General features: G+C 69.3%; 58 protein-coding genes and 4 tRNA genes (2 of these 62 only partly in view). 26 read left to right on the forward strand and 36 right to left on the reverse strand.

Annotated features, from left to right (window positions below; genetic code table 11):
* On the forward strand, positions 1-674 hold the final stretch of the coding sequence (locus KV396_RS01980) for a serine hydrolase domain-containing protein (RefSeq protein WP_247956671.1). The gene continues 847 nt to the left of window position 1, outside the view; the window shows 674 of its 1,521 coding nt (coding positions 848-1,521); its start codon lies beyond the left edge, outside the window; the stop codon is at positions 672-674.
* Positions 675-690: 16 nt separating this feature from the next.
* On the opposite strand, the gene KV396_RS01985 is transcribed toward KV396_RS01980, so the two are convergent.
* Positions 691-1,644 (reverse strand): aldo/keto reductase, encoded by a 954-nt coding sequence (locus KV396_RS01985; protein WP_247625006.1) that lies wholly within the window; start codon positions 1,642-1,644, stop codon positions 691-693.
* A 367-nt stretch (positions 1,645-2,011) separates the two neighbouring features.
* On the opposite strand from KV396_RS01985, the gene KV396_RS01990 reads away from it, so the two are divergent.
* A complete protein-coding gene (locus KV396_RS01990; protein WP_247625008.1) occupies positions 2,012-2,494 on the forward strand; it encodes a hypothetical protein in 483 nt (160 codons plus the stop codon).
* 24 nt (positions 2,495-2,518) lie between these two features.
* Here the strand turns inward: KV396_RS01990 and KV396_RS01995 are convergent.
* Positions 2,519-2,591 (reverse strand) — tRNA-Thr (locus KV396_RS01995).
* 57 nt (positions 2,592-2,648) lie between these two features.
* Entirely contained in the window at positions 2,649-3,596 is a 948-nt protein-coding gene (locus tag KV396_RS02000) for a DsbA family protein (protein ID WP_247956672.1), read from the reverse strand.
* A 237-nt stretch (positions 3,597-3,833) separates the two neighbouring features.
* Here KV396_RS02000 and KV396_RS02005 point away from each other — a divergent pair, with 237 nt between their 5' ends.
* A complete protein-coding gene (locus KV396_RS02005) occupies positions 3,834-4,937 on the forward strand; it encodes an ABC transporter ATP-binding protein (protein WP_247625011.1) in 1,104 nt (367 codons plus the stop codon).
* An 80-nt stretch (positions 4,938-5,017) separates the two neighbouring features.
* On the forward strand, positions 5,018-6,328 hold the full coding sequence (locus KV396_RS02010) for a DUF4032 domain-containing protein (protein ID WP_247625012.1): 1,311 nt from the start codon (positions 5,018-5,020) through the stop codon (positions 6,326-6,328).
* 27 nt (positions 6,329-6,355) lie between these two features.
* Here the strand turns inward: KV396_RS02010 and KV396_RS02015 are convergent, their stop codons facing one another.
* From KV396_RS02015 to KV396_RS02035, 5 genes are all read right to left on the reverse strand, one after another.
* Positions 6,356-6,997, reverse strand: coding sequence for an NAD(P)-dependent oxidoreductase (locus KV396_RS02015; protein ID WP_247956673.1), 642 nt, complete (start codon positions 6,995-6,997; stop codon positions 6,356-6,358).
* Between the two features lie 30 nt (positions 6,998-7,027).
* A complete protein-coding gene (rlmB, locus tag KV396_RS02020; protein WP_247625014.1) occupies positions 7,028-8,032 on the reverse strand; it encodes a 23S rRNA (guanosine(2251)-2'-O)-methyltransferase RlmB in 1,005 nt (334 codons plus the stop codon).
* Positions 8,025-9,434 (reverse strand): cysteine--tRNA ligase, encoded by a 1,410-nt coding sequence (gene cysS / locus KV396_RS02025; RefSeq protein ID WP_247956674.1) that lies wholly within the window; start codon positions 9,432-9,434, stop codon positions 8,025-8,027. The genes rlmB and cysS overlap by 8 nt, the downstream gene beginning before the upstream one ends.
* Before the next feature lie 65 nt (positions 9,435-9,499).
* Positions 9,500-10,717: a 2-C-methyl-D-erythritol 4-phosphate cytidylyltransferase gene (gene ispD, locus KV396_RS02030; protein WP_247956675.1), complete on the reverse strand. Its 1,218-nt coding sequence runs from the start codon at positions 10,715-10,717 to the stop codon at positions 9,500-9,502.
* A 76-nt stretch (positions 10,718-10,793) separates the two neighbouring features.
* Positions 10,794-11,276 (reverse strand): CarD family transcriptional regulator, encoded by a 483-nt coding sequence (locus tag KV396_RS02035; protein WP_247625017.1) that lies wholly within the window; start codon positions 11,274-11,276, stop codon positions 10,794-10,796.
* Positions 11,277-11,410: 134 nt separating this feature from the next.
* Between KV396_RS02035 and KV396_RS02040 the strand changes: the two genes are divergently transcribed.
* Positions 11,411-11,884: a DNA modification methylase gene (locus tag KV396_RS02040; protein ID WP_247634196.1), complete on the forward strand. Its 474-nt coding sequence runs from the start codon at positions 11,411-11,413 to the stop codon at positions 11,882-11,884.
* 86 nt (positions 11,885-11,970) lie between these two features.
* Here the strand turns inward: KV396_RS02040 and KV396_RS02045 are convergent, their stop codons facing one another.
* Together KV396_RS02045 and KV396_RS02050 are read right to left on the reverse strand one after the other, a co-directional pair.
* Positions 11,971-12,654, reverse strand: a complete 684-nt coding sequence (locus KV396_RS02045; protein ID WP_247625019.1) for a response regulator transcription factor — start codon at positions 12,652-12,654, stop codon at positions 11,971-11,973.
* Positions 12,651-13,871, reverse strand: coding sequence for a sensor histidine kinase (locus KV396_RS02050; protein ID WP_247956676.1), 1,221 nt, complete (start codon positions 13,869-13,871; stop codon positions 12,651-12,653). Before KV396_RS02050 ends, KV396_RS02045 begins: the two co-directional genes overlap by 4 nt.
* 221 nt (positions 13,872-14,092) lie before the next feature.
* On the opposite strand from KV396_RS02050, the gene phoU reads away from it, so the two are divergent.
* Positions 14,093-14,791, forward strand: coding sequence for a phosphate signaling complex protein PhoU (phoU, locus tag KV396_RS02055; RefSeq protein ID WP_247625021.1), 699 nt, complete (start codon positions 14,093-14,095; stop codon positions 14,789-14,791).
* A gap of 70 nt (positions 14,792-14,861) precedes the next feature.
* On the opposite strand, the gene KV396_RS02060 is transcribed toward phoU, so the two are convergent.
* A complete protein-coding gene (locus KV396_RS02060) occupies positions 14,862-15,611 on the reverse strand; it encodes a phosphoglyceromutase (RefSeq protein WP_247956677.1) in 750 nt (249 codons plus the stop codon).
* Between the two features lie 58 nt (positions 15,612-15,669).
* Between KV396_RS02060 and KV396_RS02065 the strand changes: the two genes are divergently transcribed.
* Positions 15,670-16,494 carry a methyltransferase domain-containing protein gene (locus tag KV396_RS02065; RefSeq protein WP_247956678.1) on the forward strand — a complete coding sequence of 275 codons (825 nt, stop codon included), beginning with the start codon at positions 15,670-15,672 and terminating at the stop codon, positions 16,492-16,494.
* Positions 16,495-16,511: 17 nt separating this feature from the next.
* Here the strand turns inward: KV396_RS02065 and ygfZ are convergent, their stop codons facing one another.
* The 3 genes from ygfZ to KV396_RS02080 all read right to left on the reverse strand — a co-directional run bounded on the left by ygfZ (position 16,512) and on the right by KV396_RS02080 (position 18,687).
* A complete protein-coding gene (ygfZ, locus tag KV396_RS02070; RefSeq protein ID WP_247956679.1) occupies positions 16,512-17,633 on the reverse strand; it encodes a CAF17-like 4Fe-4S cluster assembly/insertion protein YgfZ in 1,122 nt (373 codons plus the stop codon).
* Position 17,634: 1 nt separating this feature from the next.
* Positions 17,635-18,237, reverse strand: coding sequence for an FABP family protein (locus KV396_RS02075; protein ID WP_247625025.1), 603 nt, complete (start codon positions 18,235-18,237; stop codon positions 17,635-17,637).
* Between the two features lie 153 nt (positions 18,238-18,390).
* Complete coding sequence (locus tag KV396_RS02080) at positions 18,391-18,687, reverse strand: hypothetical protein (RefSeq protein ID WP_247625026.1); 297 nt, start codon at positions 18,685-18,687, stop codon at positions 18,391-18,393.
* A gap of 73 nt (positions 18,688-18,760) precedes the next feature.
* On the opposite strand from KV396_RS02080, the gene KV396_RS02085 reads away from it, so the two are divergent.
* The 7 genes from KV396_RS02085 (at position 18,761) to pstB (ending at position 26,864) form a co-directional block, all read left to right on the forward strand.
* Positions 18,761-19,444 carry a winged helix-turn-helix transcriptional regulator gene (locus KV396_RS02085; RefSeq protein ID WP_247625027.1) on the forward strand — a complete coding sequence of 228 codons (684 nt, stop codon included), beginning with the start codon at positions 18,761-18,763 and terminating at the stop codon, positions 19,442-19,444.
* 52 nt (positions 19,445-19,496) lie between these two features.
* Positions 19,497-21,662, forward strand: a complete 2,166-nt coding sequence (locus KV396_RS02090; protein ID WP_247956680.1) for an RNA degradosome polyphosphate kinase — start codon at positions 19,497-19,499, stop codon at positions 21,660-21,662.
* Positions 21,659-22,633: an NUDIX hydrolase gene (locus tag KV396_RS02095; protein WP_247625029.1), complete on the forward strand. Its 975-nt coding sequence runs from the start codon at positions 21,659-21,661 to the stop codon at positions 22,631-22,633. The genes KV396_RS02090 and KV396_RS02095 overlap by 4 nt, the downstream gene beginning before the upstream one ends.
* A 154-nt stretch (positions 22,634-22,787) precedes the next feature.
* Entirely contained in the window at positions 22,788-23,891 is a 1,104-nt protein-coding gene (locus KV396_RS02100) for a phosphate ABC transporter substrate-binding protein PstS (RefSeq protein WP_247634191.1), read from the forward strand.
* A 100-nt stretch (positions 23,892-23,991) separates the two neighbouring features.
* Positions 23,992-24,954, forward strand: a complete 963-nt coding sequence (pstC, locus tag KV396_RS02105; protein WP_247625031.1) for a phosphate ABC transporter permease subunit PstC — start codon at positions 23,992-23,994, stop codon at positions 24,952-24,954.
* Between the two features lies 1 nt (position 24,955).
* Positions 24,956-26,056: a phosphate ABC transporter permease PstA gene (gene pstA, locus KV396_RS02110; RefSeq protein ID WP_247634190.1), complete on the forward strand. Its 1,101-nt coding sequence runs from the start codon at positions 24,956-24,958 to the stop codon at positions 26,054-26,056.
* Between the two features lie 28 nt (positions 26,057-26,084).
* Positions 26,085-26,864, forward strand: coding sequence for a phosphate ABC transporter ATP-binding protein PstB (gene pstB, locus KV396_RS02115; RefSeq protein ID WP_247625033.1), 780 nt, complete (start codon positions 26,085-26,087; stop codon positions 26,862-26,864).
* Between the two features lie 108 nt (positions 26,865-26,972).
* Here the strand turns inward: pstB and KV396_RS02120 are convergent, their stop codons facing one another.
* The 4 genes from KV396_RS02120 to sigK form a co-directional block, all read right to left on the reverse strand.
* The gene (locus KV396_RS02120; RefSeq protein WP_247956681.1) at positions 26,973-27,857 is read right to left on the reverse strand and encodes an aminodeoxychorismate lyase; all 885 of its coding nucleotides are present in this window, start codon (positions 27,855-27,857) and stop codon (positions 26,973-26,975) included.
* 193 nt (positions 27,858-28,050) lie between these two features.
* A complete protein-coding gene (locus tag KV396_RS02125; protein ID WP_247956682.1) occupies positions 28,051-28,680 on the reverse strand; it encodes a DNA-directed RNA polymerase subunit beta in 630 nt (209 codons plus the stop codon).
* 29 nt (positions 28,681-28,709) lie between these two features.
* A complete protein-coding gene (locus tag KV396_RS02130; RefSeq protein ID WP_247956683.1) occupies positions 28,710-29,510 on the reverse strand; it encodes an anti-sigma factor in 801 nt (266 codons plus the stop codon).
* Positions 29,507-30,106, reverse strand: a complete 600-nt coding sequence (gene sigK / locus KV396_RS02135) for an ECF RNA polymerase sigma factor SigK (RefSeq protein WP_247957552.1) — start codon at positions 30,104-30,106, stop codon at positions 29,507-29,509. The genes KV396_RS02130 and sigK overlap by 4 nt, the downstream gene beginning before the upstream one ends.
* A gap of 292 nt (positions 30,107-30,398) precedes the next feature.
* Here sigK and KV396_RS02140 point away from each other — a divergent pair, with 292 nt between their 5' ends.
* Positions 30,399-31,061, forward strand: coding sequence for a fasciclin domain-containing protein (locus KV396_RS02140; protein WP_247634185.1), 663 nt, complete (start codon positions 30,399-30,401; stop codon positions 31,059-31,061).
* A 136-nt stretch (positions 31,062-31,197) separates the two neighbouring features.
* A tRNA-Lys gene (locus KV396_RS02145) sits at positions 31,198-31,270 on the forward strand.
* 18 nt (positions 31,271-31,288) lie between these two features.
* On the opposite strand, the gene KV396_RS02150 is transcribed toward KV396_RS02145, so the two are convergent.
* From KV396_RS02150 to KV396_RS02160, 3 genes are read right to left on the reverse strand one after another with little or no spacing between them, the layout of a single operon-like run.
* Positions 31,289-31,918, reverse strand: a complete 630-nt coding sequence (locus KV396_RS02150; RefSeq protein WP_247634184.1) for an HD domain-containing protein — start codon at positions 31,916-31,918, stop codon at positions 31,289-31,291.
* Between the two features lie 41 nt (positions 31,919-31,959).
* Positions 31,960-32,940: an aldo/keto reductase gene (locus KV396_RS02155; RefSeq protein WP_247956684.1), complete on the reverse strand. Its 981-nt coding sequence runs from the start codon at positions 32,938-32,940 to the stop codon at positions 31,960-31,962.
* The gene (locus KV396_RS02160) at positions 32,937-33,353 is read right to left on the reverse strand and encodes a MerR family transcriptional regulator (RefSeq protein ID WP_247634182.1); all 417 of its coding nucleotides are present in this window, start codon (positions 33,351-33,353) and stop codon (positions 32,937-32,939) included. Before KV396_RS02160 ends, KV396_RS02155 begins: the two co-directional genes overlap by 4 nt.
* A gap of 166 nt (positions 33,354-33,519) precedes the next feature.
* Between KV396_RS02160 and KV396_RS02165 the strand changes: the two genes are divergently transcribed.
* Positions 33,520-34,068, forward strand: a complete 549-nt coding sequence (locus tag KV396_RS02165; protein ID WP_247625039.1) for a type 1 glutamine amidotransferase domain-containing protein — start codon at positions 33,520-33,522, stop codon at positions 34,066-34,068.
* A gap of 224 nt (positions 34,069-34,292) precedes the next feature.
* Complete coding sequence (locus KV396_RS02170) at positions 34,293-35,843, forward strand: SGNH hydrolase domain-containing protein (RefSeq protein WP_247956685.1); 1,551 nt, start codon at positions 34,293-34,295, stop codon at positions 35,841-35,843.
* On the opposite strand, the gene KV396_RS02175 is transcribed toward KV396_RS02170, so the two are convergent.
* Entirely contained in the window at positions 35,836-36,366 is a 531-nt protein-coding gene (locus KV396_RS02175; RefSeq protein ID WP_247956686.1) for a CGNR zinc finger domain-containing protein, read from the reverse strand. The two genes, KV396_RS02170 and KV396_RS02175, sit on opposite strands and share 8 nt — an antisense overlap.
* Positions 36,367-36,391: 25 nt before the next feature.
* Here KV396_RS02175 and KV396_RS02180 point away from each other — a divergent pair, with 25 nt between their 5' ends.
* A complete protein-coding gene (locus tag KV396_RS02180; RefSeq protein ID WP_247956687.1) occupies positions 36,392-36,631 on the forward strand; it encodes a hypothetical protein in 240 nt (79 codons plus the stop codon).
* Here the strand turns inward: KV396_RS02180 and KV396_RS02185 are convergent.
* The 12 genes from KV396_RS02185 to KV396_RS02240 form a co-directional block, all read right to left on the reverse strand.
* Positions 36,621-37,154, reverse strand: a complete 534-nt coding sequence (locus KV396_RS02185; protein WP_247956688.1) for a DUF1697 domain-containing protein — start codon at positions 37,152-37,154, stop codon at positions 36,621-36,623. The genes KV396_RS02180 and KV396_RS02185 overlap by 11 nt on opposite strands.
* On the reverse strand, positions 37,151-37,732 hold the full coding sequence (locus KV396_RS02190; protein ID WP_247956689.1) for an isochorismatase family protein: 582 nt from the start codon (positions 37,730-37,732) through the stop codon (positions 37,151-37,153). Before KV396_RS02190 ends, KV396_RS02185 begins: the two co-directional genes overlap by 4 nt.
* A 68-nt stretch (positions 37,733-37,800) precedes the next feature.
* Positions 37,801-37,873 (reverse strand) — tRNA-Thr (locus KV396_RS02195).
* Between the two features lie 103 nt (positions 37,874-37,976).
* Positions 37,977-39,536, reverse strand: coding sequence for an alpha/beta hydrolase (locus KV396_RS02200; protein ID WP_247956690.1), 1,560 nt, complete (start codon positions 39,534-39,536; stop codon positions 37,977-37,979).
* The gene (locus KV396_RS02205) at positions 39,533-40,690 is read right to left on the reverse strand and encodes a DNA polymerase III subunit delta' (protein ID WP_247625045.1); all 1,158 of its coding nucleotides are present in this window, start codon (positions 40,688-40,690) and stop codon (positions 39,533-39,535) included. Before KV396_RS02205 ends, KV396_RS02200 begins: the two co-directional genes overlap by 4 nt.
* Positions 40,691-40,758: 68 nt before the next feature.
* The gene (gene tmk / locus KV396_RS02210; RefSeq protein WP_247634175.1) at positions 40,759-41,388 is read right to left on the reverse strand and encodes a dTMP kinase; all 630 of its coding nucleotides are present in this window, start codon (positions 41,386-41,388) and stop codon (positions 40,759-40,761) included.
* The gene (gene topA, locus KV396_RS02215) at positions 41,385-44,231 is read right to left on the reverse strand and encodes a type I DNA topoisomerase (RefSeq protein WP_247956691.1); all 2,847 of its coding nucleotides are present in this window, start codon (positions 44,229-44,231) and stop codon (positions 41,385-41,387) included. The genes tmk and topA overlap by 4 nt, the downstream gene beginning before the upstream one ends.
* 79 nt (positions 44,232-44,310) lie before the next feature.
* Positions 44,311-44,640: a helicase gene (locus KV396_RS02220; RefSeq protein WP_247634173.1), complete on the reverse strand. Its 330-nt coding sequence runs from the start codon at positions 44,638-44,640 to the stop codon at positions 44,311-44,313.
* On the reverse strand, positions 44,640-44,996 hold the full coding sequence (locus tag KV396_RS02225) for a TadE family type IV pilus minor pilin (protein ID WP_247956692.1): 357 nt from the start codon (positions 44,994-44,996) through the stop codon (positions 44,640-44,642). Before KV396_RS02225 ends, KV396_RS02220 begins: the two co-directional genes overlap by 1 nt.
* Entirely contained in the window at positions 44,996-45,193 is a 198-nt protein-coding gene (locus KV396_RS02230) for a DUF4244 domain-containing protein (protein WP_247634171.1), read from the reverse strand. Before KV396_RS02230 ends, KV396_RS02225 begins: the two co-directional genes overlap by 1 nt.
* A gap of 45 nt (positions 45,194-45,238) precedes the next feature.
* Positions 45,239-46,132 (reverse strand): type II secretion system F family protein, encoded by an 894-nt coding sequence (locus KV396_RS02235; protein ID WP_247956693.1) that lies wholly within the window; start codon positions 46,130-46,132, stop codon positions 45,239-45,241.
* Positions 46,126-47,139, reverse strand: coding sequence for a TadA family conjugal transfer-associated ATPase (locus KV396_RS02240; protein ID WP_247956694.1), 1,014 nt, complete (start codon positions 47,137-47,139; stop codon positions 46,126-46,128). Before KV396_RS02240 ends, KV396_RS02235 begins: the two co-directional genes overlap by 7 nt.
* A gap of 360 nt (positions 47,140-47,499) precedes the next feature.
* Between KV396_RS02240 and acs the strand changes: the two genes are divergently transcribed.
* Positions 47,500-49,467: an acetate--CoA ligase gene (acs, locus tag KV396_RS02245; protein ID WP_247956695.1), complete on the forward strand. Its 1,968-nt coding sequence runs from the start codon at positions 47,500-47,502 to the stop codon at positions 49,465-49,467.
* Positions 49,468-49,624: 157 nt separating this feature from the next.
* On the opposite strand, the gene KV396_RS02250 is transcribed toward acs, so the two are convergent.
* Positions 49,625-50,083 (reverse strand): RidA family protein, encoded by a 459-nt coding sequence (locus KV396_RS02250; protein ID WP_247634167.1) that lies wholly within the window; start codon positions 50,081-50,083, stop codon positions 49,625-49,627.
* Positions 50,080-50,304, reverse strand: coding sequence for a DUF4177 domain-containing protein (locus KV396_RS02255; protein WP_247625076.1), 225 nt, complete (start codon positions 50,302-50,304; stop codon positions 50,080-50,082). Before KV396_RS02255 ends, KV396_RS02250 begins: the two co-directional genes overlap by 4 nt.
* A gap of 89 nt (positions 50,305-50,393) precedes the next feature.
* Between KV396_RS02255 and KV396_RS02260 the strand changes: the two genes are divergently transcribed.
* The 6 genes from KV396_RS02260 to KV396_RS02285 form a co-directional block, all read left to right on the forward strand.
* Complete coding sequence (locus KV396_RS02260) at positions 50,394-52,931, forward strand: transglycosylase domain-containing protein (RefSeq protein WP_247956696.1); 2,538 nt, start codon at positions 50,394-50,396, stop codon at positions 52,929-52,931.
* Positions 52,928-53,863, forward strand: coding sequence for a metallophosphoesterase (locus tag KV396_RS02265; RefSeq protein WP_247956697.1), 936 nt, complete (start codon positions 52,928-52,930; stop codon positions 53,861-53,863). Before KV396_RS02260 ends, KV396_RS02265 begins: the two co-directional genes overlap by 4 nt.
* A 53-nt stretch (positions 53,864-53,916) precedes the next feature.
* Positions 53,917-53,993 (forward strand) — tRNA-Pro (locus KV396_RS02270).
* 68 nt (positions 53,994-54,061) lie between these two features.
* Complete coding sequence (locus KV396_RS02275; protein ID WP_247956698.1) at positions 54,062-54,538, forward strand: VanZ family protein; 477 nt, start codon at positions 54,062-54,064, stop codon at positions 54,536-54,538.
* Positions 54,535-55,290, forward strand: a complete 756-nt coding sequence (locus KV396_RS02280) for an HAD-IIB family hydrolase (protein WP_247956699.1) — start codon at positions 54,535-54,537, stop codon at positions 55,288-55,290. The genes KV396_RS02275 and KV396_RS02280 overlap by 4 nt, the downstream gene beginning before the upstream one ends.
* Positions 55,291-55,345: 55 nt before the next feature.
* Positions 55,346-55,567, forward strand: the beginning of a protein-coding gene (locus KV396_RS02285) for a DUF1295 domain-containing protein (protein ID WP_247956700.1). 621 nt of this gene lie beyond the right edge of the window; the window shows 222 of its 843 coding nt (coding positions 1-222); its start codon is at positions 55,346-55,348; its stop codon lies beyond the right edge, outside the window.

The raw sequence follows: 55,567 nt of genomic DNA on the forward strand, positions 1-55,567 counted from the left end.
ATCTGCCCGCGGGGTCGTCGACGTTCACCACGGCATCCGACCTGGCGATCTGGGCGCAGGCCAACCTCGACGGCTCGGCGCCGGGCGCAGCCGCACTCGAGCCGACCGCTCCCCTGGGAGCGGAGGGCGAGATCGGCTGGGGCTGGATCACCTCTGCATCCTTCGACGGCGCCGGCACTCAGACCTGGCACAACGGCGGCACAGCGGGCTTCCGCACGATCCTCACGATGGATCGCGACGCCGGCACGGCCTTCATCGCCCTGTCGAACACCGTCGCGACCGTCGACTACGTCGCGATGTCGTATCTCTCGGGTGCGCCGATCCCCGGCCCCGCCGAGCCGTATCTGATCCTGGGATGGTCGGTCTTCGGCATCGCACTGGCGCTCGGTGTCGTCGCGCTGCTCCGGGCCCTCCGCGCGAAGGCGCTGCTCCCCTCGCTCAGCGACCTCGTGTGGGCGCTTGCCGGGCTCCTGCTGCTCTGGCACAGCGGCCCGTGGTTCGCGGTCGGCGGTTGGGTGTGGGGCGTCGCTCTCGCGCCGACCTTGGCAGCGGTCGGACTGCTCGCGCTGCGCGGTCGCTCGCTGCCGTTCCTCCCCGCGCGTCGACGGTGGTTCTGGTGGCCGACCGCGGCCATCGGTGTCGCGGCCGCGGTCGGCGTCACCTTCCTCTGGTGAGGACGCCGGTGTCCGCTCAGGCCTGAGCGGGAGTCCACTCCGAGACGCGGTCGAGCGTCTGCACCTCGTCGGCGCTCAGCTCCAGGCGAGCGCCGGCGAGGAGGTCGGGAACCTGCTCGACCGTGCGGGCGCTCGCGATGGGGGCTGCCACCGTCGGCTGTGCACGCAGCCAGGCCAGCGACGTCGCGGCGATCGAGGCTCCGTGCGCGGAACCGATCTCCTCGAGGGCGTCGATGATCTTCAGGCCCGCGGGAGTCGCATACTTGGCGGCGCCCTCGGCGCGGGGCGAGGACTGCCCCGCGGTCTCGGTGGAGCGGTACTTGCCCGTGAGGAAGCCGCTCGCCAGCGAGTAGTACGGCACGAGTCCGAGGCCGAACTCCTCGGCCACCGGGATGATCTCGTTCTCGACGTCGTTGCGGTGCACGAGGTTGTAGTGCGGCTGAACGGCGACGGGCAGCGCGGCGCCCGTGCGCTGCGCGATCTCGATCCACTCGCGGATTCGATCGGCGGAGTAGTTCGACACGGCCACGTTGCGCACGAGGCCGTCGGTCACGAGCTGACCGAAAGCGCCGACCGTCTCCTCGAGGGGCACGCTCTCGTCGTCGAAGTGGGCGTAGTAGAGGTCGATCGCGTCGACGCCGAGACGCGCGAGCGATGCCTCGGCAGCCTTGCGGATGTTCGCTGCGGCGAGTCCCCGGAACTCCGGGTGCGTGCTCACCTTCGTCGCGACCGTGACGCCCTGCGGCTTGCGCGACGCCAGCCACTCGCCGATGATCGTCTCGCTCTCGCCGCCGGAGTTCCCGGGCACCCACGCGCTGTAACCGTCGGCGGTGTCGATGAAGTCGCCCCCGCCCGCCACGAACGCGTCGAGCACGTCGAAGGACGTGTCGCGATCGGCCGTCCAGCCGAATACGTTGCCGCCGAGAGAGAGCGGGAAGACATCAAGGTCGCTGTTTCCGATACGAGTCATACTCGTCGCAACCGATGGATCCCGTGGGGTATTTCCGATTCGGGATACTCTCACCGCATGCATATCCTCCGCCGAGCATCCGTCGCCGTCGTCGCCGTCGCCCTCGCCGGGATGCTCGGCGAGTGCGCGGCATCCGTCCCCGACCCGCCCGCTGCGGTGGGCGAGAACTGTCACCCTCACGAAAGCGGAGCAGACGGCGGGAACGAGTGCCTACACGGCAGCCGACCGCTCGGGCGAGGAGTGGCCCAGCCCCCTCATCATCGAGATGGCCCGCGTCGATGACGCTGGTTCCGACGTCTGGCGGATCACGATGTGCGACACGGCGACCAACGCGCAGTCCGTGATCACCGTGAAATAGCATTCAGGAATGCGCCGTTCTGCCGTCGTCCCCCTGATCGCTCTCGTCGCGCTGCTCGCGGGCTGCACGGGAACTCCGATCCCCGCATCCTCGGCGACGCCGGCTCCGACGCGAACGGCGACCACCGCGCCCACGTCCACGGCCACGCCCGCTCCCTCGTCGAGCCCGTCCACGGCGCCCGCCCCCTCGTCGCCGCCGGTCGCGTCCGATCCCACCGACGGCGAGCTCGTGACGATGTGCGTCGAGAAGGTCGATGCCTACGCGGGCGGCGCGACGTACGCGAGCGACCGGGGCACCGTCGAGTGGCTGGCCGAGCAGACGACCTGGTTCGTGGTCGTGCCCACGGATCGAGACGGCAACGAGGGCGCGGCCGTCTGCGGCATCGAGAAGACCTCCGCGGGTCCCGACGTCACGACCTACGGCGAGACCATCCCGAGCGGCGTCGCCGATCAGCGTGCGGAGCTGCTGCGCGGAGAACACCCGCACGAGTGACCGCAGTCCCCTGCGATTCCTGAGAGCCGACTACGGGACTCGAACCCGTAACCCCCGTATTACAAGTACGGTGCGCTACCAATTGCGCCAAGTCGGCGGGTGCCACCAGCTTAGCGATGGTGGCGGAGGTCTCCCGACCTCTCGGGCTTCCGACCTACTCGGCCGGAGTCTCGGTCGGTGTCGGCGTGGGCGTCGCGGTGGCCTGGTAGTACGCGTCGCTGGCGACCGTGAGCACGAACTGCGAGAACTCGGCCGGGTCGTCGAGCGCGCCGACGTATGCCTCGCCGTTGGCGACGATCATCGGGGTCGACGCGAGCACGAGGTCGTCGGAACCGGGCAGCGGACCCTCAAGTGCACGGGTCGTCGCCTCCTTGGCCCAGGTCAGGTAGTCGCCGTCCTGGATGCAGCTGCGCACCGTCTTGGTGTTGTCGACGCCGACGGCCCCCGCGAGATCCGCGAGTTCGCTGTCGGACAGCCCGTCGGTGTTCACCTCGGGCTGGTCGTCGAGCAGGTCGTGGTTGAAGGCGTAGAACTGGTCGGGCGAGTGCGTCGCGACGCAGGCGGCCGCAGCGGCGGCGCGCAGCGAGTACTTGGTGCCGTTGGAGCTCGCGGTGAGCAGGGCGACGGGGTGGTAGGTCACGGTGACCGCACCCTCGCTGATCCAGTTGGTGAGCTGGCGGGCGTTGGCGCGCTCGAACTCGCCGGCGTCATCCGACAGGTAGTCCACGTAGATGTGGATGTCGACCTTCTGGGCCGTCGTCGGCTCGGCCGTCGGCTCGGCGGGGGCCTCGGCCTCGGAGGAGTCGGGGGTGGGCGTAGCCGTACCGGCATCGGATGCCGCAGATGCGGAGAGCTCGGAGACGACGACGCCGTCCCCGTGCATGCCGGTCGGCGAGAGCTGGGGCTTCGAGACCTGCGCCGACACCGCGAGAGTCACGGCGGTACCGATCGCACCGACGGCGACCACCGCGAGCGTCCCGATGATGATCCGTCGCATGATGCGCGCACGGGACTGCGCTGCATGCACTCGCTGTGCCTTCTCCCGCACAGCCTCGCGGGAGTTGCGAGGGGTGGGGACGTTCGGCGTTTCGTCGCTCGACATCGTTCCTCTTGAAAGTCTCACGGGGGCAGGGTGGCCCCGATCATCGGATATCGGATAGGCGACGATCGCCGCGTTGCACGGCCGGATTCGATGTTAACCATCGCACCTGAGAAATACCCAGATGCCGCGGTCCATGTCATACTGAGGGCGACCCAATGAGGGGTCACGGCGGGTCGAACCGCCGCATCCATCACTACGGATCGTCCGGCACGTACCTGCCGGTGAAGGAGAAACACAATGGCATCTGTGACTTTCGACGAGGCCACCCGCCTCTACCCGGGCGGCACCCGTCCGGCCGTCGACAAGCTCGACCTCCAGGTCGCCGACGGCGAGTTCCTCGTCCTCGTCGGACCCTCCGGTTGCGGTAAGTCCACGTCGCTCCGCATGCTCGCCGGCCTCGAAGAGGTCAACGCGGGCCGCATCCTCATCGGCGACCGCGACGTCACCGACGTCCCGCCGAAGGACCGTGACATCGCGATGGTCTTCCAGAACTACGCGCTGTACCCGCACATGACGGTCGCCGAGAACATGGGCTTCGCGCTCAAGATCGCCGGCGTCGGCAAGGAAGAGCGCGCCACCCGCGTGCTCGAGGCCGCCAAGCTGCTCGACCTCGAGGAGTACCTGACCCGCAAGCCGAAGGCCCTCTCGGGTGGTCAGCGTCAGCGTGTCGCCATGGGTCGCGCGATCGTGCGTCAGCCCCAGGTCTTCCTCATGGACGAGCCGCTGTCGAACCTCGACGCCAAGCTGCGCGTCCAGACGCGTACGCAGATCGCGTCGCTGCAGCGCCGCCTCGGCGTCACCACGGTCTACGTCACCCACGACCAGACCGAGGCCCTCACCATGGGTGACCGCATCGCGGTGCTCAAGGACGGCCTCCTGCAGCAGGTCGGCACGCCGCGCGACCTGTACGAGAAGCCGAACAACGTGTTCGTCGCCGGCTTCATCGGCTCCCCCGCCATGAACCTGTTCACGGCGGACCTCGCCGAGGGCGGCGTGCGCTTCGGCACCGAGGTCGTCCCGCTCGAGCGTGACGCGGTCGCCGGCGCGAACGGCACGCAGGTCACGGTCGGCGTGCGTCCCGAGGACATCACGGTCGGACCGGCCGACGGCAAGGGCCTCTCGGTCGTCGTCGACCTCGTCGAGGAGCTCGGCGCCGACGGTTACCTCTACGGCCACACCGACATCAACGGCAAGCGCACCGACCTCGTCGCGCGCGTCGACGGTCGCAGCCACCCGAACGCCGGCGAGACGGTCACCCTGGCCGCCAACCCGGGTCACGTCCACGCGTTCGACCTCGAGTCGGGAAGCCGCCTGAACACGGCTCCGGTCGTCTCGGCCTGATCGCACACACCACTCGCGGCGCGGGTCGACTTCGGTCGCCCGCGCCGCGTCTGCGTCCACCCCGACTTCCCAGGAGCGCCATGCAGGATTCGCTGCGCATCACCGCCAGCACCGTCGACCCCGGCCTCCTCGGCCTCCCCTGGTCGACGACGCTCGCCCGCTGGCCCTCCGAGCACATCGTCTCGCTCCCGAAGGGTCTGTCGCGGCACCTCGTGCGCTTCGCCGATCTGTCGGGACGGGTCGTCGCGGTGAAGGAGACCACCGAGGAGATGGCGCGCCGCGAGTACGAGATGCTCGGCAACCTCGCCCGCCTCGACGTGCCCTGCGTCGACCGGGTCGCCGTCATCGCCGGGCGAACGGATGCCGACGGCGAAGCGCTCCCGGCCGCCCTGGTGACCTCGCACCTGCGCTTCTCGATGCCGTACCGTGCGCTGTTCACCCGCGTGCTGCGCCCCGACACCGCCACTCGACTCGTCGACGCCCTCGCCCTCCTGCTGGTGCGCCTGCACAACGTCGGCTTCTACTGGGGCGACGTATCGCTGTCGAACACGCTGTTCCGCCGCGATGCGGGCGCGTTCGCCGCGTACCTCGTCGACGCCGAGACCGGCGAACTCCACGAGGAGGGGCTGACCGACGGGCAGCGCGCCTACGATCTCGATCTCGCCCGCACGAACATCGCCGGCGAGATCATGGACCTCGCCGCCGGCGGGCGCCTCGAGAACGGTGTGGACGCGGTCGCGATCGCCGACGGCATCGTCTCGTCGTACCGGTCGCTCTGGGCCGAGCTGACCGCACAGGACTCCTTCTCGGCATCCGAGACCTGGCGCATCACCGAGCGCGTCGAGCGGCTGAACGCCCTCGGTTTCGACATCGACGAGATGTCGATGACGACCACGGCCGACGGCGCGGTCGTCGAGATCCAGCCGAAGGTCGTCGATGCCGGCCACCACCAGCGGCGACTCATCCGCCTCACCGGCCTCGACGTCGAGGAGAATCAGGCACGTCGCCTGCTCAACGACCTCGACGAGTTCCGCGCGCGTTCCACCAAGCAGTGGTCCGATGAGGAGATGTACGCGCACGAGTGGCTGACGCGCGTCTTCGAGCCCGTCGTGCGCGCGATCCCCTACGACCTGCGCGCGAAGCTCGAACCGGCGGAGGTGTTCCACCAGGTGCTCGAGCACCGGTGGTACCTGTCGCAGGCGCAGGGACGCCCGGTACCGCTCGCCGAGGTGCTGACGAGTTATATCAACGAGGTGCTCCGCCACCGTCGCGACGAGGCCACCATCATGGGGCCTCCCACCGAGACGATGAGCCTTCCCGTCATCACCGGCGCCACGCGCACCACCGACGAAGACGAGGACGGCGACATCGACTGGCGCGATCTCGTCTGATCCTCGGGGCGCGATGCCCGTTCGCGGTCAGTAGCCGACGGTGAACCGCTCGCGGTGGTGGTTGCCCTGCTCGATCTCGTCGACGACCGCGACGGCGAAATCCGCGCCCGAGATGTAGGACTTGCCGTCGGCGTCGCGCACGAGCACGTCTCCGCCGTCACGGTAATGGCCGGTGCGCTCCCCCTCGGCCCAGGGCCCGAAGACCTCCGCGGGGTGCACGAAGAACCAGTCGAGCGAGGCATCCGTGCTCTCGAGGAACGCGAGCGAGTCGATTCCCACCTGCGCCTCGTGCTTGTACTCCTCGGGGAAGTCCTGGTCGAACAGTCGCGGGCCGCCCGGGGCGACCAGGCTGCCGCCCGCTCCTCCGACCACGCCCAGGCGCGTGCCGGTGCCGCTGAGCTGTCGGGCCACGCCCTCGAGCGCGTCGAGCACGCGGTCCTCCATGTCGCCGCGCGGGGAGAGCGCGGAGACCACCGCATCCGCCCCCGCGAAGGCGCCGGCGAGAGGAGCGAGGTCCAGCACGGAGCCCTGGATGTACGCGACGCCCTCCACGGCATCCGTCGGCACCGAGCGCGACACCGCGACGACCTCGTGACCGCGGCTCACCGCCTCTGCGGCGATGTGACGACCGGCGTAGCCGGTCCCTCCGAGGATGACGATGCGACTCATGCGGGCTCTTCCCTTCGGATGCTGCGGCGACTACTTCGTGGAGCGGATCGTCGCGACCTGGTACAGGGCGACGGAGGTGGCGATGCCGACGTTCAGCGACTCGGTGGCCGTGGAGATCGGGATCGAGACGATCTGATCGCAGGTCTCGCGAACGAGGCGCGAGAGGCCCTTGCCCTCGGCGCCGGCGACGATGACGACCGCGCGATCGGCGAGCTGGAGCGCGGGCAGATCGACGTCGCCGTCACCGGCGAGGCCGAGGATGAACACACCCTGCTTCTTGAACTCCTTGAGCTGGGTGGTCAGGTTCGTCGCGAGCGCGACGGGCAGACGCGCGGCGGCACCGGCGCTCGTCTTCCAGGCGGCGGAGTTCACCCCCGCCGAACGGCGCTGCGGCAGGATCACGCCGTGGCTGCCGAACGCGGCCGCCGAGCGGATGATCGCGCCGAGGTTGCGGGAGTCGGTGATGCCGTCCAGAGCGACGAACAGCGGGACCTGGCCCTTGTCGATCGCCTTCTCGAGCAGATCTTGCGGGTGCGCGTACTCGTAGGGCGGCACCTTGATGGCGACGCCCTGATGCACGCCGTCGAATCCGGCCATACGGTCGAGCTCCTGGCGCGTGACCTCGAGCACCGGGATGCCGCGGTGCGTCGCGATCGAGAGCATCTCCTTCACGCGGTCGTCCATCTCGACCCGCTGCGCGATGTAGAACGCCGTCGCCGGGATCTTCGCGCGCAGCGCCTCGAGCACCGAGTTGCGGCCGGTGACGACCTCGGTCTCCGTCGTGTTGTCCTTGGAGCGCGCCGAACGGTTCGGGTTGCCGCCGGCGGTCTGGCGCTGGCCCGGCTTGCCCTTGCCGCCGGACGCGGCGTAGCGCTCGGCCGCGGCCTTGCGCTTGCCGGCGGGGTGCCAGGCGCGGTCCTCGGCCTTCGGCGTGGGTCCGCGTCCTTCGAGCGCCTTGCGCCCGAGACCGCCGGTGCCCTTGGTGGGGCCCTTCTTGTTGCCCTTGTTCGCGCCGGGGCGCTGTGGCTTAGCCATCGATACTCCAATGAGTTCCGGCCGGAGTATCCTCCAGCGTGATTCCTGCGGCTGCGATCGCGTCACGGATGCGATCGGCTGCCGCCCAGTCCTTGTCGGCACGCGCCTGTGCGCGCTGGGTGATCATCGTCTGGACGAGTGCGTCCAGTGCGGCGGCCTCGGCTCCCCCGCCGGTGCCGTTCCACTGCGAAGAGTGCGGATTGATCCCCAGGACGAGCGTCATCTGAATGACGTCCATCACGTCCTGCCTCGCCTCATCGTACTTGCCCGCGTCGAGGAGCGCATTTCCGGAGCGGATGCTCGTATGGATCGCGGCGAGCGCCCGGGGTACCGAGAGGTCGTCGTCCATGGCCTCGACGAACTCCTGCGGGAGTCCCTCCTTCGCCTGGCCCCAGCCCGGCTTCGCGAGCCGCTCGCCCCGTTCGAGGAAGGTGCGGATGCGTCCGAGCGCGGCCTCGGCCTCCGTCCACGACGACTCCGACAGGTCGAGGCTCGAGCGGTAGTGCGCCGCCGCGAGCGCGTAGCGCACGACGAGCGGATCGCGGGCGGCGAGGACGTCGGCGGCCAGGGTGAAGTTTCCGAGCGACTTCGACATCTTCTGCCCGTTCACGGTGACCAGGCCGTTGTGCACCCAGTACCGCGCGAACGCATCGCCCGCGGCCGTCGACTGCGCCAACTCGTTCTCGTGGTGCGGGAAGCGCAGGTCGAGACCCCCGCCGTGGATGTCGAACTCCGGTCCGAGATAGCGCTTCGCCATCGCGGAGCATTCGATGTGCCAGCCGGGCCGGCCTTCACCCCACGGAGACACCCATCGGGCATCCGCGGGCTCATCGCTCTTCGAGCCCTTCCAGAGGGCGAAGTCCTGGGGATTGCGCTTTCCACGGGGGTCGGCGTCCTCCGCCGCCTCCATCGCGTCGATCGACTGGTGCGTCAGCGCACCGTACTCGGCCCACGAGCGCACGTCGAAGTACACATCGCCCGAGCCGTCGGCGGCGGGGTACGCGTGGCCGCGATCGATGAGCAGCGCGATGAGCTCCTGCATCTGCGGGACGGATGCCGTCGCGCGCGGTTCGTACGTCGGGGGCAGGATGCCGATGCCGGCGTAGGCTGCGGCGAACTCCTGCTCGATCCGATAGGCGAGGGCCCACCAGGGCTCCGCGTCGGTGGCGTTCGCGAGCACCTTGTCGTCGATGTCGGTCACGTTGCGCACGAAGGTGACGCGTCCGTGCCGCTTCTCGAGCCACCGGCGCAGCAGATCGAAGCTGAGCGCCGCGCGGACGTGCCCGATGTGCGGACCGGACTGCACGGTCGGACCGCACACGTACATCGTGACGTTTCCGGGGTCGAGCGGCACGAAGTCGCGCAGGTCCTGCGCACGGGTGTCGTAGAGGCGGAGAGTCACCGCTCAAGCCTACTCGGCCCGCCCCCGCGCGCCCCGAGAGTGACGCGCAGGCCGCGGCCGGTGCGTCAGGGCGCCGTGGCCGGGAAGACGAGTGCGACCGCGGTCACGGCGATGCCCTCCCCGCGCCCCGGGAAGCCGAGCGCATCGGTGGTCGTCGCGGTCACCGAGACGGGGGCACCGCCGAGCGCATCCGAGAGCGCCTGCTCGGCCTCGGCACGGCGCGCGCTGAACCGCGGACGGTTGCCCTGGAACTGCGCCGAGACGTTGCCGATCACGAAGCCCGCCTCACCGAGCAGTTCGCGGGTGTGCGCCAGGAAGACCGCGGCGTGCGCACCCGCGTACTCGGGATGCGCGGTGCCGAAGTGCTCACCGATGTCGCCCAGGCCGGCAGCACCGAGCAGGGCGTCGACGATGGCGTGCGCGACCGCGTCGCCGTCGGAGTGCCCCGAGAGCGCCGGTTCGCCGGGCCACCGCAGTCCGGCCAACCACAGGTCGCCCTCTCCGCCGAAGGCGTGGACGTCGGTGCCGAGGCCGACGCGCGGCAGGTTCGGGGCGGACGCCGGCACGTGCAGGGGCAGCGCGGGCGCCTCGGCGAGCAGCCGTCGCGCTCGGTCGAGGTCGTCCGGCGTCGTGATCTTGAAGGCGCGGGCATCGCCGGGGATGTGTCGGACGGTGTATCCGGCGGCGGCGAACAGCGCGGCGTCGTCGGTGTACTCGATCCCCGCAGCGGCGGCGGCGTCGTACGCCGCCTCGAGCGCGGCGCGCGGGAAGCCCTGGGGGGTCTGCGCCGCGGCGAGCTCGGAACGATCGACCGGGGCGACGATGCTGTCGCCGTCGACCCGCTTGAGCGTATCGATCACCGGGAGCGCGGGGATGATGCCGGTGCCCTCGGCGACAGCGGCGGCGACGGCGTCGATCTGCGCGGGCGGGGTCAGCGCACGGGCGGCGTCGTGCACCAGCACGGTGCGCACATCGCCCCAGAGCGCCGCGATCCCCGCCGCGACGGACTCCTGGCGCGTGTCCCCTCCCACGACGACCCGTGCGAGGTCGACGCGATCCCCGGCGGCCTCGCGCACCTCGGTCTCGGCGTCGCCTTCGAAGCCCGCGGGCGCGACGACGATCACCTGCGCGGGGGCGGCGGCGAACACGCCGTCGAGGGCGTGGCGCAGGATCGAACGCCCGTCGATTCCGACGAGGGCTTTCGGCGCGCCCGCCGCCAGGCGGGTACCGGATCCGGCGGCGACGACGATGACCGCGACGTGCGGCACGGGAAGCAGAGTCACGTCTTCACGCTACCGCCTGCCGGGAACGACGAAGGGGGCGGATGCCGAAGCATCCGCCCCCTTCGGGAAACTCGGATCAGGACGCGAGGACCTCGTCGAGCATCGCGCCCGCCTTGTCCTCGTCGGTCTTCTCCGCGAGCGCCAGCTCGGAGATGAGGATCTGGCGAGCCTTCGCCAGCATCCGCTTCTCTCCGGCGGACAGACCGCGGTCCTGGTCACGGCGCCACAGGTCGCGCACGACCTCGCTCACCTTGATCACATCGCCGGAGGCGAGCTTCTCGAGGTTCGCCTTGTAGCGGCGCGACCAGTTGGTGGGCTCCTCGGTGAACGGAGCACGCAGAACCTCGAACACGTGGTCGAGGCCCTCCTTGCCGATCACGTCGCGGACACCGACCAGGTCGACGTTCTCGGCAGGAACCTCGATGATCAGGTCGCCCTGCGTCACATTGAGCTTCAGGTACTTCTTCGCCTCACCCTTGATGATGCGCTCCTTGACCTCGATGATGGTCGCAGCGCCATGGTGCGGATAGACGACGGTCTCGCCAACCTCAAAAAGCATAAAAACGTATCCTTTCGGCAACCTCAAGGATACCACAGGGGTTATGCGCTAAGGTTTGCGCCCCCTCGTCCCGAGGCGCGGTCCGCGTACCCGTAGAATGGTTGCGGATATCCCGTCGTACCCCAGGAGGACCCGTGAAATCGCGCCTTGTTGCGTCTGCTGCCCTCAGCGCCGTCGTTCTTCTCGGCGCGACCGGATGCACGTTCATCTCGCCGCAGGCGACGAAGATCGAGTACTCCGCCTCGGACGGCGTGAACGTCTCCGACGCCGAGGGCCCGATCGACGCGCGCAACGTGTTCATCGTCGCGAACGAGGACGGCACGGTGGGCAACCTCATCGGCGCCTTCGTGAACCCGACCGACGACCGCGCGACCATCACCATCGCCTTCGCCGACAACGACGCGTTCACCATCACGGTTCCCGCGGGTGACAGCATCAGCCTGGGCGCCGACGCCGAGCCGCTGCGCATCGTCGGCCTCGACTCGAAGCCGGGCTCCACGGTCGAGATCCACTTCCAGTCCGGTGACTCCACCGGCGTGAAGACGGCCATCCCGGTGCTCGACGGCGGCCTCCCCTACTACGCGGATCTGGTTCCCGAAGAGAACTGATCCAGACGCACGCAGAAGGCCGGCTCCCTCGGGAGCCGGCCTTCTCGCTGTCCGGAGACCGTCCGGTGCGCTCGGGACGCGGTGGCTCAGGCCTCGAAGCGGTAGCCGAGACCCCGCACGGTGACGAGCATGACCGGCTCGCTGGGGTTGACCTCGATGCGCGAGCGGATGCGCTTGATGTGCACGTCGAGGGTCTTCGTGTCGCCGAAGTAGTCGCTACCCCAGACCCGGTCGATGAGCTGTCCGCGGGTGAGCACTCGACCCGCGTTGCGCATCAGCACCTCCAGCAGTTCGAACTCCTTCAGCGGCATGTTGATCAGCTGCCCCGCCACCGACACCGTGTGCCGGTCGATGTCGAGCGACACGCGCCCGCCGTCGAGCACGCGCTCGTCGAGCTCGCTGTCGGCCTGCACCACCCGGCGCAGCACCGCCCGCATACGGGCGAGCAGCTCGCGCGAGGAGTACGGCTTCGTGATGTAGTCGTCGGCTCCGAGCTCGAGCCCCACCACGATGTCGACCTCGGAGTCCTTCGCCGTGAGCATGATGATCGGCACCGCCGACGACGAGCGGATCTGACGGCACACCTCCGTGCCCGGCATCCCCGGCAGCATCAGGTCGAGCAGAACGATGTCGGCACCGCGCTCGCGGAACGCCGTGAGCGCCGTCGGGCCGTCCTCGGCGATCTCGACCTCGTACCCCTCCCGACGCAACAGGTACGCCAGCGGATCGGCGAGATCGGGCTCGTCTTCGACGAGGAGGATGCGGGTCATGCGCGGTCACCTTTCCGTACGCGAACGGCGCCGGCCTTGGCGGCCTTCCGTTCGCGCTTCTTCTTGCTCTTCTTGCCGGCATCCGCCTTCGGCGGTGCGTCGATCAGGGGAAGCCGCATCGTGAACGTCGAGCCGCGCCCCGGGCGCGACCACAGGCGCACCTCGCCACCGTGCCGCTGCGTGGCGTGCTTGACGATCGACAGGCCGAGGCCGGTGCCGCCGGTGCGGCGCGAGCGCGCCTCGTCCGCGCGGTAGAAACGCTCGAAGATGCGCTCACGATCGGTCTCGGCGATGCCGATGCCCTGGTCCGACACCGCGATCTCCACGACGCCGTCCTCGGCGCGCACGCCGACCCCGACGCGGGATCCGCTCGGCGAGTACACGATCGCGTTCACGATGAGGTTCCCGACGGCTTCGACGAGGATCTGCGCGTCACCGCGCACCCAGATCCCGCGGTCGCCGCCGCGCGTGATCTCGACTCCCGCGGCATCGGCCTGCACGACGTGCGCCTCGATGGACTTCGCGATGACCTCGTCGATCGCGACGGGGGTGACGTCGCCCAGGCCGTCGTCGGCCTGGAGCCGGGAGAGGCTCATGATGCGACCGGTCAGCTGCGCGAGACGGCCCGCCTCCGCCGAGATGCGCGTCGCGAAGATGCGCACCTGGGCCGGGTCGTCGGCGGCCGACTCGATCGCCTCCGCGAGCAGAGTCACCGCACCGACCGGGGTCTTGAGCTCATGGCTGGTGTTCGCGACGAAATCGCGCCGCATCTGGTCGAGGCGTTCCTGCTCCGTGACATCCCGGATGATCAGCAGGGTCAGACGCGGTCCGAGCACGCTCGCACGCGCCGAGACGAGACGCGGGTCGAGGCTCAGCCCCCCGCGGGTGATGCGCATCGACTCCGTCGCGGTGCCGCCGTCGGCGCGCACGCCGCGCACGAGCAGACGCAGTTCCGGGTTGTCGAGGGTCGAGCCCACGTCGATCCCGAACCGCGAGGCGGCGACCGATGCGGCGAGCACGAGCCCCGACGTGTCGACCACGCAGGCCGCATCGTCCATGCTCGCGAGAACGTCGACGATCCCCTCGGGAACGGCGCTCGAGGTCTCCTCCGCGACACGGGCCCGCGCACGGTACGCCCAGGCGAGAAGGAGCGAGAGGCCGACACCGATCGCCAGGCCGACGGCCAGGGCGATCAAGGCGATCTGCGTCTCGGTCATGTCTCCAGCGTAGAGTGCGTTCACCCTCTCTCCGGCGGGTTTCCGGGCCACAGCGGCAACGAGAGAAGTACTATTCACGTGCTGGGCACCGTTCGTTAACCTTCGGAGCAGACAATCGCTTCGGGCCTGTGCGGGAGCGCGGTCCTGCTCCTCCCGTGCGGACGACCCCGCCGTCTCGCGCTGACACCAGTCGAGATTCACATGAAAGGTTGCGCCCCACCATGCGCGAAGTCTTCCACCAGTCCCTCGAGGACCTGCAGTCCCGCCTCGTGGAGATCGCCGACCTCGTCACGGTCTCGATCGACAAGGCGACACGTGCGTTCGCGACGAGCGACGTCGCGTTGGCCGAAGAGGTCATCGCCGACGACGCCAAGATCGACGAGCTCGCCGTCGCCCTCGACGAGCAGGCCATCGAGATCCTCGCCCGTCAGCAGCCGGTCGCCCGCGACCTGCGCATCGTCGTCACGGCACTGCGCGTCAGCGCGTCGCTCGAGCGCATGGGCGACATGTCCGAGCACATCGCCCAGCTCGCACGCCTCCGCTTCCCGGAGCGCGCCATCCCGAAGGGCCTCAAGGGCACCTTCGTGAAGATGGGCGAGCTCGACGTCGAGATCTCGCGGACGCTCTCCGAGCTGCTGCGCACTCAGGACCTCCGTTTCGCCGACGCGATCCGCAATGCGGACGACGACGTCGACGAGTTGCACGCCACCGTCTTCGAGAAGGTGCTCAGCGACAACTGGAAGGGCGAGGCCACGGCCACGGTCGACGCCACGCTCGCCAGCCGCTACCACGAACGCTTCGCCGACCACGCCGTGGCCGTCGCGAAGAAGTACGTCTACCTGTCGACCGGAGACTGGGCCGTTGCCGAGGACGACATCGCCCTCGCCGTCGAGCAGCAGCAGGAGCTCGGTCACGCCTGACCCGCAGCATCCCCACGACGAAGCCCCCGGCGCCTGAGCACCGGGGGCTTCGTCGTGTCGTGCGTGGAGGTTACTTCTTGCCCTGCGCGGCGACCGCAGCGGCACCGGCGGCGGCGGCCTCGGGGTCGAGGTAGCGGCCGGGACCGGTGGGCACGTTGTTCTCGTCGAGTTGGTAGACGAGCGGGATGCCGGTGGGGATGTTCAGCTCGGCGATGTCTTCGTCGCTGATGCCCTCGAGGTGCTTCACGAGGCCGCGGAGCGAGTTGCCGTGCGCCGTGACGAGCACGGTCTTGCCGGCCTCGAGGTCGGGGACGATCGCGCTCTCCCAGTACGGGAGGAGTCGATCGATGACGAGCTTGAGCGACTCGGTGCGCGGCACCTCGCCGTCGATGCCCGCATAGCGGACGTCGTGCACCTGGCTGAACTCGCTGTCGTCGTCGAGCACGGGCGGCGGAACGTCGAACGAGCGACGCCACAGCTGGAACTGCTCGGGACCGAACTCTTCGAGCGTCTGCGCCTTGTCCTTGCCCTGCAGCGCACCGTAGTGACGCTCGTTGAGGCGCCACGAGCGCGTCACCGGGATCCACAGCCGGTCGGCGGCGTCGAGGGCGATGTTCGCGGTCTGGATCGCGCGGCTCAGCAGCGAGGTGTGCAGCACGTCGGGCAGGATGCCGGACTCGGCGAGCAGCTCTCCGCCGCGGCGTGCCTCCTTCTGCCCCTGCTCGTTCAGGCGGACGTCCACCCAGCCGGTGAAGAGGTTCAGTTCGTTCCACTCGCTCCGGCCGTGACGGAGCAGGATGAGGGTGCGCTTCGCAGTCATGTCGTCAGTTTATCCGCCCGGACGGTGCGACCGAACAGGATGCTGGGAGGATGGAGACATGGCGTCATCTCCCCTCGGCAGGCCCACGCGCGGCACCACCGGGACCAACCGGCTGCGGCGCAACGACCGCTGGATCGCCGCGAGCGACGCTCTCCGTCGAGCATCCGATCCCCTCGTCGTCGACCTCGGGTACGGGGCGAGCGGCGTGACCGCGTTCGAGCTCGCGACCCGCCTCGTGCGTGTGCGGCCCGACGTCGAGGTGCGCGGACTCGAGATCGATCCCGCGCGCGTCGCGAGCGCCGAGACGCAGCTCGCGGAGGTGCGCGCGGGCCGCACGCCGTTCGCCGCCGACCTTCCCGTCTCTTTCGGCCGCGGCGGGTTCGAGGTGCCGCTTCCCGACGGACGCCGCGCGGCGGTCATCCGGTCGATGAACGTGCTCCGCCAGTACGACGAGCAGGACGTGCCGGATGCCTGGGCGCGCATGACCTCGCGCCTGGCGCCCGGTGGGCTGTTGTTCGAGGGCACGTGCGATGAGATCGGGCGCGTCGCGAGCTGGATCGACGTCGCCCCGGACGCTGCGCCGCTGCGCTTCACCCTCTCGCTCCGGCTCGCCGATCTCGACCGTCCGAGCATCGTCGCGGAGCGTCTCCCGAAGGCTCTGATCCACCGCAACGTCCCCGGCGAGCGCATTCACGCCCTCCTGACCGACCTCGACCGCGAGTGGGATCGGGCCGCCGGACTGTCGACGTTCGGGGCGACCCAGCGCTTCCTCGCCGCCGCGGGCGCGCTGCGCGCACAGGGGTGGCCCGTGCTCGGCGGCCGGACGCGGTGGCGACTGGGCGAGCTCACGCTGCCGTGGTCGGCGGTCGCGCCCGCGACCTGAACGGGAGCCCGGTCGGTCTAGACCTGCGCGCGGGGGTCCGGTGCCGACGGGCGACGGGACAGACGGGTGAGGCGCGGGATGTCGGCCGTCGCACCGGCATCCGCCGGAACGATGACCTGCTGCGAAGCCGCGATCTCGAGGCCGTTGGCTCGCACGACGAGGTCGCCGACCGGTGCGCGGCGGCTGAGGATCGCGAGCGCGATCGGCCCGTCCTCGAAGTGCCGGGCCACGGAGGTCAGGTGCCCGACCTCCTCGTCGCCCGCGAAGACGGATGCCCCGGCCTCCGGCAGCACCGCATCGCTGCCGTCGAGCTGCAGCGCGGCCAGACGCCGCGGCGGGTGCCCGAGGTTGTGCACCTTGGCGACCGTCTCCTGCCCGCGGTAGCAGCCCTTGTTCAGGTGCACGGCGCTGCGGATCCAATCGGACTCGTGCGGCAGGGAGCGCTCATCGACCTCGGTCGCCCAGCGCGGACGCCAGGCGGCGACCCGCAACGCCTCTGCTGCGAGGAGCCCGGCCAGCGCGTCGCGATCGGCCGACACCGCGAGAGCATCCGCGGCCTCGGTCGTCAGCAGCGCGACCCGCCACGCGTAGTCGGCGGCGGGGTGCGCTGCGACCTCGGCGTACTGGTGTCCGCCCGCGGACACGTGCTGCCACGGATCGGCCCAGATCAGGGGCGCACCGCTCGGTGCGGCCGCCGCCGTGGCCACCGCCGGCGCGATCGCTCCGCCGTCGAGGAATCCGATCGGAACGAGATCCGGACGGATGCCGACGGAGGCCTGCGCGCGGAACTTCATGCGGGTCAGCCATCCGGCGAGCGCCTCGGCGTCACCGGCATCCGCCAGCAACCAGGTCGATGCGCCGTCGTCGAGGACTCCGGCCGCGTGCTCGACCCGACCCTGCGGGTCGAGGATCAGCAGCTCGGTGCTCTCACCCGGAGCGAGACGGCCGAGCGCCTGCGAGGTGATGGAGTCGAGCCAGCTCAGCCGCTCGGGCCCCGCGACCTCGATCACGACCCGATCGCCGAGCGGGACGAAGGCAGCTCCCTCGGCGAGGCGGCGCTGCTCGCGGAACGCGTCGCCGAAGTGCGCGATCACGTCTCCGTCGGAGACGGCGCCGTCGATCTCGGCGAATGCGCCCACGTCAGACCTTGGCCAGTCGCGCGGAGGCGTGCGAGCGCAACGGGGTGCCGAGGGCCGCGATGTCCCAGGCCCACAGCAGGTGGCCGTCTACCAGTCCGTACATCCGCGAGGAGGCGGTGTGCACCTTGGCTCCGGAGCTGCGAACCACGGCATCCGTGGCGATATCGATGCGCGGGCCGTTGATCTCACCCAGGTACAGCTCGAGCGCACCGTCGGCGTGGGCGAGCGACACCTCGATCGGGAAGCCGCCGCTCTCGGCGCGCAGCTCCTCGACGTCATCGACCGTGCGGGCCACGGCGTCCGCAGTCGGGGGCAGCAGTGCCGGACCGGCATCCGCGTCCGTCGCCGGGCGCGCGAGACGCCAGAAACCGGTCTCGGCCAGCAGAGCGGAGGCCGGGGAGCCCTCCTCCGTGAGGAAGGTGGCGGTGGCCGAGTAGTTCAGGAACGGGCCGCCGTCATGGCTGAAGCTCACGCGATGCGTGAACTCGCCCTGCAGCCGCTCATCTCCGACGGGGTAGTCGATGACCCCTGTTCCCTCCCAGACGCCGATCAGCCACGAGAGCGGGGCGAGGTCGGCCGGGAGGTCGGTGGGAAGCTCGAGCACGATCGGCTCAGCGCTGGCCGCGGAAGAGGTTGCGCAGCACGACCGCCGAGACGAAGACGATCGCGAGGCTCGCCAGACCCAGCAGGCCGATGAAGAAGAGTTCGAGCGCCATGAGATCCATGGCTCCCACCCTACCGCGCGTGAGCGCGACTGTCAGGCGGAGGCGGTGGCGAGGGCGGCGAGCCCGAATCCGACCGAGATCACGCCCATGAGCAGCAGCGCGCCGATCACGCTCCCCGCCACCCGGAAGATGAATCCCTCGGTGCGGCCGTACCAGAGCTGCACGGCGAACGAGAGGAGCACGGCGCCGCCGAAGGCCACCAGCATCCACGGGATGCGCCACTCCTCACCGACCAGGATGCCGATCGCCACGGCGCCCACCAGAGCGACCGCCCAGACGGCGACCACGCCGGCGAGCGGGCTGCGCGGAGCGAGTGCGGGTTGCGTCATGCGTCCATTGTCACTCATCGACCCCGGTATTATTGCCGCACGGCGTTGACCCGCGCGCCGGTGAGGAGTACGCGTGCCCCAGATCCTGGTCTTGACGAATGCTCCTGCCGAGGAGTCGGTCCTGCCCGCGCTGGAGCTGCTCAGCCACACCGTCCGCCAGATCCCCGCAGAGCCCGCGCGGCTCGTGAGCGCCCCCGAGTACGACATCGTGATCGTCGATGCCCGCACCGACCTCGCGGGCGCCAAGTCGCTGTGCCGTCTGCTCCGCGCGACCGGCCAGGAGGCACCTCTGCTGCTCATCGTCACCGAAGGCGGCATGAGCGCCGTCTCCGGCGACTGGGGCATCGACGACGTGCTGCTCTCGACCGCCGGCCCCGCCGAGACCGACGCCCGCCTGCGGCTCGCGATCGCGCGCCGCGACGACGCCGCGGCCCCGACGCGTGTGCAGGCATCCGGCGTCACGATCGACGAGCAGTCGTACTCCGCCAAGCTGCACGGCAAGCCGCTCGACCTCACCTACAAGGAGTTCCAGCTCCTGCACTTCCTCGCCACTCACCCCTCGCGGGTGTTCACGCGCGAGCAACTGCTCAGCGAGGTCTGGGGCTACGACTACTTCGGCGGCACGCGCACGGTCGACGTGCACGTGCGGCGCCTGCGGGCCAAGCTCGGCGACGCCGATCAGATCATCGGAACGGTCCGCAACGTCGGCTACCGCTTCAACGTGTACGAGGACGACACCCTGGTGGGCTCGCGGTAACCGAGGGCATCCGTTCACGCGCGTGTCACCTCTCGGTGCTTAGATGTACCCCATGATGGATCCCGCTCTCGCCGACGCAGGTCTCGGCGACGCCGAAGACGACGACTTCGATGCCGTCGAGGCCCCCGACTCGCTCCTCCCGGACCACCGGTACCTCGATCGCGAGCTGAGTTGGCTCGCGTTCAACCAGCGCGTGCTCGAGCTGGCCGAGGATCCCTCGCTCCCCGAACTCGAGCGGGCGAACTTCCTGGCGATCTTCGCCAGCAACCTCGACGAGTTCTTCATGGTGCGCGTCGCCGGCCTCAAACGGCGCATCATCACCGGCCTCGCCGTGCCGACCAACATCGGCCGCTCCCCCTCCGACGCCCTCGCCGACATCTCGCGCGAGGCGCATGCGCTGCAGCTGCGGCACGCGGATGCCTGGACATCGCTCGTGCGCCCCGCCCTCGCCGACGCCGGTGTCGAGATCACGGAGTGGGACGAGCTGACCGATGACGAGCGCGCGGGCCTGACCGATTACTTCCAGGCCCAGGTGTTCCCGGTGCTCATGCCCCTCGCGGTCGACCCGGCGCATCCGTTCCCCTACATCTCGGGGCTGTCGCTCAACCTCGCGATCCGCATCCGCAACGCACGCACGGGTCGCCAGGAGTTCGCGCGCCTCAAGGTGCCGCCGATGCTGCCTCGGTTCGTGGAGGTGCCGGGCAACAGCGAGATCTCGCGCTACCTGCGCCTCGAAGAGCTCATCGCCAACCACCTCGGAGACCTCTTCCCCGGTATGGAGGTGCTCGACCACCACGCCTTCCGCCTCACCCGCAACGAAGACGTCGAGATCGAGGAGGACGAGAGCGAGAACCTCATCCAGGCGCTCGAGGCCGAGCTGCTGCGCCGCCGGTTCGGACCGCCGATCCGCCTCGAGATCACCGATGACATGGACGACGTGACCCTCGAGCTGCTGGTGAAGGAGCTCGACATCACCGACCAGGAGGTCTACCGCCTCCCCGGACCGCTCGACCTGCGCGGACTCTTCGGGCTCTCGCGCATCGAGCGCCCCGATCTGCGGTACCCGCCGCACGTTCCGACCACGGCCGTCGCGTTCCAGCCCGGCGACAGCAGCACGCGTGCCGACATGTTCAAGGCCATCCGCAAGTCCGACGTGCTCGTGCACCACCCGTACGAGTCGTTCACCACGAGCGTGCAGGCGTTCCTCGAACAGGCTGCCCGTGATCCGCACGTGCTCGCCATCAAGCAGACCCTGTACCGCACCTCGGGAGACAGCCCCGTCGTGCAGGCGCTGATCGACGCCGCCGAAGCGGGCAAGCAGGTGCTCGCCCTGGTCGAGGTCAAGGCACGGTTCGACGAGGCGAACAACATCGTCTGGGCGCGCAAGCTCGAGAAGGCCGGCGTGCACGTCGTGTACGGCCTGGTCGGGCTCAAGACGCACTGCAAGCTCGCCCTCGTGATCCGCGAGGAAGACGGCAAGCTCCAGCACTACTCGCACGTCGGCACCGGAAACTACAACCCGAAGACCAGCCGCATCTACGAGGACTTCGGGCTGTTCACCGCGGACGCGCAGGTCGGAAAGGACCTCACCCGCCTCTTCAACGAGCTGAGCGGCTACGCGATCGAGAAGAAGTTCAAGCGTCTGCTCGTCGCGCCCCTGCACCTGCGCAAGGGACTCGTGCGCCAGATCGACAACGAGCGCGCCAACGCCGTCGCCGGCAAGCCCGCGCACATCCGCATCAAGGTCAACTCGATGGTCGACGAGGAGATCATCGACGCGCTCTACCGTGCCAGCGTGGCCGGGGTGAAGGTCGACGTGTGGGTGCGCGGCATCTGCAGCCTCCGCACGGATCTCGACGGCATCAGCGACAACATCACGGTGCGCAGCATCCTGGGTCGCTATCTCGAGCACTCGCGCATCTTCGCCTTCGAGAACGGCGGCGATCCGCAGATCTACATCGGCAGCGCCGACATGATGCACCGCAACCTCGACCGACGCGTCGAGGCGCTCGTCCGCGTCACCGAACCCGCGCATCTGAAAGAGCTCCTGGCGTTCTTCGACCTCGCGATGGATCCGGGGACGAGTTCCTGGCACCTCGGCGCGGCCGGCGTGTGGGAGCGCCACGCCGCGGATGCCGACGGCAAGCCGCTGATCGACCTGCAGGATAAGACCATGGGTCAGATTCAGCGACGCCGGCGTGCGCGGGCGGTTCGATGACGGTCGGACAGACCTTCGCAGAGCGGTCGAAGTGGACGGACAAGGCCGTCTACGCGGCCGGTGCCGTCGTCTGGCGCATCGTCGACGGCAAGCTGCGCATCCTGCTGATCCACCGCACCAAATACCGTGACGTCACTCTGCCCAAGGGCAAGGTCGATCCCGGCGAGATGCTCGCCGAGACCGCCGTGCGCGAGGTGCAGGAGGAAACCGGCATCCGCGTCTCCCTGGGCGTTCCCGTGGGCGTGAGCCGCTACAACCTCGCGTCGATGAAGCAGAAGGTCGTGCACTACTGGGCCGCCGAGGCCACCGACGACGCGATCCGCGCATCGACGTTCGTGCCCAACCGGGAGATCGCGGCGATCGAGTGGGCCAGCGTGAAGAAGGCCAGGGAGCGCCTCAGCTACCCGGTCGACCACGAGATCCTCGACTTCTTCGCCCGCCTGGTCGAGGACGGCGCGCTGCGTACGTTCCCACTGATCGTGCTGCGGCACGCCAAGGCGTTGTCGCGTTCCGAATGGGACGGTACGGATGCCGAGCGCCCGCTCGCCGATCGCGGGCGCCGACAGGCGAAGTCGATCGTCGGCCCCCTGCGCGCCTTCGGCGTGCGGAAGATCGTGACGAGCGACGCCGTCCGATGCGTCGAGACCGTGAAGCCGCTCGCCAAGGCGCTCGATCGAAAGGCCGTGCGCACCGAGCTCATCAGCCAGGACGCCTGGGAGGACGGAACCTCCGATCTGCGCTCGGTGGTCGGGCGGCGCGTACGCTCCGGCAAGCCCGCCGTGCTCTGCAGCCACGGGCCCGTTCTGCCCGGCCTCCTGTCCGAGATCGCGCTCGCGACCGCCACGATCCAGGGCTCCTACCTCAGCAGCGCGGCCGACCTCGAGCCGGCGGCGTTCTCCGTGGTTCACCTCTCGGCCACGAACCCCGGATCCGGCATCATCTCGATCGAGACGCACATTCCGAAGGTCTGACGCGGCCCGGAATTCCGGGGGTAGCACCCCAGAGAGTCGACAGCCGTTCACCTTCCGTTCACCCGCGCGGGAGAGTCTCGTTAACCGCCGCGCTTAGCGTCACTGTGTGCCCTGCACCGGGCCTCAACCCCTCCCACGATCGAACGGATCCACAGTGAAGATCTCCCGAATCGCTCGCATCGGCGCCATCGGCGCCGTCGCTGCTCTCGCCCTGGCCGGTTGCGCCGCGAACGAAGGCGGCACCGGCGGCTCGTCCGACGCCCCCTCCGACTCCACTCTCTCGGGCACCATCGACGCCACCGGCGCGTCGTCGCAGACCGCTGCGCAGGAGGCGTGGGTCGCCGCGTTCCAGACCGCGAACCCCGACGTCACCGTCAACTACGAGCCCACCGGCTCCGGCACCGGCCGCGAGAACTTCCTCGAGGGCGGCAGCAACTTCATCGGCTCCGACCGTGCGTTCAACGACGAGGAGATCGCCGCCGGCGGCTTCGGCGCCTGCGTGACCGACGACATCGTCGAGGTCCCGCTCTACATCTCGCCGGTCGCCGTCGCGTTCAACATCGAAGGCATCGACACGCTCAACCTCGACGCAGCCACGATCGCGGGCATCTTCGCCGGCACGATCACCAACTGGAACGCTCCCGAGATCGCCGCGCTGAACGACGGCGTCGAGCTGCCCGACCTGGCGATCTCGCCGGTCCACCGCTCCGACCCCTCGGGCACGCAGGAGACCTTCACCAAGTACCTCTCGGCGACCGCCGGTGACGTCTGGACCTACGAGCCGGCCGATGTCTGGCCGATCGAGGGTGGCGAGGCCGCTCAGGGCACCTCGGGTGTCGTCCAGGCCATCACCGCGGGCAACGGCGCGATCGGGTTCGCCGACGCCTCGCAGGTCGGCGACCTCGGCCAGGTGCACGTCGGCGTGGGCGGCGACTTCGTCGCCTACTCGGCCGAGGCCGCTGCCGCGCTCGTCGAGGGCTCGCCCCTCGTCGAGGGACGTGGCGCCGGAGACCTCGTCTTCGACGTCGACCCGGCATCCGCTGCCGAGGGTTCCTACCCGATCGCCCTGGTCAGCTACCTGATCGCGTGCGAGCAGTACGAGGACACCAACGTCGCCGAGCTCGTCAAGGAGTACCTCACCTACATCGCCAGCGCCGAGGGCCAGGAAGCTGCCGCGGACAACGCCGGCAGCGCCCCGATCTCGGACTCGCTGCGCGAGCAGGTCCAGGCCGCGATCGACCTGATCCAGGTCGGCTGATCCAGCCGATCGACTGATGGCAGTGCCCCCGCGTCCCGATCGGACGCGGGGGCTCCGCCCGGTCAGCCCCCGTTCCACCCCGCCCCGAAACAGGGAGACCATGAGCACGACCGCGCAGGCGCCCGCAGCGCCGCACGCACCGATCAAGGCCAAGCAGCGTCTCGGCGACCGGGTGTTTTCCGGTACCGCTCTCGGAGCGGGGATCATCATCCTCGTCGTCCTCGCGCTGGTCGCCGCCTTCCTCATCATCCAGAGCATCCCGGCGTTCCAGCTCGACACCACCGGCAACCACATCCTCAAGGGCGAATCCTTCTGGGTGTACGTCTGGCCCCTCGTCTTCGGAACGCTCTGGGCCTCGTTCATCGCGCTGCTCATCGCCGCACCGATCTCCATCGGCATCGCGCTCTTCATCTCGCACTACGCGCACCGTCGCCTCGCCGCCTTCCTCGGCTACGTGATCGACCTGCTCGCCGCGGTCCCCTCCGTCGTCTTCGGCCTCTGGGGCGGCCTCGTGCTCGCCCCCCTCCTCCAGCCGATCTACGCCTGGCTCAACACCCACGCCTCCTGGGTGCCGTTCTTCGGCGGCCAGGTGTCGTCGACGGGAAAGACGATCCTCACGGCATCCCTCGTGCTCGCCGTGATGTGCATCCCGATCATGACCGCCATCTGCCGCGAGGTCTTCCTGCAGACGCCGAAGCTCCACGAGGAGGCGGCGCTCGCGCTCGGCTCCACCCGCTGGGAGATGGTGCGAATGGCCGTTCTGCCGTTCGCCCGCGGCGGTATGGTCTCGGCGGCGATGCTCGCCCTCGGCCGCGCACTCGGCGAGACCATGGCCGTGACCATGGTGCTGTCGCCCTCGGCCGTCGTCAGCTTCCTCGTGCTCACCGCGACGAACCCGACGCCGATCCCCGCCAACATCGCCCTGGCCTTCCCCGAAGCGCACGGCACCGGAGTCAACACGCTCATCGCGACCGGCCTCATCCTCTTCATCGTGACCTTCGCGGTCAACGCGTTGGCGCGATGGATCGTCGCCCGCCGCGCCGAGTTCTCGGGAGCGAACTGACATGACCGTCCTCACCCCCACCCCGACCGCCGTCGCCTCGGCCCCGGCAGCGTCGCTCACCGCGGGCAAGCTCCCCCGGTGGACCCCATGGGCCCTGCTCGGCGGATCGCTCGCGGTCAGCGCCGCCGTCTTCGGCGTCGCCGCGATCGGCACCAGCCTCGCGGACTTCAACATCGCCGGCACCGTCATCATCGGGCTCCTGCTCTACATGGTGCTCATCACGGTCATCTCCTCGATCGTCGAGAGCCGCCGCAAGGCCGTCGACCGCCTCATGACGGCGCTCGTCGCGACCGCGTTCCTCATCGCGCTGCTGCCGCTGATCTCGCTGCTGTGGACGGTCGTCTCCAACGGCATCGAGCGCTTCGACGCCGAGTTCTTCAGCTACTCCATGCGCAACGTGATCGGCGACGGCGGCGGCATCGTCCACGCGATCTGGGGCACGCTCCTCATCACCCTCACCGCGACGGTCATCGCCGTGCCGATCGGACTCATGACCTCGATCTACCTCGTCGAGTACGGTCGCGGCAAGATCGCGAAGGCGATCACGTTCTTCGTCGACGTCATGACCGGCATCCCCTCGATCGTCGCGGGTCTGTTCATCTACGCGGTCTTCGCTCTGATCTTCAAGCCGGGCATCTCGATGGGCATCATGGGCGCCCTCGCGCTGGCCGTGCTGATGACCCCGGTCGTCGTGCGAGGCAGCGAGGAGCTGCTCAAGATCGTGCCGAACGAGCTCCGCGAGGCGTCGTACGCACTCGGCGTGCCGAAGTGGCTGACGATCCTCAAGGTCGTCCTCCCGACGTCGATCGCCGGCATCACGACCTCGGTCATGCTCGCGATCTCGCGCGTGATCGGCGAGACGGCTCCCCTGCTGCTCACCGCCGGGTTCACGCAGAGCCTGAACACGAACATCTTCAACGGCCAGATGATGACCCTTCCGGTGTTCGCCTACAACCAGTACATGAATCAGGGCACCAACCCGGACGCCTCGCTCGCCCGGGCCTGGGCCGCTGCTCTCACCCTCATCCTCATCGTCATGGTGCTGAACCTGCTCGCGCGCCTCGTCGCGAAGCTGTTCGCCCCGAAGACCTCCGGCCGCTGAGCGCCCGACCACTCAGAACAGGAAACACGTGTCCAAGAGCATCGAAGTCAACGACCTCAACGTCTACTACGGCAACTTCCTCGCCGTGGAGGGCGTCTCCCTCGACATCCAGCCGCGCAGCGTCACCGCGTTCATCGGCCCCTCGGGCTGCGGCAAGTCCACGTTCCTCCGCACCCTCAACCGCATGCACGAGGTCATCCCCGGCGCTCGCGTCGAGGGCGAGGTGCTCCTCGACGGCAAGGACCTCTACGGCCCCGGCGTCGACCCCGTGCTCGTGCGTCGCCAGGTGGGCATGGTCTTCCAGCGCCCCAACCCGTTCCCCACGATGTCGATCAAGGAGAACGTGCTCGCGGGCGTCAAGCTCAACAACAGCCGCATGTCGAAGAGCGACCAGGATGACCTCGTCGAGAAGTCGCTCACCGGGGCGAACCTGTGGAACGAGGTCAAGGACCGCCTCGACCGTCCGGGTTCCGGCCTCTCGGGCGGACAGCAGCAGCGTCTCTGCATCGCCCGCGCGATCGCCGTCTCGCCCGAGGTGCTGCTGATGGACGAGCCGTGCTCGGCCCTCGACCCGATCTCGACCTACGCGATCGAGGAGCTGATCGGCGAGCTCAAGAACGAGTTCACGATCGTCATCGTCACGCACAACATGCAGCAGGCGTCGCGCGTCTCCGACAAGACCGCGTTCTTCAACATCGCCGGCACCGGCAAGCCCGGCAAGCTGATCGAGTACGACGACACCACGTCGATCTTCACCACCCCGTCCGTGCAGGCCACCGAGGACTACGTCTCGGGCCGCTTCGGATGATCTGACGCCGTCGGCCGTCTGACAGGGCTCGGGGACTTCGGTCCCCGAGCCCTGTCGCGTGCCCTCCCCTCCCCGGCCCCGCACGACTTCGGGGACCTGGTGCCCGCCTCAGTCGCGGGGCGAGAGCAGGTACGTGTTCAGCTCGTCGGTCAGAGGCTGGTCGACCGGGAGAGGGGCGCCGTCGACGGCGCTGATCGCCGTCGCGAGACGCACGCTCGACACGAGCCACGCGGCATCCGCCCGGGGAAGATCGGATGCCGGGATCCGGTCGTACCCGACCTCGAAACCGCGCGCGGCGAGGTGCTCGTAGACGCTCAGCTGCGTGGTGCCGTGCAGGATGCCGCCGTTCGGCGCCGGCGTGACGAAACGGTCTCCGAACCGGAGGATCAGCGAGGCGGTCGGCGCCTCGAGCACGAAACCGTCGCTGGAGAGGAAGATCGCGTCATCCGCGTCACGGCGGTGCGCCTCCCGCAGTGCGGCCATGTTCACGGCGTACGAGAGGGTCTTCGCCCCCAGCAGCAGCCACGGCGCCCGTTCGGCAGCGCCGAGGTCGTAGCCGCGGTCGAGGGTCACCACACGCACACCGTTCGCGCGCACGGCATGGAAGTCCGCCGCCGGGGCCGCGGTCACCCATGCCGTCGGCGTCGGTCCGTGCTCCACTCCCCTGCTGAGGATGAGCTTGATGACGGCCTCGCCCTCGCCGCACTCGTCGGCGGCCTGATCGATCGCCTGCCGCCACTGCGCCAGGTTCGGCGCGGGCAGGTCGCACAGGCGTGCGGAGTGCGCGAGACGCTCGAGGTGCGGCACGACCTCCTGGGCGTGGCCGTCGATAACTCCGATCGACTCGAACACGCCGTCGCCGCGCTGCGTGCTCAACTCGCCCACGCTGAGGGCGGGAGCCGCCGCGTCGACGTGGGTGAACGTGTCACCGTAGTCGGCACGCTGCTCGTCGGCGGTGACGGGATCGATCATGAGTGCGAAGCGCCGGTTCATGATCCGAGCCTAGAGCGCCGGGAATACCTTCGCTCGTCTCGCGTTACACTGGTACAGGCCGGGCCGCATAACCCCGGGCTCCATTTTTCGCCGCTGCGAGCGGCCTTCCGCCGAGAGGCGTTCTTGCGGCCCGGTCTTTTTTCTTGCCCGGACTTCTTGCCCGAACTTCCCGCTCCGGGCCGCACTCGTCCGCTCAGGCCAGCGCGCCCGCCCGCCACAGCACACTCGCCGCGGAGAGGTCCTGCGCATAGCTGCTCAGTCGCAGCGCCCGGGTCGTCAGTTCACTGGCCCGCCCCGGCTCGGTCGCCTCGTAGTCGTCGGCCGTATGCGTCGCTCCGGACGCCTGTACGCGGCAGAACGCGGCCGCGCGCTCAAGCGCCACCGCGAAGTCGCCGCGGAACGCTCCGCGCAGAATCGTGTCGACCAGCGCGACGATCTCCTCCGGGCTCGCCGGGACCGGAGCACCGGCGATGGCGGCGTCGACCGAGGGAAGCTCGACGCGTCCGCGCTCGTACAGCAGCGCCGAGGTCTGCGGATCGGTGTGGATCGCCAACTGCAGCAGGTACAGCCGCCAGAGCGCACCGGGAAGCGTGCGCGAGGGCGCCTTGGACCACAGTTCCGCGATCTCGTCGATGCCGTGTTCGGCCGTGAAGGCCACCAGGCGATCGGCGCTCACACCGCTCTCGTCGGCGCGCACCCGCGCCAGCAGGGCGGATGCCGTGGCGTGCGCGATGCGCGTCTCCTCGGCGGGATCGTGCGCCCCGACGAGGTTGTCGAAGGAGGCGGAGGGGCGTCGCACGGGGCGGTGGTGCTGCTCGGGCATCCCACCAGGGTACGCGCGATCGGTGACGCTCAGGCCGTGGGGATCGCGATGATCGGGTCGGTCGTGGGCAGGCCGCTCGGCGAGCCGCCCTCTTCTTCGACCGTGACGGCGATGACGTCGCCCTCGTGCATCGAGCCGGAGAGCACGGCGGTGGCGGTCGTGCCATCGGCGTCGAACACACCGGCCGGAACCGGGGTTTCGCCGCGCACGAACCACATCTCGTACGTCTTGCCGTCGGCAGGAGCAGCGAGACCGTCGGTCACGAGCACGGCGGAGCCGAGCGATGCCGACCAGTGGGCCGTGGCCGTGGTGCCGTCGTCGAGCGTGACACTCGCCTGCGCGGCATCCGACGCTCCCGTGATCTGCTCGAGGGCCACGACGCTCGCCGGACGGTTGAGGTAATCGTTCAGCGCGACAGAGCCGATGCCGACGCCGACCAGAAGTGCGAGGCACGCCGCGAGCGCGAAGATCGCGCGTGACCAGCGGCGGGGCGGGCGGATGCTGTCGACCGTCGAGGTGTCGGCCGATCCGGAAGACGCTGCGGCAGGCGCGGCCTGCTCGTCGTCCGTGCGGCCGTCCTGCGGCGTCTGCGCGCCCTGCACCTGCGGCGTGTGCGCGATCTGCGAGAGCAGCGCGGCGCGGATGTCGGGCCGGGGCACTTCACCGGTGAACGGGGCCGAGAGTGTAGCGGCGGTGGCGGCATCCGCCTCGACGATGCGCTCCCACTCGGGGTGCTCGTCGAGGGTACGACGGAAGCGCGCCTCGTCCTCAGGAGAGAGCGCGTGCAGGGCGGCGCCAGCCGCGAGCTCTGCGAAGTCCTTCTCGTTCATGCCATCACCCCCATCGCCGACCGGAGCCGGGTGAGTCCATCCCGCATCCGTGTCTTGATCGTCCCCAGCGGCGCCCCCAGGAGCGCCGCGATCTCGTTCTGACTGTAACCGCCGTAGTAGGCGAGGACGATCGCTTCACGTTGAGCTTCGGGTAGGCCGGAGAGTGCGCCGACGACGCGCTCACCTTCCATGCTCAACTCGACCTGCTCCGCCACGCTGTCGTGGGCCACCCCGATGTCCCGCAGTCCCGCCCGGACATCTCGATCCGAACTGGACTGCGAGGATCGGACGCGGTCCACCGCCCGGCGGTGCGCCATCGTCATGATCCATGTTCGTCCTTGCCCCTTGTTCGGAGCGAAGCGCGAAGCGGATTGCCAGATCTCGAGAAAGACCTCCTGGAGCACTTCCTCGCTCTGCGAGCGGTTCACGAGGACTCGGAGGATGAGCCCGAACACGCGGGAGGAGAGGAGGTCGTAGAGCTCCGCGAAGGCCCGCTGGTCGCCGGCGGCGATGGCGAGGAGGAGGTCGGCGACGGCATCCCGCGCCGTGCCGTCCTCGGGAACATCCATCCCATCGATGACCATCTCCATAAGCATGCCGTATTCCACCCCTCCTGCTCTGCATCCGACGCCCGATATCCGCTGATTCCTCGCGGAATTCTCGAAGATTCCGCGGCCCGCGCCCCGCATCACGATCGCGTCACGCTCGCGCGCGTGCTCCTTTTCCGTCGGATGTCGTTCGTGCTGGTGCGCCGATCGGATTGGCGGGGCCGTTCGAGACGGATCTCGAAGAAATCTCGAATTCTTCCCATCCGATCGGCGAGGGGTTCCGAACACCTGTCAACGCCACGGAGAGGCCGTGGTGGTAGTTCATCTGAAGGAGCTCGAAATGTTCAGCACCAAGAAGAAGGTCACCGCAGCACTGACGCTCACGGTGGCGAGCGCGTTCCTGCTCTCGGCATGTTCCATGGGCAGCGGCGAAAGCACCACCGAATCCGAGGAGCCCATGGCGCCGGAGAGCTCGCAGTCGTCCGAGCCCATGGAGATGGACCCCGCGGCCAACCTCGTGGGCCCCGGTTGCGCGGCCTACGCCGAGCAGGTTCCGGACGGCGCGGGTTCGGTCGAGGGCATGTCGAAGGACCCGGTCGCGGTCGCGGCATCCAACAACCCGATCCTCACCACGCTCACCGCAGCGGTCAGCGGACAGCTCAACCCCGACGTCGACCTCGTCGACACGCTCAACGGTGACGAGTTCACGGTCTTCGCACCGGTCGACGACGCCTTCGCGAAGATCGACCCGGCCACGATCGACGCCCTCAAGACCGACAGCGCCACGCTGAGCTCGATCCTGACGTACCACGTCGTCCCCGGCCAGATCACGCCGGACGACATCGTGGGCACGCACCCGACCGTCAACGGAGCCGACCTCGAGGTCACCGGTAGCGGCGACGAGCTGCAGGTCAACGGCGCCAACGTCATCTGCGGCGGTGTCCAGACCGCGAACGCCACCGTGTACCTCATCGACACGGTGCTGATGCCCCCGGCTGAGTAAGAGCGGGAGAGTGCCGATGGGGACCTCGGCACGACGACCTCCGTCATCCGGGGAGGGATGACGCGGGGCTGAAGAGGGCCGTTGACGATAGCTGTGTCGTCAACGGCCCTCTTTCTGCGCCCTAGACTGGGAGCACGGGCCTCTAGCTCAGTTGGCAGAGCATCGGACTTTTAATCCGCGGGTCGTGGGTTCGAGCCCCACGGGGCCCACCGCATTCCCCGCACCGTTCATCGGTCGGGAGAGACCTTCCACGCATCCTCACCCGTGGCGATTCGCTTCGAGGCGTCGAGCCTCGCGGCGGCCGTCGCGGGTTTGCGCGCCGCCTGGTCGGCGATCGCGGCCGAGAACTCCTCGGCGAACGTCAACCGGGGCACCCGCCGCACGATCTCGGCGATGAGCTGCGCGTCCCACAGATCTGCGGCAGCGTGCGCGACATCGAGGCTGGTCGCCGCCTCCAGCAGGTGGCCCTCGGGATCCTCGTCGGCGTCGACGCTCACCCACATGTGCCGCTGGATTACCTGGCCGAGCCGCTCGCGGCGGTGCTGCGACCACCCGGCTCCGGCGGCGAAGACCTCCGAGACCGCGGCCCCCGCATCTTCGAAGGCCACCGTGTGGCTGTCGAACGCGGGCACGATCCCGACGTCGTGCAGGACGGATGCCACGAAGAGCAGTTCCTCGTCGATCTCGAGGCCCCGCGACTCGGCGAGGGCTTTCGCCCAGACCCACGAACGCAGAGAGTGGTTCAGCACGGCGGGCGTGCACCACTGCCGCGCGACCTCCAGCGCACGCTCCGACGCCGCGGTGGGCGGCACGAGCAGACGGTCGGCGAGAGCGGAGACGGGCGCGGGGGTCGACATGGTGCGAGCCTAGCGGCGGCGTAACGGCCCGCACCCCGCCCTCACCGGTCCGTTCCCTCCAGAGCATCGAGCCCGTCGCGTGAACCGACGATCGCGGTCGCGGGCAGTGCATCCGCCAGCTCTCGGCGCACCTCCTCGGTCAGCAGCAGGCCGGCAGCCGCCGCGTTCTCCTCGAGGCGGGTACGACGTCGCGTGCCGGGAATCGGCACCACGCCCTCCGCGATCACCCACGCCAACGCCACCTGCGCCACCGTGGCGCCGAGGCGCCGGGCGATCTGCTCGACCCGGGCGACGAGCATCCGATTCGCGGCGAACGCGTCGGGGGCGAAGCGGGGCAGGTGCCGACGCGCATCGTCGGGGGCAAGATCGTCGAGGCTGCGGACGCCGTCGCTCAGCACACCCCGTCCGAGGGGCGAGAACGCCACGAAACCGATGCCCAGCTCGTCGGCGGTCGCCTTCTCGCCGTTGCGCAGCACGTCGCGGGAGAACAGCGAGAACTCCGACTGGATCGCGGCGATCGGATGCACGGCATGCGCGCGCCGCATCGTCGAGGCGGACACCTCGGAGAGTCCGAGGTGTCGCACCTTGCCCTCACGCACGAGGTCGGACATCGCACCGACGCTGTCCTCGATGGGCACGTTCGGGTCGGCTCGGTGCAGGTAGTACAGGTCGATGACGTCGGTGCCCAGATGCCGCAGCGAACGCTCGCACGCGCGACGGATGTAGGCGGGGCTCCCGTTGCGTCCATGGACGGTGCCATCGTCATCGGTCTCGGACGAGGCCTTCGTCGCCAGCGTGATCTCGTCGCGCCGTGCACCCAGCGCCCGGCCGATCAACCGTTCGTTCGTGAACGGGCCATAGGCTTCGGCGGTGTCGATGAAGGTGACGCCCAGGTCGACGGCGTGCTGCAGGGTCGCGATCGACTCCTGCTCGTCGCTCGGCCCGTAGAACGCGTTCATCCCCATCGCTCCGAGCCCGATGGACGACACGACGAGTCCGTCGCCGAGAGCGTGCTGCTTCATGATTCCTCTTTCTCGACCACCGCGCGATAGGCGGCGATCTTCTGTTCGATCGCGGCGAGATGTCGCCGAGTGCGAGCGATTTCGCGCTGCACCTGCCGACGATGCGCTTCGAAGAACGCGAGGCGCTCGGCCTCGGTTCCCGGGGTGCGGCTGAGCGCGGCGATCTCGCGGATGCCACTGACCCCCATACCCGTCTCCCGGAGCATGATCACTCCGGCGATCCACTCCAGATCCGAGCGCCCGTAGCGGCGTTGACCACCCGCATTGCGCGGCGTCTCCTCCCGCAGCAGACCCGCTCGATCCCAGTAGCGCAGAGTCTCCATCGGGATGCCGAGGGCAGCCGCGGCCTCCCCGATCGTGAAGCCACCTTCAGGGATGTCGACGGTGATGTCGGGCATCAGGATCTCGGTCATGTCCCCATGGTGCACCCCGGAGCGCGCTCCGGGTCAAGCACGTCGATCCCGCCGCCGGGACCGTGCCGCTATCACCCCTGCCGCGCACTGGCCACCCCCTTCACGGCATCCGCCCCTCGCGGCAGAGTCGGAGCATCCACTTCCCCCTCCTGAAAGGACGACGACCATGGCGACTCTCACCGGAAACCGCGTGGCATTCCTGGCGACCGACGGCTTCGAGGACAGCGAGCTGACCAGCCCGTGGGAGGCGGTGACGGCCGCGGGTGCGAGCGCCACGTTGATCGCCCCGGCGGCGGGCAGCATCACCGGCAAGAACGGACACGAGCAGGCCGTCGACCTCATCTCCGGCGACACGAGCGCCGATGAGTTCGAGGCGCTCGTTCTGCCGGGCGGCGTCGTGAATGCCGACCACCTGCGGCTCGACGAGGCATCCGTCGCCCTCGCGAAGGAGTTCTTCGCACAGCACAAGCCCGTCGGAGTCATCTGCCACGGCGCCTGGATCCTCATCGAGGCGGACGTCGTCGACGGGCGCACGCTGACCAGCTACCCGAGTCTCAAGACCGACCTGCGCAACGCCGGAGCGACCTGGGTCGACGAGGAGGTCGTCGTCGACGCGGGCCTCGTCTCGAGCCGCACCCCGGACGACCTGCCGGCGTTCAACGCGAAGGTCGTCGAGGAGATCGGCGAAGGGCGCCACGAGGGCCAGACCGCCTGACTCGCATCACCATTGCGCCCGGGGCAGGATCAGGCACCTCCCCGGGCGCGATGCCGTCGTACCGCGGCCCGGTCGCCTCGCCGAGATTCTCCTCGGCGCGTTTCCTCCATCAGAATGCTGCGCGTTGCGCGTGCCCCCGCAGAGACGCCCGTTATGCCAATATGCTTGCGGCGTTCTTGCATCGAGATGACCGTCACTTTCGTGACCCGGGGGGCAGTTCTAATATGACAGCGCAATCAACCGCGATCCGCAGACGGACGACTGCGATCGTCGCGGTACTGATTCTTGCGCTCGTAGCGATTCTGGAATCGAATGTCGCACACGCTGCGACCCCTGTTTCGCTCACGTTGAGCACGAGCGCCGAGAGCGTAACGTTTTCTCGCCCCCTGACTGTCACCGGCGTGGCCAGGACCGGCTCCGCCCCGCTTGTCAATGCCGAGGTGAAGATCGTCGGCCAGAATGTCAACGGGGTCTGGCGGATCCTCAGCACAACCAGGACTGACCCCTCCGGCGCCTACACGGCGACCTTCGCGCCCGTGGAGCAGTACCGGGTGAAGGCGGAGATTGCTGCGACGTCCACCACGGCGAGCGCCGCGAGCACATCGCGCACGATCACCGTGCAGCCCGGTGTCTACAATGCTGTGCCAGCACAAAATAGCTACGCAGTCGTGAACCTCTCCAAGCACGTCACCGGCAACCTGCACGGCGGGCTCGCGGGCAAGCGCGTCAAGCTGGAGCACCTCGTCGGCGGCGCCTGGACGACGGTGGCTCAGAGCTACGCCGCATCCGACGGATCCTTCTCCATGTCGTTCACACCGACCCGGACCGGGTCGACGCGTCTGCGTATCTACATTCCGGCTGGACAGGGCCTGCTGGGCAAAGCAGGCCCGAACACCGTGCTCACCACGCTCGGCTCGACCGCCGAACTGGCAGGACGCGGCCCCACCTGCTACGGCGTGATGAGCACGCTCACGCCCAACTGCGTCAATCCCGAGCTCGGCGGAGTCATCTTGCCAACGACCGTCGCCGAGGAGCTGCGTCTGGTAACAGGTGGCTCTTATGGGCCGGACTGCTGGCAATCCAACCCCACCGATAACGTGCGGATGTGCTCGTACGGGTCGACACGATCCGATGCAACACGAATCGCGTTCGTCGGAGATTCTCATGCTGCTGGGTACATGGCGGGATTGCGACCCCGCCTGACAGCCGAGAATTGGCGAGTCGACACCTACTTCGGCGTGAGCTGCCGCTGGTTGGACTTCCCTGATGGCCACGGATGCAAACCGCGCGCCGTCGCGATCGAATCCGCGCTGCTCCACGGCGGCTACGATGCGATCGTCGCGACGGGGCTTCGCGAACCGAGCGCTGATCCCACCAGCGCCGAAGCGGTCTCCCAACAGTACGTACGGGCGTGGAGCCGCGCCGCCGCCGCCGGCATCCCGGTCATCGCGATCGGCGACTTCCCCTATCTGCCGCAGGCCGCAGTGGACTGCGTAACGAGATCACGGGGGATGGCCGCAGCCGGCTGCACCGCCGCGCGCTCAGAAGTCTTGGCCGGCATAGACCCGATGTACTCGGCCGCGCGGCAGACCCCCGGCGCTTCGTTCATCGACCTCAATCGCTACTACTGCGGACCCGATACTTGCCCGCTCGTCACCGGCGGCATCGTGGTCTTTCGAGACCGTCACCACATCACCGGAACGTTCTCGGAGACCATGGGCGCCCACGTCGCTTATCGAATCAAGAAGCAACTCCAGGAACTCGGCATCAGGTGACGAGGCGCTCGCCCCGGGCACGATGCCGTCGTACCGCAGCCCGGTTCGCGCATCGCACCGAACAGAATCGTTGGCGGCCGTTCCGGGTGACGTCGGCGACGACGTTCGTGCAGGGGGATGCCGCGCAGCGGCCGAGCCTGCTCATGCCACGAGTGACGAGGTGGAGCGAGGTGCCCAGGTTGATGATCGCCCGCAGCACGTACGGAAGCGAGGGCACGTCGTCGCGATAGTGCAGGTGCCAGCCCTCTCCGTCGTGATTCGTGAGCCGCGGGTACGCGGCCGCCTCCGCGAGCTGGGCATTGAGGAGTTCTGCACGCGCGTCGGGGTCGGCTTCGTCGACGATCCGGAGCCACTCGTCGATGACGTCGCGCACGCGGGCGTGGTCGTCGGCGGCGGGCGGGAAGGTCATCGTCATGCCCATCTCGATCGTGCGCTCTTCGATCCCGGCACGGTCGGCGGGCCAGTCGTTGGCGAGCGAGGTCGCCAGGAGAACCGCGTACTCTCCGTAAGGGTTGAGATGCATAAGGGCATTACATCACGCTGGTGTCATGACTTCCACGGACACCCTCCCGATCCCCCGACCGACCGCCGTCCCGATGGCGCACGAGCACTCCTGGCTCACCGAGTCCCGCCATCCGACAAGCGAGGGCGTCGTCGTCTACGTGCGGTGCGGGGCGTGCACCGCACGTCGCATCGATCTGCGCCCGTCGAGCGCTGCGCCGTCGACCTCTCTGCCGCCGATCGCGATGAGCCGCAGCGTCGGAGAGTCGCCGAACGTCAGGCCGTGAGCTCTGCGAGCTTTCTCACGGTGCGCAGGTTCCGTGCCGTGCCGGCGACCCCCAGCGCGCGATCGAGAACGGCTTTCGTGAGCTTCGACGCATGCACTCCGGAGTCGGCGTAGGAGATCCACAGATCGTGCCCGACGAGGGCGATCTCCTCCCCCGGCACCAGACGCTCACGCAGCGCCGCGACCGCACCCTTCTGCGGAGCGCCCTCCAGGCACATCGCGTGCAACAGCTTCTCGACCGGATCGACGAACGGCTGCGTCGCGAGGGCTCGCGCGAGCGCATCGTGCGTGCGCAGGATCACCGGAGTGTCGACTCCGAACTCGTCATGGATGAGCGATCGCACGCGCGCGCAGGCCGCGACCGGATCGGATGGATGCCGACACACGATGTTGCCGCTCGCGATGTACGTCGAGACGTCGTCGAGCACCCCGGCATCGTTCAGCGCCGAACGCAGCTCGGCCATCGGCACGCGATTGCGACCGCTGACGTTCACGGCCCGCAGCAGCAGGACGCTGCGGCTCACACCTCGGCGCTCACGACGAGCTCGGCGCCCGCGTGGGCGAGCTCGATCAGTGCCGCCTCGCTCGACTCGGCACCGACGCCCGCGACCAGATCGGTGAGCACCCGCACGCGCACCCCGTGGGCGACGGCATCCAGAGCGGATGCCCGGACGCAGTGATCCGTCGCGATCCCCACCACATCGGCACTGATCACCCCGGCCGCCGTCAGCACGGCTCCGACCGTCTCGCCGGAATCCGTGACACCCTCGAACATCGAGTAGGCGGGCAGCCCCTGCCCCTTGCGCACGTGGTGGGTGACGGCATCCGTCTCGAGCAGCGGGTCGTACTCGGCGCCCGGCGTGCCCGCTACGCAGTGCACCGGCCAGGAGTCGACGTAGTCGGGACTCTCGGCGAAGTGCCCGCCATTGTCACCCTCGGCGTCGTGCCAGTCGCGCGAGGCGACGATCACGTCGTAATCGCCGGTGTGGGCGGCGAGGTATGCCGAGACCGCGGCGGCGACCGCATCACCGCCCGCGACCGCCAGGGCACCGCCCTCGGTGAAATCGTTCTGGACATCGACGATGAGAAGCGCTCTGCTCATGATTCGAGACTACGCCGCCGAGAAAAGGAAAGCCCCCGTGATGTTCTTCGCATCACGGGGGCTGTCGGAGCCGCTTGTCAGAATCGAACTGACGACCTTTTCATTACGAGTGAAATGCTCTGCCGACTGAGCTAAAGCGGCGTGCGACGGACGAACCGGCGCGATCACTGATATTACCCTGTCTCGCGCTCGCTCGCGAATCGAGCGCGACTCACGCGCGTGTCACGCGCGTGAGTCGCGGACGTCACTCGCAGCGGAGGCCGTCTTCGGGCACGACGTCGTCGAGGAAGAACGCCTCCACGGCGTTGTCGACGCATCCGTTGCCCTTGTTGTAGCCGGTGTGCCCCTCGCCCACGCGGGTGATGAGCACGCCCTCGTCGAGCTGATCCGCGAGCGCCTCCGACCACTCATAGGGCGTGGCCGGGTCGTTGGTCGTGCCGATGACGAGGATGGGTCCGGCACCCTCGGCCGTGATCTCCCCACGGGTTCCCGTGGGCGGGTAGGGCCACACCTCGCACGAGTCGGGGCCGGTCCAGTACGGCGCGATGGTCGGCGCACCCTCTTCGATCTTCTTCGTGGTCGCGGCTTCGGCGGCGGGGTCGTCTTCGACCGGGTAGTCCATACAGTTGTACGCGCGGAACGCCTCGGTCGAGTTGTCGGTGTACGAACCGGCCTCGCGGCCATTGTAGAAGTCCGCCAGCACGAACGCCGTCGACGGGTCGCCCTGCAGCGCCTGGTCGAGCGCCTGCGTGAGGAAGGTCCAGCTGTCCTGCGAGTAGAGCGCGGCGATGATTCCCGTCATCAGGGAATCCGCACCGAGCATCCGTCCGTCGCCGTTCTCGAGCGGCGTGCGATCGACGCTCGCGAGCAGCGCACCGAGATCCGCCATGGCGTCGTCCACCGAGCCGTTGAAGGGGCAGCTCCCGGAATCGAGGCAGTTCTGCATGTACGCGCGGAGCGCCGATTCGAATCCGAGAGCCTGCGTCGCACCGACCTCGAGCCCGGGCACCGACGGGTCGATCGCACCGTCGAGCACGAGGCGGCCGGCCTTCTCGGGGTAGAGGTTCGCGTAGGTCGCGCCGAGGAAGGTGCCGTAGGAGTAGCCGAGGTAGTTCAGCTGCGAGTCGCCGAGCACGGCACGGATCAGGTCCATGTCGCGTGCCGCGTTGATGGTGGTGATGTACGGCAGGATGCCGTCGCTGTTCGCGTCGCACGCCTCGGCGAACGCCGTGTTGCGCTCGGTGAGCTCGGCTTCCCACTCGGCGCTGCCACGGGGCGAGGTCGGGACGTCGTAGAGGTAGGCGTCCATCTCGGCCGCGTCGAAGCAGCGCACCGCCGTCGACTCGCCCACGCCGCGCGGGTCGAAGCCGATCACGTCGTAGTTCTCGATGAGGTCGGCGCCGACCGCGTAGTCGAGGCTGTCGCGGATGAGGGCGACGCCACTGGCGCCGGGGCCGCCGGGGTTGGTGAGCAGGGAGCCCATCGGCGTCTGCTCGGCCTGGTGCCGGATGATGGAGAGCTCGATCTCGCCCTCTGCGGGGTTCTCCCAATCGAGCGGTGCGGTGACCGTCGTGCAGTCGAAGCCGGCGCTGCCGCAGGACTCCCAGGTCAGCTCCTGCGAGTAGAACGGAAGGAGCTCTTCGGATACCCCGTCGGTGTCGGGCGCACCGGTCGCCGACGGGCGCGTCGCCGTCTCCTCGGGGATCATCGAGTAGAAGCAGCCGGAGAGCGCCACGGCGGCGACGGCGAGGCCGGCGACGAGTGCGGCGGCACGGCGGAGGCGGGAAGTCTTGCGGATGTTCACGGTGTCCTCCCGCTCGTGATTGTCACGAGCAAGCTCTCGAGGGCGAGCAGCGGTGCGACATTTCGCTCCAGCGCCTGCCGGGTGTCGGCGAGGTGGTCGAGTACGACCAGCGTACGGGTCTCGGGCCAGGCTTCGGCGAGCGCGCTCAGCTCGGCCCGGAGCTCACGGTTGATCAGTTCGTCGGTGCGGCCGAACTGCAGCATCACGACGTCGCGGAAGAGCGACTGCATGTCGGTGAGCACGCGGTCGATGCCGTCGCGCAGGCTGCGGGTGGCGCGCTTCTTCTGGTCGTCCTCCAGGGCCGAGAGCTGGGAGCGCAGTGCCGGGGGGACGGCCTGCCCTTCGGCGACGCCCACCATGCGCAGCAGGTTCGCCCGCTCGGCCGCGTCGCGCTCGGCGGTCAGGGCCTTCGCATCCTCGGTGGCGGCCTGGATGATACGCCCGGCGACCTCGACGGCATCGCCCACACCGCGCACGCCGATCACCGAGCGGAGAGTGTCGTCGCGCCGACGACGGGCGGCCTCATCGGTGGCGAGTCGCTGCGCCATACCGATGTGTCGCTGGGAGTGGCGGGCGGCCTGCTCGGCCACGACCTCGTCGACGCCCGTACGCAGACTGATCAACCGCGCGACGTCCGCGACGTCAGGTTCGCGGAGCCGCAGCGAACGCACACGCGAGCGGATGGTCGGGAGCAGATCGGCCTCGCTGGGGGCGCAGAGGATCCAGACGGTCTTCTCCGGCGGCTCCTCGAGCGCCTTCAGCAGGACGTTCGAGGTGCGTTCGACCATGCGATCGGCATCTTCGACGACGATGACGCGGTAGCGCCCGGCCGAGGGAGCGAAGTACGAACGCTCGACCAGGGCGCGCGCCTCGGCGATGGTGATGATGACCTTGTCGGTGCGCAGCGCCGTCACATCGGGGTGTGTGCCCGCGAGAACCTGCCGCATGGTCGCCTCGTCATCGGGCCGGTCGGCGACCAGCGCCGCGGCGAAGGCGTAAGCGAGGGTGGAACGCCCGGACCCCGGCGGACCGGTGATCAACCAGGCGTGCGACAGCGCCGACGGATCGGATGCCGCGTCGCGCAGAGTCTCGACCGCGGCATCCTGCCCCCACACATCGGCCCACGGGAAAGGGGCGGCGATGGTCTCAGGCATGCACTCAGCCTAATCGGCACCACCGACGCCGACCGCATGCGGTCGTGGCGCTGTGCAGAGGAGGGGGCTCAGGCCAGGAACGACGCGACCCGCGCACGGATCTCGCCGGCGATCACGTCGACCGGCGAGGAGGCGTCGATCACGAGGAAGCGCTCCGGTTCTGCGGCGGCGAGCGCAAGGTACGCATCGCGCACGCGACCGTGGAACTCTGCCTTCTCCGCCTCGAGCCGATCGAAGGGCTTGTCGGCCGAATCGAGCCGGGTGCGGGCGGTCTGCGGGTCGAGGTCGAGCAGCACCGTGAGGTCGGGCAGCGCTCCCTCGGCGGCCCAGAGCGACAGGTCGCGGATCTCGGTCGCATCGAGCACCCGGCCTGCGCCCTGGTAGGCGACGGACGAGTCGAGGTAGCGATCCTGCAGCACGATGTCGCCCCGCTCGAGCGCGGGGCGCACGACGGTCGCGACGTGATGCGCCCGGTCCGCCGCGTACAGCAGGGCCTCCGCACGCGGTGCGATGTCGCCGCGGTGGTGGAGCACGATGTCGCGGATCAGCTGGCCGACCTCCGACCCGCCGGGCTCGCGCGTGCGCACGACCTCGTGGCCGGTCTCCGACAGCCAGGAGGCGAGCAGGTCCGACTGCGTGGTCTTGCCCGAGCCGTCACCGCCCTCGAGCGTGATCCATCGACCGCGGCCTGCCGTCACGAACCGGCCTTCTTCGCGGCGGCGTTCGCGGCGCGCGTCGCGGCCGCCTTCTTCGCCGCAGCCGAGCGTGCCGCCGCCTTCTCGGCATCCGTCGGAGCCTTCTTCGCTGCAGCCTTCTTCGCCGGTGCCTTCTTGGCAGGAGCCTTCTTGGCCGGCGCCTTCTTGGCCGGAGCCTTCTTGGCCGCCGCACGCGAGCCGCGCTTGGGAGCGGGGCCCTTCGCGCGCTTGTCGGCGAGCATCTGCACGGCGATCTCGAACGTAATGTCCTCGGGCTTCTGGCCGCGCGGGATCGTGACGTTGGTCTCCCCGTCGGTCACGTAGGCGCCGAATCGACCGTCACGAATGCGGATCGGCTTGCCACTGACCGGGTCGGCGTCGAACTCGGCGAGCGCGCTGGATGCCCGTCGGGCACCGTACTTGGGCTGCGTGTAGATCTCGAGCGCCTGCTCGAGAGTCACGTCGAAGATCTGCGCTTCGCTCTCGAGCGAGCGCGAATCGGCGCCCTTCTTCAGGTACGGACCGAAGCGGCCGTTCTGGGCGGTGATCTCGTCGCCTGATTCGGGGTCGACGCCGACGACGCGAGGCAGGGTGAGCAACTGCAGGGCGGTGTCGAGATCGATCGCGTCGACCGACATCGACTTGAAGAGCGATGCGGTGCGCGGCTTGGGCGCGGTCTCCTTCTTGGCACCGCGCTTCTTCGGAGCTTCGACGACCTCACCGGTCGTCTCGTCGACCGCGGCGTCCTCGGACACCGGGTCGTTCTCCTGCACGTACGGGCCGAAGCGTCCGTCCTTGACGACGACGATCTTGCCGTTCTCGGGGTTCTCTCCGAGCACGCGGTCGCCGGCGACCGGAGCGTCGATGAGCTCCTGCGCCTTCTCGGCCGTGAGCTCGTCGGGCGCGAGGTCTTCCGGAACGTTGACGATGCGCGGCTTGGCCTCGGGGTTCTCGGGGTCGGCGACCTCGAGGTAGGGGCCGTACTTGCCGAAACGCAGGGTCGCGGTGTCGGTGATCGGCGTCGAGTTGAGCGCTCGCGCATCGATCTCGCCGAGGTTGTCGACGACCTTGCGCAGGCCGACGTGCGCGTCGGAACCGAAGTAGAAGCCCTTCAGCCACTCGACGCGGTCCTGCTCGCCGCGTGCGATCGTGTCGAGGTCGTCCTCGAGCGAGGCCGTGAAGTCGTAGTCGACCAGCTCGGCGAAGTGCTCTTCGAGCAGGCGGACGACGCTGAAGGCGAGCCACGTCGGCACGAGCGCCTGGCCGCGCTTGACCGCGTAGCCGCGATCGAGGATCGTCTCGGGGATCGTCGCGAACGTCGACGGACGCCCGATGCCCTTCTCCTCGAGCACCTTGACGAGCGATGCCTCGGTGTACCGCGGCTTCGGCGTCGTGCGGTGCCCCTTGGCCTCGGCTTCGGCGACCGACAGCTCATCGCCCACGGCGACGGCCGGGAGCGACTGGTTCTCGGCGGCATCCGCATCGCCGCGCTTCTCGTCGCGACCCTCTTCGTACGCCTCGAGGAAGCCCTTGAAGGTGTAGACGGTTCCGGATGCCGTGAACTCCGCGACCTGCCCGGCGGCGTTCACCGCGATCGTGACGGTCGTCGTCTCGTACTTCGCGTCGGCCATCTGGCTGGCGACGGTGCGCTTCCAGATCAGGTCGTAGAGGCGCTGTTCGTCGCGGTCGAGCTCGGACGAGAGCGACGCGGGGGTGCGGAAGTTGTCGCCCGAGGGACGGATCGCCTCGTGCGCCTCCTGCGCGTTCTTGCTCTTCGACTTGTACACGCGGGGCTTGAGCGGCACCGCGGAGTCGCCGTAGAGCGCGACCGCCTGGCTCCGCGCCGCCTGCACCGCCTGGGTGCTCAGCGACGTGGAGTCGGTACGCATATAGGTGATGTACCCCTTCTCGTAGAGGCGCTGCGCGACGCTCATCGCCTGCTTCGCCCCCATCGAGAGCTTGCGCCCCGCCTCCTGCTGCATCGTGGAGGTGGTGAACGGGGCGTAGGGGCTGCGGGTGCCGGGCTTGGCCTCGACCTTCGTCACCGTCCCGGCGCCGGCCGATTCGACCGCCTGGGCGAGGGCGTGTGCCTTGGCCTCGTCGAGGACGACGACGGCCTTCTTCAGGGCACCGCGGTCGTCGAAGTCGGTGCCGCGGGCGAGCTGCCCGCCGTCGACGCGCACGAGACGGATGCGGAACGACGTTCCGGTCGCGGCCGCAGCGGCGTCGACGTCCCAGTACTCGGCCGAGACGAACGCCATGCGCTCGCGTTCCCGGTCGACGATCAGACGGGTGGCAGCGGACTGTACGCGGCCGGCCGAGATGCCGGTCTTGACCTTGTACCAGAGGACGGGCGAGACATCCCAGCCGTACAGGCGGTCGAGGATGCGGCGGGTCTCCTGCGCATCGACGAGCGCGTGGTCGAGCTCGCGGGTGTTGCCGACGGCTGCCTGGATAGCGTCCTTGGTGATCTCGTGGAAGACCATGCGCTTGACGGGGACCTTGGGCTTGAGGGTCTCGAGCAGGTGCCAGGCGATCGCCTCGCCCTCGCGGTCCTCATCAGTGGCGAGCAGGAGCTCGTCGGCGGTCTTCAGGGCGCGCTTGAGTTCGGCGACCGTCTTCGTCTTGCGATCGGAGACGACGTAGTAGGGGTCGAAGCCGTTCTCGATGTCGATCGAGTACTTCCCGTAGGCCTCCTTGTCGGCGGCCGGGATGTCCCGCTTGTCGGCGAGGTCGCGGATGTGGCCGACCGAGCTGAGCACCTCGTAGCCGTCTCCGAGGTATCCCTGAATAGACCGCATCTTCGTCGGAGACTCGACGATGACGAGCTTCTTGCCTTCAGCCAAGGGGGCGTCCTTTCTTCGAAGCACACCATACACACCCCTGCTATCCGGGTGCGTCGCAGTGAGGAGGTACGTTCTGCCGTCATTCGCCCTCGGGTGGCCCGGCACGGGCTCGGGAGACGGCAACGACTCCAGCGTACGCCGACTCCACCTGCACGGTCGCCACGAAGCCCTCGATCGAGCATCCGGTGAGGGTCGCCCCCGCAGCCACGGCCACCCGGGCGGCGACGGCGCAGGGCTCGTCGGCGACCACGACGGCACCGCTGACGGCGTCCGCCGCGGCGAGCGCCGCCGCATCGGCCGCACCGGCGACCCGTTGCGCGGTGACGGCGGCGCCGCCGACCGCGGCGAGCCCGAGGGCGAGGCCGGCCGCTGTCACCAGAACGCCGGTGGCGAGCGCGGATCCGGCCATCAGAGACTACCCGCCAGGGCGCAGCTCGATGCCTGCAGCGGCACGGTGAGGACATTGCCGACGGCCACCTCCGTGCGCGCCGTCACGCAGACGAGGTCGCCGGAGTTCGCGGACGACATGGTGGCACCCGGCGCGGCGCGCGCCACGGCATCGGCGGCGCGCCCCGTGTCTTCGCCTCGCCCGAGGAGGCGGGCGGCATCGGCCGCCGCATCCTGCAGAGACACCTGACGCGTGGCGGCACCGAGCGCTCCGACGCCGAGGGCGAGCACGAGGACGACCGCCGGCAGCGCGAGGGCCAACTCGGCGGCGACCGATCCCCGGTCACCGCCGAGCCGCGTGAGTCGGAATCGCGGCATCACGCCACGGTCAGCGCCCGGCGCACCAGGTCGGTGAGGATGCCGCGCACCTCGTCGGAGCGCATGATGACGACGAGCAGACCCGCGAAGGCCACGGCGGCCATCGTGGTGATCGCGTACTCGGCCGTCGCCGCTCCGGTTTCGTCGCCGAACAGCGATGCGGCCCGACGCCGGTCGAGTGGAGGAAGTGCGTGCATGGTGTTCCTTCTTTCTGGTGTGACGCGGTCGCGTCGTCGTTCCGCTCATATCGGGAGCGGTGTGGAGGTCAGGACGCTGAGGAGCATCGGCGCGACGCCCAGCAGCAGGAAGGCGGGGAGCGTGCAGACGCCGAGCGGGAGGAGCAGCCGCGTCGAGAGGCGCGACGCGCGCAACCTGCCCTCGACCCGCGACGTGTGGCGCTCCTGGGCAGCCGACGCGCGGAGGAGCTCCACGGCGGGGACGCCCGCCGCGCGCGACAGTTCGAGCACGTCGGGCACACGGTCCTCTCCCTCGTGCGCGATCGATCCGACCGCGTCGAGGAGTCCCAGAGCGCGGTCGATCGAGGCTCCGCCCGCCAGGGCCACGGCGACGAGTTCGGCGCGCATGCCCGGTGTTCCCGGTGACGGCCGCGCACGCCGGAGCAGACTTGCCGTCCAGACCCGCGCGAGGAGCACGAGCCCGCCCCCGGCGAGCACGCAGGCGGCGCCGATCGGGTTCCGAATGATGACCCCGATCGTGTCGAAGCCCAGCGCGAACCCCAGGAGAAGACCGGCGAGCGGCATCCACAGCAGCAGGCGCGCCGTGCCGGCGGGTTCGGCGAGGGCGATGCGCACGTCATCGGCCGCGGACGCGGCGTCGCGCAGGGTCTCGGCCAGCGTGCGCAGCACCTCGGCGAGCGGTGCGCCCACCGTGGTCGCGATCTCCCAGGCGGCTGCGAGATCGACCCACACCCCGCCCTCCGCCTCGATCGCGGCGGCGATGGACTCGCCCGCGTCGATGCGCGACACGATGGCGATCGCGTGCCGGTCACCGGTCTCTGCGAGATGCCGCCAGGCCACCGTCGGCATGGCTCCGGCTTGCAACAGCACGGCCAGCGTCTGCACGGAGGTCGCGGCATCCGCATCGTGCGTCGCATCCCGTACTCGCCGCCTCACCATGGCCGCACCTCCTCGACCGTCAGTCGGTCGTCCGCGAGCGCGAACACCCCGGCCTGCGCAATGCGCCGGGTTCCGCCGGGATCGCGCACGAGATGCAGCACGGTGCTGAAGGCGCTCACGGTCTGCCGCGCCAGCGCCGTGGCATCCATCCCCGCGAGTGCCCCGAGTGCTTCTAGTCGCGCCGGCACATCGGTGAGCCCACTCGCATGCAGGGTCCCGGCGCCGCCGTCATGCCCGGTGTTGAGCGCGGTGAGCAGCTCTCGGATCTCCTCACCGCGGCACTCGCCCACGATCAGCCGATCCGGCCGCATGCGCAGCGACTCCCTCACCAGACGCGCCAGGCTGATCCCTCCCGCACCCTCGAGGTTGGCCTGCCGTGCTTCGAGGGCGACGTGGTGCGGATGCCGCGGCCGCAGCTCGGCGACGTCTTCGATCGTCACGAGGCGCTCGGAGTCCGCGGCCTCCGAGAGCAGCGCGGAGAGCAGCGTCGTCTTGCCCGTGCCCGTGCCTCCGGTGATCAGCAGATTCGCCCGCTCGTGCACCAGGCTCGTCAGCCACCGCTGCATCCGTGCGTCGAAGCAGCCGAGCGCCGCGAGCGCATCGAGGTCGGCGGCGCGCACCCGGGGGATGCGGATCGAGATGGCGGTGCCGCTGGCCGCGACGGGTGCGAGCACGGCGTGCACGCGGATGCCGGAGTCGAGCCGCACGTCGACGCATGGCGACTGGTCGTCGAGATGGCGCCCTCCGAGTCCGACGAGGGCGACCGCGAGATCGCGGACCTCGCGTTCGGATGCCCGCCACGCGGAGACGGGTTCGGCGCCCTCGCCCCGATCGAGGAACAGCCCTCCGTCGCCGTTGACGAAGAGATCGGTGACGGCGTCGTCGGCGCAGTGTTCGGCCAGCATCCCGAAAGCGGGGTCGATCCGCAGCGGGGCCGGCGGGATCGGCACCGAAGCGCCGTGCGGGCTCTCGGTGCCCCGGGGCTGGAGGATGAACGGATCGGCCATGCCCCGACGCTAGGCAACGGGTGGGACCCCGCCCGTCCCCGGATGCGGTCGCTGTGCAGAACCCACGGCATCGCCGCGCCGTGCAGAACCGATCGCGGCGCCTCGCCGTCAACGAGAAAGGCGGCACCTCACGGGGGGAATGAGGTGCCGCCCGGGGCGGGCACCGATCGGGGGAATCGGGCGCGCCAAGGCCGGAATGAGTATTCGGCTGAGGTCGAGTGTACGCAAGGCAACCGTCCTGACAAAACCGACGCGACTACCGACTTTCGGCAGTATTGATCCCCCGTGCGCGAGACTAGATTCGCCCTGTCCCGGACGCACCACCCGGGATCGACCCCAGCCGCAAAGGAGCGTCTGCCGATGAGCAGTCAGATCGACCACCTTCTCAATGAGAACCGCCAGTTCCCGCCGTCCGAGGAGTTCGTCGCCCAGTCGATCTCCTCCCCCGAGCTCTACGAGCGCGCCGCCGCCGACCGCGAGGGCTTCTGGGCCGATCAGTCGCGCGAACTGCTGCATTGGCACACGCCGTTCACCCGGGTGCTCGACTGGTCCGCCCCGCCGTTCGCCAAGTGGTTCGACGACGGCGAGCTCAACGTCGCCTACAACTGCCTCGACCGCCATGTCGAGCAGGGCAACGGCGACCGCGTCGCTCTGCACTGGGAGGGCGAGCCCGGCGACAGCCGCAGCATCACCTACGCCGAGCTGACCGACGAGGTCAAGCGCACGGCCAACGTGCTCGCCGATCTCGGCGTCGGCCAGGGCGACCGCGTCGCCATCTACCTGCCGATGATCCCCGAAGCCGTCGCCGCGATGCTCGCCGTCGCGCGTCTCGGCGCCATCCACTCGGTGGTCTTCGGCGGATTCAGCGCCGACAGCCTGCGGGCGCGCATCGACGACGCCGGCGCCAAGGTCGTCATCACCGCCGACGGCGGTTACCGCAAGGGTCGCGTCTCGGCGCTCAAGCCGGCCGTCGACCAAGCACTGAGCGACCGCGGAGACGGCGAGCAGCTCACTGTCGAGCACGTGCTCGTCGTGCGTCGCGGAGGCAACGAGGTCGACTGGGTCGACGGTCGCGACGTCTGGTGGCACGAGGCCGTGCCCGCGGCATCCGCCGAGCACACCGCCGAGGCGTTCCCCGCCGAGAACCCCCTCTTCATCCTCTACACCTCGGGCACCACCGGGAAGCCGAAAGGCATCCTGCACACGTCCGGCGGCTACCTCACGCAGGCCGCGTACTCGCACAAGTACGTCTTCGACCTGCACGCCGACAGCGACGTCTACTGGTGCACGGCCGACATCGGCTGGATCACCGGGCACTCCTACGTGACCTACGGCCCGCTCGCGAACGGAGCGACGCAGGTCATCTACGAAGGCACCCCGGATGCCCCGCACCCCGGTCGCTGGTGGGAGATCATCGAGAAGTACAAGGTGTCGATCTTCTACACCGCTCCGACCGCCATCCGGTCGTTCATGAAGATCGGACGCAGCGTCCCGCAGAAGTTCGACCTCTCGTCGCTGCGCGTGCTCGGATCGGTGGGAGAGCCCATCAACCCCGAGGCGTGGATGTGGTACCGCGAGGTCATCGGCGGGAACCGCGCCCCCATCGTCGACACGTGGTGGCAGACCGAGACCGGCGCGATCATGGTCTCGCCGCTGCCGGGCGTCACCGCCACGAAGCCGGGCTCGGCGCAGGTGCCGCTCCCCGGCATCCGCATCGACGTCGTCGACGAGCAGGGTCAAGAGGTCGGCAACGGCAACGGCGGCCTGCTCGTGGTGACCGAACCCTGGCCGAGCATGCTGCGCGGCATCTGGGGCGACCCGGAGCGCTTCCGCGAGACCTATTGGGAGAAGTTCGAGGAGCAGGGCTACTACTTCGCCGGTGACGGTGCGCGTCTCGACGACGACGGCGACCTCTGGCTGCTCGGGCGCGTGGACGACGTGATGAACGTGTCGGGCCACCGCCTCTCGACGGCCGAGATCGAGTCGTCGCTCGTCGCCCACGAGGCCACCGCCGAGGCCGCCGTGGTCGGCGCGTCCGACGAGACGACGGGCCAGGCGGTCGTCGCCTTCGTCATCATCAAGGAGAGCTACCTCTCAGCGCACGACCCGGCAGGTCTCGCCCAGCAGCTGCGCCTGTGGGTCGGCGAGCAGATCGGGGCGATCGCCCGCCCGCGCGACGTCTACATCGTGGGCGAGCTGCCCAAGACCCGCTCCGGCAAGATCATGCGCCGCCTGCTGCGCGACGTCGCCGAGGGTCGCGAGGTCGGCGACACGACGACGCTCGCCGACACCGCCGTGATGACGATCATCTCGTCGCAGGTCAAATAATTTCTCGGGGGTCCGCTCCGCGATGCCCCTGCGCCGGTCGACACGGGGACCCCTGCACCCCGATCGCCCGGCGCAGGGGCATCGCTGCGCTCGCCATCGATCTGCTGCGACCGGGCTTCTCGCCTCCCGGCAGGGAGAGGCGGATGCCGCGGGCCGATCAGGCGAGGAGGAAGGTGACCTCGACCTCGACGGGGCTGTCGAGCGGCAGCACGGGCACGCCGACGGCGGCGCGGGCGTGACGGCCGGCGTCGCCGAAGATCTCGCCGAGCACCTCACTCGCGCCGTTGATGACACCGGGCTGGCCCGAGAACTCGGGAACGGATGCCACGAACCCACCGACGCGCAGGACCCCGGCGATCCGGTCGACGCCACCCGCGGCATCCGCCGCGGCGGCGAGCGCGTTCAGCGCGCAGGTGCGGGCGTAGGCCTGGGCATCGGCGGCGTCGACCGCCGCGCCGACCTTGCCGGTCGCGGGAAGAGCGCCATCGGTGAACGGAAGCTGGCCCGAGGTGTAGACGAGCCCTGCATGCACGACAGCGGGGACGTAGGCGGCGACCGGGGCGGCGACGGCGGGCAGCTCGATGCCGAGCTCTGCGAGGCGGGCGGAGATGCTCATGCGGCACCGCCCTCGAACTGGCGGGCGGCCTGGGCGGCAGCCGCGAGACCGGTCTCGTTCGAGCCGTCCTGCGTGACGGGGCGCTTGAAGTAGGCGACGAGTCCGCCCTCGGGACCCTGCACCACCTGGACGAGCTCCCAGCCCTGCTTGCCCCAGTTGTTGAGGATCGCCGCGGTGTTGTGGATCAGCAGCGGCGTGGTGAGGTATTCCCACGTGGTCATGGCACTCCATCGGATCGTCGTGCGGGCGCAGCGGACGAACGCGGGCCCGTCAAAGGCGGTATTCAGGGAACTCCCCTACGATCAAGCGTATGCCTCAAAAGAACCGTACGGTGAAAGGCGTGCTCGGCGGTCTGCTCGGGCTCGTCGGTCTGAGCGCCGTCGCCGGCCTTCTTGTCACCACCAGCGTCACGCCCGTCCTCGCGATGGCCGGCATCGCCGGCAACAGCGCCGTGACGCTGTTCGAAGAGCTCCCCGCGAACCTCGACGTCAACGCTCCGATGGAGCAGTCGACCATCTACGCGACCGACCCGAACACGGGTGAGAACATCGTCCTCGCGTCGTTCTACGAACAGAACCGCGTGCCGGTGACGTACGAGCAGCTGTCGCCGACGCTCATCAACGCCATCCTCTCGAGTGAAGACAAGAACTTCTACAGCCACGGCGGCGTCAACCTCGGCGCCACCGTCAAGGCCGTCATCGACAACCTGCGCAAGACATCGAGCCGCGGTGCGTCGACCATCACGCAGCAGTTCGTGAAGAACGTGCAGATCCAGGAGTGCGAGCAGAAGGCGGACGCCGCCTCGGACACCTACTCGGAGGACCTGCAGCAGTGCTGGCTCGACGCGACCAACGCAAAGGGCGCTGACGGCATCGAGCGCAAGCTGCAGGAGATGCGCTACGCCATCCAGATCGAGAAGACGTCGTCGAAGAACGACATCCTGCTCGGCTACCTCAACATCGCGAACTTCGGCGGCACCGTCTACGGCATCGAGGCCGCCGCCAAGTACTACTTCTCGGCATCCGCGTCGAACCTCACGATCGCCCAGGCCGCGACGCTGGCTGGCATCGTGCAGAACCCGAACAACCTGCGCATCGACCGCACCGAGGGCGAGAACTCCGCGGCCGACGGCTACGCCGATACCCTCAACCGCCGCGACTACGTGCTCGGCCGCATGCTCGCCGACGGCAAGATCACGCAGGCCGAGCACGACGAGGCCAAGGCCTCGCCCATCGAGCCCAAGATCACACCGTCCGTGCAGGGCTGCGCCACTGCCGGTCAGAATGCCTACTTCTGCCAGTACGCGAAGTCGATCATCGAGAACGACCCGATCTTCGGTGAGACCCGCCAGGAGCGCAGCGAGCTGCTGCGCCGCGGTGGCCTGAAGATCTACACCACGCTCGACCTGCGTGTGCAGGGCCCGGCCGCCCAAGCCATGGCCGACAACGCTCCCGGCAACATGGACAACCAGTACTTCGGTGCGGCCGGCGTCTCGCTCAACACCTCGAACGGCAACATCATCTCGATGACGCAGAACACCACGTTCAGCGAGACGAAGACCGACGACCAGGCGTTCACCTCGCTGGTGTTCGCGGGCGACAAGACCCACGGCAACTCGACCGGCTTCCCGGTCGGGTCGACGTACAAGATCTTCACCCTCATCGACTGGCTCGAGAAGGGGCACTCCGTGAGAGAGACGCTCAACGGAGCCGTGCAGCGGAGCCTCAAGATGAACGTGTGCGGCGGTACGCAGACGATCAACACTGCGGAGATCGGCAACTTCGGCGGCAACCGCGGATACACGAGCAACGTGCTCAACTTCACCGCACAGTCGCTCAACAGTGGTTTCTTCGCGATGGCCGCGAAGCTCGACATCTGCGACATCAACAAGGTCGCCGATCGCATGGGCGTCACATACGGCACGGGTGAGAAGGTCACCGACTCGAACGTCCCGTACGACGTGCTCGGGCCGAAGAACATCTCCCCTCTCGCGATGGCCGCGGCCTACGCGACCGTCGCGAACGGCGGCACCTACTGCGCTCCACGCGCGATCGAGAAGGTGCTGAACGCCGACGGCACGGAGCATGAGATCCCGCCGATCTCGTGCAAGGAGGGCGTACTCACGCCCGAGGTCGCCGCGACCGCCGCCTTCGCGCTGCAGGGCGTCATGGCCAGCGGTGGCACCGGCGCGAGGGCCAACCCCTTCGACGGCACGCCGATGATCGGCAAGACCGGAACCCACAACCGCTCGGGGACCATGATGATCGAGTCGAGCACGAAGGTCACCACCGCGGTGTGGGCCGGACGTTGGCAGGGGGAGGCAGATATCTTCCAGGTCCCCTCGCAGAAGGGGGGACTCCTCAACGAGATCCGCTACCCCATCGCGAAGGCGGCGCAGGCGGCCGCGAACCAGCTCTACATCGGGGAAGCGTTCCCGCAGCCCGACCGAAATCTCACCCGTCAGATTCTCACCGACGTTCCCAGCGTCGTCGGCATGACAGTCGATGAGGCGAGGGCTGCCCTGGAGGGCGCTGGATTCTCGGTCTCGGTCGGAACGCCGGTCGACGGCTCGCAGGCGACCAACATCGTCGCCGCGCAGGATCCGTCGGGGCAGGCTCCGACGGGTGCGACCGTCACGATCTCGCCCAGCAATGGGCAGGCGGTGACCGTACCGGAAGATATCCTCGGCAAGTCGAAGACAGCCGCGTTCGCCTCGCTCGCCGGTGTCGGCCTGAACGCGCAGTTCGACACCTCCTGCAACCCCGGCGGCTCGAAGGTCAGCAGCACCGATCCCACACCGGGGACGGCGACCACCAAGGGCACCACCGTGACCGTGGTCTGCGAGTGACCCGCGCCTCTTCGGTGCACCCGGCCCTCATCGCGCTCGGCGCGGTGGGGGCCGCGGGCTCTGCGGCGGCGGTCTGGGGCATCGGCATCGAGCGCTACCTGTTCACGGTGCGCGAGGTCGAGGCATCCGCTCTGCCGCCCGGCTCCGCTCCCCTGCGCATCCTGCACCTGTCCGACGCCCACATGGCGCCCTGGCAGCACCGCAAGCAGGACTGGCTCGCCTCGCTCGCCCAGCTGAAGCCCGACCTCATCGTCAACACCGGCGACAACCTCGGGCATCGCGAGGGGCTCGACGGCATCCGTCGTGCGTTCGATCCGTTCGCCGGCATCCCCGGCGTCTTCGTGCACGGCTCGAACGATGTCAACGAGCCCTCGCCGCGCAACCCGTTCAAGTACTTCACCGGTCCGTCGAAGCACACGAGCGCCCCGCGCCTGCTCGACACCGACGCGATGGATCGCTACTTCACCGATGACCTCGGGTGGACGGGGCTCGACAACACCGCCGCGCGGCTGTCGGTCGCCGGGCGCGACATTGACCTCTTCGGCGTGAACGACGCCCACCGCGACTGGGACCGCCTCGACGACCTCCCCGACGCGATCGCAGCGCTCGGCCCGGCACCGGCCGGCACACCGGTGCTCGGGGTCACGCATGCGCCCTACCAGCGGGTGCTCAACGGGTTCATCGACCTCGGCGCCGACGCGATCCTCGGCGGCCACACGCACGGCGGCCAGGTGTGCCTCCCCGGCTTGGGTGCCCTGGTCGCGAACTGCGACATCCCCCTGAAGCAGGCCAAGGGGCTGAGCACCTGGACGCACGGCGACCGCGCCGTGCCGCTCAACGTCAGCGCGGGCTGCGGGCATTCGATCTACGCCCCGGTGCGCTTCGCCTGCCGCCCGGAGGCGACGCTGCTCACGCTCACCGCGCGGGCCTGAGCGCTCGATTGGGCGCTCGCGACTTTTCCTTGTAGACTCGGAGGGTTGCAAAACGGGGTGTGGCGCAGCTTGGTAGCGCGCTTCGTTCGGGACGAAGAGGTCGCAGGTTCAAATCCTGTCACCCCGACCAGTAACACCGGAAAGGCCGCCCTGCGGGGCGGCCTTCTCTGTACCCCGACCGCGGATCGAAGGGACGGCATGGGCTCGCTCCTCCCCCCGCCGCGTCGCCGCACGCGCGCCTGGGCTCTGGGCCTCGGCATCCCGTTCCTCGCCGGACTCGTCGCGCTCACCCTCACGCCGTCGCGCGTCGAACAGCGTCTGCCCAACCTGCTCGACCTCGTGCTGTCGACCGCGCACCGTCTCGGCTGGGCGTCACTCGATTTCACCCGCCTCGAGATCCTCGCGAACGTCTTCGTCTTCGTGCCGGTGGGAATCCTCGCGTTCGTGCTGATCCCCCGCCCGGTCTGGGGCTTCGCCTTCCTCGTCGGTCCCGCGATCTCGATCGGCATCGAAGTCTTCCAACGTCTGGTGCTTCCGCACCGCGCGGCGACCGTCTCCGACGTGATCGCTAACTCGACCGGAGCGACGATCGGCGTCGTCCTCGCGGTGTTGTCCACACTCCTCGTCGCCGTGCTCTCCGGCCCCTCGCCATCTCGTAGGCTGGAAGCATCATGACCGCGCCCTCCCTCGTCGCCTTCGACCTCGATGACACGCTCGCCACCTCGAAGGCGGCGATCACTCCGCGCATCGCCGCCCTGCTCCAGGCCCTGCTGCACCGGGTCGACGTCGCGATCATCTCGGGCGGCAACGAGACGCAGTTCCGCACCCAGGTGATCGCCCAGCTGACGGACGCGGATGCCGCCGCGCTCGGCCGACTGCACCTCCTGCCCACCTGCGGCACCCGCTACCTGCGTCACGACGGCACCGAGTTCGCCACCGTCTACGCGCACGACCTCACCGACGACGAGAAGTCCGCCGCCCTCACCGCTCTGCGGGAGGAGGCCGAACGCCTCGATCTCTGGGAGGCCGAGCCCTGGGGCGAGATCCTCGAGGACCGCGGCTCGCAGATCACCTTCTCCGCCCTCGGGCAGCGCGCGCCGAGCGACGCCAAGCACGCGTGGGATCCGACGGGCGCGAAGCGCGCCGCGCTGCGCGACGCCGTCGCCGCCCGCCTCCCCGGCCTCGAGGTGCGCTCAGGCGGGTCCACGTCGATCGACATCACCCGCGCCGGCATCGATAAGGCGTTCGGGATGACGCGCCTCGCCGACCTCACCGGCATCCCCCTCACCGACATGCTGTTCTTCGGTGACCGTCTCGACGAGGGGGGCAACGACTACCCCGTGCTCGCGATCGGCGTGCCCTCGGTCGCGGTCGAGGGCTGGGAGGACACGGCCGACAAGCTCGACGCTCTCCTCCCCACGCTCTGATCGACCTTTCGCAGGCATCCGCCGCTCACGCCCGCTCCGGGCCTAGCATGGCGGCATGGACGCTCTGCTCATCGTCATCATCGTGGCGGCCGCTGCCAGCCTCGTCTGCTGGGTGCTGTCGCTGATCACCCGCGACACCTCCTGGGTCGATCGTGCGTGGTCGATCGTCCCGGTCGCCTACGTCTGGATCTTCGTCGGCGTCGCCTTCGCCGAGGGCGACGGGTCGGCGCGGCTCGTCGCGATGGGGCTGCTCGCCACGGCCTGGGGGGCGCGCCTG

The sequence above is a fragment of the Microbacterium galbinum genome (genome assembly GCF_023101185.1).
Lineage (GTDB): Bacteria > Actinomycetota > Actinomycetes > Actinomycetales > Microbacteriaceae > Microbacterium > Microbacterium galbinum.

Excerpts from the sequence above, each read along its gene's own strand:
- rlmB (WP_247625014.1), bottom strand. The coding sequence starts at position 8,032 with ATGGCTAAGCCACAGCGCCCCGGCGCGAACAAGGGCAACAAGAAGGGC.
- KV396_RS02275 (WP_247956698.1), top strand. The coding sequence starts at position 54,062 with ATGGGCTCGCTCCTCCCCCCGCCGCGTCGCCGCACGCGCGCCTGGGCT.
- KV396_RS02005 (WP_247625011.1), top strand. The coding sequence starts at position 3,834 with ATGGCATCTGTGACTTTCGACGAGGCCACCCGCCTCTACCCGGGCGGC.
- KV396_RS02180 (WP_247956687.1), top strand. The coding sequence starts at position 36,392 with ATGACTTCCACGGACACCCTCCCGATCCCCCGACCGACCGCCGTCCCG.
- KV396_RS02175 (WP_247956686.1), bottom strand. The coding sequence starts at position 36,366 with ATGCATCTCAACCCTTACGGAGAGTACGCGGTTCTCCTGGCGACCTCG.
- KV396_RS02080 (WP_247625026.1), bottom strand. The coding sequence starts at position 18,687 with ATGACGCAACCCGCACTCGCTCCGCGCAGCCCGCTCGCCGGCGTGGTC.
- acs (WP_247956695.1), top strand. The coding sequence starts at position 47,500 with ATGAGCAGTCAGATCGACCACCTTCTCAATGAGAACCGCCAGTTCCCG.
- KV396_RS02230 (WP_247634171.1), bottom strand. The coding sequence starts at position 45,193 with ATGCACGCACTTCCTCCACTCGACCGGCGTCGGGCCGCATCGCTGTTC.
- KV396_RS02280 (WP_247956699.1), top strand. The coding sequence starts at position 54,535 with ATGACCGCGCCCTCCCTCGTCGCCTTCGACCTCGATGACACGCTCGCC.
- KV396_RS02150 (WP_247634184.1), bottom strand. The coding sequence starts at position 31,918 with ATGTCGACCCCCGCGCCCGTCTCCGCTCTCGCCGACCGTCTGCTCGTG.
- KV396_RS02235 (WP_247956693.1), bottom strand. The coding sequence starts at position 46,132 with ATGGTGAGGCGGCGAGTACGGGATGCGACGCACGATGCGGATGCCGCG.
- KV396_RS02065 (WP_247956678.1), top strand. The coding sequence starts at position 15,670 with ATGGCGTCATCTCCCCTCGGCAGGCCCACGCGCGGCACCACCGGGACC.
- KV396_RS02015 (WP_247956673.1), bottom strand. The coding sequence starts at position 6,997 with ATGAGTCGCATCGTCATCCTCGGAGGGACCGGCTACGCCGGTCGTCAC.
- KV396_RS02130 (WP_247956683.1), bottom strand. The coding sequence starts at position 29,510 with ATGAACGAGAAGGACTTCGCAGAGCTCGCGGCTGGCGCCGCCCTGCAC.
- KV396_RS02120 (WP_247956681.1), bottom strand. The coding sequence starts at position 27,857 with ATGAACCGGCGCTTCGCACTCATGATCGATCCCGTCACCGCCGACGAG.
- KV396_RS01985 (WP_247625006.1), bottom strand. The coding sequence starts at position 1,644 with ATGACTCGTATCGGAAACAGCGACCTTGATGTCTTCCCGCTCTCTCTC.
- KV396_RS02255 (WP_247625076.1), bottom strand. The coding sequence starts at position 50,304 with ATGACCACGTGGGAATACCTCACCACGCCGCTGCTGATCCACAACACC.
- KV396_RS02260 (WP_247956696.1), top strand. The coding sequence starts at position 50,394 with ATGCCTCAAAAGAACCGTACGGTGAAAGGCGTGCTCGGCGGTCTGCTC.
- KV396_RS02155 (WP_247956684.1), bottom strand. The coding sequence starts at position 32,940 with ATGAAGCAGCACGCTCTCGGCGACGGACTCGTCGTGTCGTCCATCGGG.
- pstA (WP_247634190.1), top strand. The coding sequence starts at position 24,956 with ATGACCGTCCTCACCCCCACCCCGACCGCCGTCGCCTCGGCCCCGGCA.
- KV396_RS02170 (WP_247956685.1), top strand. The coding sequence starts at position 34,293 with ATGACAGCGCAATCAACCGCGATCCGCAGACGGACGACTGCGATCGTC.
- KV396_RS02225 (WP_247956692.1), bottom strand. The coding sequence starts at position 44,996 with ATGCCGCGATTCCGACTCACGCGGCTCGGCGGTGACCGGGGATCGGTC.
- KV396_RS02165 (WP_247625039.1), top strand. The coding sequence starts at position 33,520 with ATGGCGACTCTCACCGGAAACCGCGTGGCATTCCTGGCGACCGACGGC.
- KV396_RS02095 (WP_247625029.1), top strand. The coding sequence starts at position 21,659 with ATGACGGTCGGACAGACCTTCGCAGAGCGGTCGAAGTGGACGGACAAG.
- KV396_RS02250 (WP_247634167.1), bottom strand. The coding sequence starts at position 50,083 with ATGAGCATCTCCGCCCGCCTCGCAGAGCTCGGCATCGAGCTGCCCGCC.
- KV396_RS02190 (WP_247956689.1), bottom strand. The coding sequence starts at position 37,732 with ATGAGCAGAGCGCTTCTCATCGTCGATGTCCAGAACGATTTCACCGAG.
- KV396_RS02060 (WP_247956677.1), bottom strand. The coding sequence starts at position 15,611 with ATGACTGCGAAGCGCACCCTCATCCTGCTCCGTCACGGCCGGAGCGAG.
- KV396_RS02160 (WP_247634182.1), bottom strand. The coding sequence starts at position 33,353 with ATGACCGAGATCCTGATGCCCGACATCACCGTCGACATCCCTGAAGGT.
- KV396_RS02035 (WP_247625017.1), bottom strand. The coding sequence starts at position 11,276 with ATGCTTTTTGAGGTTGGCGAGACCGTCGTCTATCCGCACCATGGCGCT.
- KV396_RS02125 (WP_247956682.1), bottom strand. The coding sequence starts at position 28,680 with ATGCCCGAGCAGCACCACCGCCCCGTGCGACGCCCCTCCGCCTCCTTC.
- KV396_RS02000 (WP_247956672.1), bottom strand. The coding sequence starts at position 3,596 with ATGTCGAGCGACGAAACGCCGAACGTCCCCACCCCTCGCAACTCCCGC.
- KV396_RS02240 (WP_247956694.1), bottom strand. The coding sequence starts at position 47,139 with ATGGCCGATCCGTTCATCCTCCAGCCCCGGGGCACCGAGAGCCCGCAC.
- sigK (WP_247957552.1), bottom strand. The coding sequence starts at position 30,106 with ATGCTTATGGAGATGGTCATCGATGGGATGGATGTTCCCGAGGACGGC.
- KV396_RS02140 (WP_247634185.1), top strand. The coding sequence starts at position 30,399 with ATGTTCAGCACCAAGAAGAAGGTCACCGCAGCACTGACGCTCACGGTG.
- KV396_RS02050 (WP_247956676.1), bottom strand. The coding sequence starts at position 13,871 with ATGACCGAGACGCAGATCGCCTTGATCGCCCTGGCCGTCGGCCTGGCG.
- KV396_RS02045 (WP_247625019.1), bottom strand. The coding sequence starts at position 12,654 with ATGACCCGCATCCTCCTCGTCGAAGACGAGCCCGATCTCGCCGATCCG.
- pstC (WP_247625031.1), top strand. The coding sequence starts at position 23,992 with ATGAGCACGACCGCGCAGGCGCCCGCAGCGCCGCACGCACCGATCAAG.
- phoU (WP_247625021.1), top strand. The coding sequence starts at position 14,093 with ATGCGCGAAGTCTTCCACCAGTCCCTCGAGGACCTGCAGTCCCGCCTC.
- KV396_RS02205 (WP_247625045.1), bottom strand. The coding sequence starts at position 40,690 with ATGCCTGAGACCATCGCCGCCCCTTTCCCGTGGGCCGATGTGTGGGGG.
- KV396_RS01990 (WP_247625008.1), top strand. The coding sequence starts at position 2,012 with ATGCGCCGTTCTGCCGTCGTCCCCCTGATCGCTCTCGTCGCGCTGCTC.
- KV396_RS02010 (WP_247625012.1), top strand. The coding sequence starts at position 5,018 with ATGCAGGATTCGCTGCGCATCACCGCCAGCACCGTCGACCCCGGCCTC.
- KV396_RS02220 (WP_247634173.1), bottom strand. The coding sequence starts at position 44,640 with ATGGCCGGATCCGCGCTCGCCACCGGCGTTCTGGTGACAGCGGCCGGC.
- KV396_RS02090 (WP_247956680.1), top strand. The coding sequence starts at position 19,497 with ATGATGGATCCCGCTCTCGCCGACGCAGGTCTCGGCGACGCCGAAGAC.